Annotated in this window: 55 protein-coding genes and 1 tRNA gene (2 of these 56 only partly in view); 31 read left to right on the forward strand and 25 right to left on the reverse strand. The window is 60.3% G+C overall.

The features are described from left to right. Together glyS and alaS are read left to right on the forward strand one after the other, a co-directional pair. Positions 1-1,987, forward strand: partial view of a glycine--tRNA ligase subunit beta gene (glyS, locus tag PAF20_RS06190; protein WP_271072839.1) — the 3' portion only. 260 nt of this gene lie to the left of the window's left edge; 1,987 of the gene's 2,247 nt are visible here — the last part of the coding sequence; its start codon lies beyond the left edge, outside the window; it ends in the stop codon at positions 1,985-1,987. Between the two features lie 279 nt (positions 1,988-2,266). Further along, a complete protein-coding gene (alaS, locus tag PAF20_RS06195) occupies positions 2,267-4,921 on the forward strand; it encodes an alanine--tRNA ligase (RefSeq protein ID WP_271072840.1) in 2,655 nt (884 codons plus the stop codon). Positions 4,922-5,246: 325 nt separating this feature from the next. On the opposite strand, the gene PAF20_RS06200 is transcribed toward alaS, so the two are convergent. Continuing rightward, complete coding sequence (locus PAF20_RS06200) at positions 5,247-5,465, reverse strand: hypothetical protein (protein ID WP_271072841.1); 219 nt, start codon at positions 5,463-5,465, stop codon at positions 5,247-5,249. A gap of 209 nt (positions 5,466-5,674) precedes the next feature. Here PAF20_RS06200 and PAF20_RS06205 point away from each other — a divergent pair, with 209 nt between their 5' ends. From PAF20_RS06205 to PAF20_RS06220, 4 genes are read left to right on the forward strand one after another with little or no spacing between them, the layout of a single operon-like run. Continuing rightward, positions 5,675-6,967 carry an adenylosuccinate synthase gene (locus tag PAF20_RS06205; RefSeq protein WP_271072842.1) on the forward strand — a complete coding sequence of 431 codons (1,293 nt, stop codon included), beginning with the start codon at positions 5,675-5,677 and terminating at the stop codon, positions 6,965-6,967. A 4-nt stretch (positions 6,968-6,971) separates the two neighbouring features. Then, positions 6,972-7,568, forward strand: coding sequence for an NAD(P)H-dependent oxidoreductase (locus PAF20_RS06210; protein WP_271072843.1), 597 nt, complete (start codon positions 6,972-6,974; stop codon positions 7,566-7,568). Next, positions 7,568-7,783, forward strand: coding sequence for a DUF2842 domain-containing protein (locus PAF20_RS06215; protein ID WP_271072844.1), 216 nt, complete (start codon positions 7,568-7,570; stop codon positions 7,781-7,783). The genes PAF20_RS06210 and PAF20_RS06215 overlap by 1 nt, the downstream gene beginning before the upstream one ends. Continuing rightward, positions 7,780-8,448, forward strand: a complete 669-nt coding sequence (locus PAF20_RS06220) for a thiamine diphosphokinase (protein ID WP_271072845.1) — start codon at positions 7,780-7,782, stop codon at positions 8,446-8,448. The genes PAF20_RS06215 and PAF20_RS06220 overlap by 4 nt, the downstream gene beginning before the upstream one ends. Here the strand turns inward: PAF20_RS06220 and PAF20_RS06225 are convergent. Further along, on the reverse strand, positions 8,426-9,475 hold the full coding sequence (locus tag PAF20_RS06225) for a dipeptidase (protein WP_271073264.1): 1,050 nt from the start codon (positions 9,473-9,475) through the stop codon (positions 8,426-8,428). The two genes, PAF20_RS06220 and PAF20_RS06225, sit on opposite strands and share 23 nt — an antisense overlap. Positions 9,476-9,593: 118 nt before the next feature. Here PAF20_RS06225 and PAF20_RS06230 point away from each other — a divergent pair, with 118 nt between their 5' ends. The 3 genes from PAF20_RS06230 to PAF20_RS06240 all read left to right on the forward strand — a co-directional run bounded on the left by PAF20_RS06230 (position 9,594) and on the right by PAF20_RS06240 (position 11,043). Beyond that, entirely contained in the window at positions 9,594-9,917 is a 324-nt protein-coding gene (locus PAF20_RS06230) for an antibiotic biosynthesis monooxygenase family protein (RefSeq protein WP_271072846.1), read from the forward strand. Between the two features lie 87 nt (positions 9,918-10,004). Then, positions 10,005-10,640, forward strand: a complete 636-nt coding sequence (gene parA / locus PAF20_RS06235) for a ParA family partition ATPase (protein ID WP_271072847.1) — start codon at positions 10,005-10,007, stop codon at positions 10,638-10,640. A 91-nt stretch (positions 10,641-10,731) separates the two neighbouring features. Continuing rightward, positions 10,732-11,043, forward strand: a complete 312-nt coding sequence (locus PAF20_RS06240) for an I78 family peptidase inhibitor (RefSeq protein ID WP_271072848.1) — start codon at positions 10,732-10,734, stop codon at positions 11,041-11,043. 34 nt (positions 11,044-11,077) lie between these two features. Here PAF20_RS06240 and PAF20_RS06245 read toward each other — a convergent pair whose 3' ends face one another. Next, positions 11,078-11,395 (reverse strand): hypothetical protein, encoded by a 318-nt coding sequence (locus tag PAF20_RS06245; RefSeq protein ID WP_271072849.1) that lies wholly within the window; start codon positions 11,393-11,395, stop codon positions 11,078-11,080. A gap of 123 nt (positions 11,396-11,518) precedes the next feature. Between PAF20_RS06245 and PAF20_RS06250 the strand changes: the two genes are divergently transcribed. After that, on the forward strand, positions 11,519-11,782 hold the full coding sequence (locus PAF20_RS06250; protein ID WP_271072850.1) for an I78 family peptidase inhibitor: 264 nt from the start codon (positions 11,519-11,521) through the stop codon (positions 11,780-11,782). Between the two features lie 55 nt (positions 11,783-11,837). On the opposite strand, the gene uvrB is transcribed toward PAF20_RS06250, so the two are convergent. Both uvrB and PAF20_RS06260 read right to left on the reverse strand, forming a co-directional pair. Next, positions 11,838-14,024, reverse strand: a complete 2,187-nt coding sequence (gene uvrB, locus PAF20_RS06255) for an excinuclease ABC subunit UvrB (RefSeq protein WP_271073265.1) — start codon at positions 14,022-14,024, stop codon at positions 11,838-11,840. 71 nt (positions 14,025-14,095) lie between these two features. Continuing rightward, entirely contained in the window at positions 14,096-14,665 is a 570-nt protein-coding gene (locus PAF20_RS06260) for a superoxide dismutase family protein (RefSeq protein WP_271072851.1), read from the reverse strand. A gap of 198 nt (positions 14,666-14,863) precedes the next feature. Here PAF20_RS06260 and PAF20_RS06265 point away from each other — a divergent pair, with 198 nt between their 5' ends. From PAF20_RS06265 to PAF20_RS06280, 4 genes are all read left to right on the forward strand, one after another. Beyond that, positions 14,864-15,175: an ETC complex I subunit gene (locus PAF20_RS06265; protein WP_271072852.1), complete on the forward strand. Its 312-nt coding sequence runs from the start codon at positions 14,864-14,866 to the stop codon at positions 15,173-15,175. After that, the gene (locus PAF20_RS06270) at positions 15,163-15,636 is read left to right on the forward strand and encodes a GNAT family N-acetyltransferase (RefSeq protein WP_271072853.1); all 474 of its coding nucleotides are present in this window, start codon (positions 15,163-15,165) and stop codon (positions 15,634-15,636) included. The genes PAF20_RS06265 and PAF20_RS06270 overlap by 13 nt, the downstream gene beginning before the upstream one ends. 245 nt (positions 15,637-15,881) lie before the next feature. Continuing rightward, a complete protein-coding gene (locus tag PAF20_RS06275) occupies positions 15,882-18,341 on the forward strand; it encodes a Hint domain-containing protein (RefSeq protein ID WP_271072854.1) in 2,460 nt (819 codons plus the stop codon). Positions 18,342-18,429: 88 nt separating this feature from the next. Then, positions 18,430-18,506 (forward strand) — tRNA-Arg (locus PAF20_RS06280). A 53-nt stretch (positions 18,507-18,559) separates the two neighbouring features. Here PAF20_RS06280 and PAF20_RS06285 read toward each other — a convergent pair. From PAF20_RS06285 to PAF20_RS06300, 4 genes are read right to left on the reverse strand one after another with little or no spacing between them, the layout of a single operon-like run. Next, entirely contained in the window at positions 18,560-19,120 is a 561-nt protein-coding gene (locus tag PAF20_RS06285) for a HupE/UreJ family protein (protein WP_271072855.1), read from the reverse strand. Beyond that, a complete protein-coding gene (larC, locus tag PAF20_RS06290) occupies positions 19,117-20,319 on the reverse strand; it encodes a nickel pincer cofactor biosynthesis protein LarC (RefSeq protein WP_271072856.1) in 1,203 nt (400 codons plus the stop codon). Before larC ends, PAF20_RS06285 begins: the two co-directional genes overlap by 4 nt. Next, the gene (locus tag PAF20_RS06295; RefSeq protein WP_271072857.1) at positions 20,309-21,178 is read right to left on the reverse strand and encodes an NAD(P)-dependent oxidoreductase; all 870 of its coding nucleotides are present in this window, start codon (positions 21,176-21,178) and stop codon (positions 20,309-20,311) included. Before PAF20_RS06295 ends, larC begins: the two co-directional genes overlap by 11 nt. After that, positions 21,175-22,614: a lactate racemase domain-containing protein gene (locus tag PAF20_RS06300; RefSeq protein ID WP_271072858.1), complete on the reverse strand. Its 1,440-nt coding sequence runs from the start codon at positions 22,612-22,614 to the stop codon at positions 21,175-21,177. Before PAF20_RS06300 ends, PAF20_RS06295 begins: the two co-directional genes overlap by 4 nt. A gap of 167 nt (positions 22,615-22,781) precedes the next feature. Between PAF20_RS06300 and PAF20_RS06305 the strand changes: the two genes are divergently transcribed. The 7 genes from PAF20_RS06305 (at position 22,782) to PAF20_RS06335 (ending at position 30,238) form a co-directional block, all read left to right on the forward strand. Further along, positions 22,782-23,804, forward strand: coding sequence for a LacI family DNA-binding transcriptional regulator (locus PAF20_RS06305; RefSeq protein ID WP_271072859.1), 1,023 nt, complete (start codon positions 22,782-22,784; stop codon positions 23,802-23,804). A 32-nt stretch (positions 23,805-23,836) separates the two neighbouring features. Beyond that, the gene (locus PAF20_RS06310; RefSeq protein ID WP_271072860.1) at positions 23,837-24,823 is read left to right on the forward strand and encodes a TRAP transporter substrate-binding protein; all 987 of its coding nucleotides are present in this window, start codon (positions 23,837-23,839) and stop codon (positions 24,821-24,823) included. Then, a complete protein-coding gene (locus PAF20_RS06315; protein WP_271072861.1) occupies positions 24,820-25,335 on the forward strand; it encodes a TRAP transporter small permease in 516 nt (171 codons plus the stop codon). Before PAF20_RS06310 ends, PAF20_RS06315 begins: the two co-directional genes overlap by 4 nt. Positions 25,336-25,341: 6 nt before the next feature. Further along, positions 25,342-26,619 (forward strand): TRAP transporter large permease, encoded by a 1,278-nt coding sequence (locus PAF20_RS06320; protein WP_271072862.1) that lies wholly within the window; start codon positions 25,342-25,344, stop codon positions 26,617-26,619. Continuing rightward, the gene (larE, locus tag PAF20_RS06325) at positions 26,619-27,416 is read left to right on the forward strand and encodes an ATP-dependent sacrificial sulfur transferase LarE (protein ID WP_271072863.1); all 798 of its coding nucleotides are present in this window, start codon (positions 26,619-26,621) and stop codon (positions 27,414-27,416) included. Before PAF20_RS06320 ends, larE begins: the two co-directional genes overlap by 1 nt. Before the next feature lie 2 nt (positions 27,417-27,418). Further along, positions 27,419-28,090, forward strand: a complete 672-nt coding sequence (gene larB, locus PAF20_RS06330; protein ID WP_271072864.1) for a nickel pincer cofactor biosynthesis protein LarB — start codon at positions 27,419-27,421, stop codon at positions 28,088-28,090. Positions 28,091-28,222: 132 nt separating this feature from the next. After that, positions 28,223-30,238, forward strand: coding sequence for a DEAD/DEAH box helicase (locus tag PAF20_RS06335; protein ID WP_271072865.1), 2,016 nt, complete (start codon positions 28,223-28,225; stop codon positions 30,236-30,238). A gap of 125 nt (positions 30,239-30,363) precedes the next feature. On the opposite strand, the gene PAF20_RS06340 is transcribed toward PAF20_RS06335, so the two are convergent. Next, the gene (locus PAF20_RS06340) at positions 30,364-32,208 is read right to left on the reverse strand and encodes an OmpA family protein (RefSeq protein WP_271072866.1); all 1,845 of its coding nucleotides are present in this window, start codon (positions 32,206-32,208) and stop codon (positions 30,364-30,366) included. A gap of 303 nt (positions 32,209-32,511) precedes the next feature. Between PAF20_RS06340 and PAF20_RS06345 the strand changes: the two genes are divergently transcribed. Then, entirely contained in the window at positions 32,512-33,294 is a 783-nt protein-coding gene (locus PAF20_RS06345; protein WP_271072867.1) for a nitrilase-related carbon-nitrogen hydrolase, read from the forward strand. 372 nt (positions 33,295-33,666) lie between these two features. Here the strand turns inward: PAF20_RS06345 and PAF20_RS06350 are convergent, their stop codons facing one another. Continuing rightward, the gene (locus PAF20_RS06350; RefSeq protein ID WP_271072868.1) at positions 33,667-34,005 is read right to left on the reverse strand and encodes a tRNA-binding protein; all 339 of its coding nucleotides are present in this window, start codon (positions 34,003-34,005) and stop codon (positions 33,667-33,669) included. Between the two features lie 230 nt (positions 34,006-34,235). Between PAF20_RS06350 and speB the strand changes: the two genes are divergently transcribed. The 5 genes from speB to PAF20_RS06375 are packed head-to-tail and all read left to right on the forward strand — an operon-like array spanning position 34,236 to position 39,026. Continuing rightward, positions 34,236-35,192 (forward strand): agmatinase, encoded by a 957-nt coding sequence (gene speB, locus PAF20_RS06355; protein ID WP_271072869.1) that lies wholly within the window; start codon positions 34,236-34,238, stop codon positions 35,190-35,192. A 28-nt stretch (positions 35,193-35,220) separates the two neighbouring features. Continuing rightward, entirely contained in the window at positions 35,221-36,285 is a 1,065-nt protein-coding gene (locus PAF20_RS06360) for an ABC transporter substrate-binding protein (protein WP_271072870.1), read from the forward strand. Between the two features lie 55 nt (positions 36,286-36,340). Next, positions 36,341-37,378, forward strand: a complete 1,038-nt coding sequence (locus tag PAF20_RS06365; protein WP_271072871.1) for an ABC transporter ATP-binding protein — start codon at positions 36,341-36,343, stop codon at positions 37,376-37,378. After that, entirely contained in the window at positions 37,375-38,229 is an 855-nt protein-coding gene (locus PAF20_RS06370) for an ABC transporter permease (protein ID WP_271072872.1), read from the forward strand. The genes PAF20_RS06365 and PAF20_RS06370 overlap by 4 nt, the downstream gene beginning before the upstream one ends. Beyond that, complete coding sequence (locus PAF20_RS06375) at positions 38,226-39,026, forward strand: ABC transporter permease (protein WP_271072873.1); 801 nt, start codon at positions 38,226-38,228, stop codon at positions 39,024-39,026. The genes PAF20_RS06370 and PAF20_RS06375 overlap by 4 nt, the downstream gene beginning before the upstream one ends. Before the next feature lie 117 nt (positions 39,027-39,143). On the opposite strand, the gene PAF20_RS06380 is transcribed toward PAF20_RS06375, so the two are convergent. Then, on the reverse strand, positions 39,144-39,785 hold the full coding sequence (locus PAF20_RS06380) for a cysteine hydrolase family protein (RefSeq protein ID WP_271072874.1): 642 nt from the start codon (positions 39,783-39,785) through the stop codon (positions 39,144-39,146). Positions 39,786-39,849: 64 nt separating this feature from the next. Next, positions 39,850-40,992 carry an ABC transporter substrate-binding protein gene (locus tag PAF20_RS06385; RefSeq protein WP_271072875.1) on the reverse strand — a complete coding sequence of 381 codons (1,143 nt, stop codon included), beginning with the start codon at positions 40,990-40,992 and terminating at the stop codon, positions 39,850-39,852. A gap of 230 nt (positions 40,993-41,222) precedes the next feature. Between PAF20_RS06385 and PAF20_RS06390 the strand changes: the two genes are divergently transcribed. Both PAF20_RS06390 and PAF20_RS06395 read left to right on the forward strand, forming a co-directional pair. Further along, a complete protein-coding gene (locus PAF20_RS06390) occupies positions 41,223-42,146 on the forward strand; it encodes a MurR/RpiR family transcriptional regulator (protein WP_271072876.1) in 924 nt (307 codons plus the stop codon). Between the two features lie 48 nt (positions 42,147-42,194). Continuing rightward, positions 42,195-43,508: a type I glutamate--ammonia ligase gene (locus PAF20_RS06395; RefSeq protein WP_271072877.1), complete on the forward strand. Its 1,314-nt coding sequence runs from the start codon at positions 42,195-42,197 to the stop codon at positions 43,506-43,508. Here the strand turns inward: PAF20_RS06395 and PAF20_RS06400 are convergent. Genes PAF20_RS06400 through PAF20_RS06420 form a run of 5 tightly spaced genes read right to left on the reverse strand, consistent with a single transcriptional unit; the run spans position 43,505 to position 47,591 of the window. Continuing rightward, complete coding sequence (locus tag PAF20_RS06400; protein ID WP_271072878.1) at positions 43,505-44,140, reverse strand: cysteine hydrolase family protein; 636 nt, start codon at positions 44,138-44,140, stop codon at positions 43,505-43,507. The genes PAF20_RS06395 and PAF20_RS06400 overlap by 4 nt on opposite strands. After that, complete coding sequence (locus PAF20_RS06405; protein ID WP_271072879.1) at positions 44,137-45,186, reverse strand: branched-chain amino acid ABC transporter permease; 1,050 nt, start codon at positions 45,184-45,186, stop codon at positions 44,137-44,139. Before PAF20_RS06405 ends, PAF20_RS06400 begins: the two co-directional genes overlap by 4 nt. Continuing rightward, a complete protein-coding gene (locus tag PAF20_RS06410) occupies positions 45,167-46,057 on the reverse strand; it encodes a branched-chain amino acid ABC transporter permease (RefSeq protein WP_271072880.1) in 891 nt (296 codons plus the stop codon). Before PAF20_RS06410 ends, PAF20_RS06405 begins: the two co-directional genes overlap by 20 nt. Next, positions 46,054-46,788, reverse strand: a complete 735-nt coding sequence (locus tag PAF20_RS06415) for an ABC transporter ATP-binding protein (protein WP_271072881.1) — start codon at positions 46,786-46,788, stop codon at positions 46,054-46,056. Before PAF20_RS06415 ends, PAF20_RS06410 begins: the two co-directional genes overlap by 4 nt. After that, entirely contained in the window at positions 46,785-47,591 is an 807-nt protein-coding gene (locus tag PAF20_RS06420; protein WP_271072882.1) for an ABC transporter ATP-binding protein, read from the reverse strand. Before PAF20_RS06420 ends, PAF20_RS06415 begins: the two co-directional genes overlap by 4 nt. 178 nt (positions 47,592-47,769) lie before the next feature. Between PAF20_RS06420 and PAF20_RS06425 the strand changes: the two genes are divergently transcribed. After that, positions 47,770-48,552, forward strand: a complete 783-nt coding sequence (locus PAF20_RS06425; protein ID WP_271072883.1) for an N-formylglutamate amidohydrolase — start codon at positions 47,770-47,772, stop codon at positions 48,550-48,552. A gap of 47 nt (positions 48,553-48,599) precedes the next feature. On the opposite strand, the gene PAF20_RS06430 is transcribed toward PAF20_RS06425, so the two are convergent. From PAF20_RS06430 to PAF20_RS06460, 7 genes are all read right to left on the reverse strand, one after another. Next, the gene (locus PAF20_RS06430) at positions 48,600-49,889 is read right to left on the reverse strand and encodes an amidase family protein (protein WP_271072884.1); all 1,290 of its coding nucleotides are present in this window, start codon (positions 49,887-49,889) and stop codon (positions 48,600-48,602) included. Then, positions 49,886-50,554, reverse strand: a complete 669-nt coding sequence (locus PAF20_RS06435) for a DUF2848 domain-containing protein (RefSeq protein WP_271072885.1) — start codon at positions 50,552-50,554, stop codon at positions 49,886-49,888. Before PAF20_RS06435 ends, PAF20_RS06430 begins: the two co-directional genes overlap by 4 nt. 15 nt (positions 50,555-50,569) lie before the next feature. Further along, complete coding sequence (locus PAF20_RS06440; RefSeq protein WP_271072886.1) at positions 50,570-51,853, reverse strand: TRAP transporter large permease; 1,284 nt, start codon at positions 51,851-51,853, stop codon at positions 50,570-50,572. Then, positions 51,850-52,395 (reverse strand): TRAP transporter small permease subunit, encoded by a 546-nt coding sequence (locus tag PAF20_RS06445; protein WP_271072887.1) that lies wholly within the window; start codon positions 52,393-52,395, stop codon positions 51,850-51,852. The genes PAF20_RS06440 and PAF20_RS06445 overlap by 4 nt, the downstream gene beginning before the upstream one ends. Positions 52,396-52,424: 29 nt before the next feature. Beyond that, a complete protein-coding gene (locus PAF20_RS06450; RefSeq protein ID WP_271072888.1) occupies positions 52,425-53,459 on the reverse strand; it encodes a TRAP transporter substrate-binding protein in 1,035 nt (344 codons plus the stop codon). Continuing rightward, the gene (locus tag PAF20_RS06455; protein WP_271072889.1) at positions 53,456-54,301 is read right to left on the reverse strand and encodes a putative hydro-lyase; all 846 of its coding nucleotides are present in this window, start codon (positions 54,299-54,301) and stop codon (positions 53,456-53,458) included. Before PAF20_RS06455 ends, PAF20_RS06450 begins: the two co-directional genes overlap by 4 nt. A 92-nt stretch (positions 54,302-54,393) precedes the next feature. Next, a complete protein-coding gene (locus PAF20_RS06460; protein ID WP_271072890.1) occupies positions 54,394-55,290 on the reverse strand; it encodes a LysR family transcriptional regulator in 897 nt (298 codons plus the stop codon). Between the two features lie 93 nt (positions 55,291-55,383). On the opposite strand from PAF20_RS06460, the gene PAF20_RS06465 reads away from it, so the two are divergent. Further along, a protein-coding gene (locus tag PAF20_RS06465) for an SDR family NAD(P)-dependent oxidoreductase (RefSeq protein ID WP_271072891.1) crosses the window boundary here: on the forward strand, positions 55,384-55,515 show its 5' portion. The gene runs 639 nt beyond the window's last position; 132 of the gene's 771 nt are visible here — the first part of the coding sequence; the start codon lies at positions 55,384-55,386; its stop codon lies beyond the right edge, outside the window.

Genomic DNA, 55,515 nt, shown 5'->3' on the forward strand with positions numbered 1-55,515 from the left:
CTCTACCGGGCTTGCGAAGGATCAGCTTGAGGTCCGGGACGAGAAGAAGGGGCAGGTCTACTTCGCCGTCATCGAGCGCCCCGGCCGTCCGGCGGCAGAGATCGTGGCCGAGGTGCTGGAAAAGACCATCCGCAATTTCCCCTGGCCGAAATCCATGCGTTGGGGTTCGGGTTCGCTGCGTTGGGTGCGGCCTTTGCATTCGATCCTGTGCATTCTGTCGGATGAGGCAGGGGCGCAGGTGGTCCCGTTTGATATCGATGGCATCGCCTCTGGCGACAGCACACGCGGGCATCGTTTCATGGCGCCGGATACGTTTTCTGTCGTGAGTTTCGATGATTACGCGGCAAAGCTGCGGCGCGCCAGGGTGATGCTCGACCCGGCCGAGCGAGAGGCCGCGATTGCGCAAGAGGCCGCGAATCTCGCCTTCGCGCGTGGCTGGGACATTGTCGAGGATAAGGGTCTGTTGGCCGAGGTTGCCGGTCTGGTCGAATGGCCAGTGCCGCTGATGGGCGCCATTGAAGAGCGTTTTCTGACCCTGCCGCCCGAGGTTTTGCAGACCTCGATGAAAGAGCATCAGAAGTTCTTTTCCGCCCGCAACCCCAAGACCGGCCGGATCGAGGGCTTCGTGACCGTCGCCAATATCGAGACCCCGGATGACGGCGCGACGATCCTTGCGGGAAACCAGCGGGTGCTGGCCGCGAGGCTGTCGGACGGGCTGTTTTTCTGGGAAAACGACCTGCGTCAGGCGAAGGCAGGTATGGAGGATTGGGCCGAGGGGCTGAAATCCGTGACCTTCCACAACAAGCTGGGATCGCAGGCCGACCGCGTGGCGCGGATTAAGGCGCTTGCTAGTGAAATTGCGCCGCTTGTCGGGGCCGACCCGGATCAGGCGGCGCGGGCGGCGGAGCTGGCCAAGCTGGACCTGCGCAGCGAGATGGTCGGCGAATTCCCCGAATTACAGGGGATCATGGGTCGCTATTACGCGCTTGAGGCGGGTGAGGGTGCCGCCGTGGCCGACGCCGCCCGCGACCATTACTCGCCGCTGGGTCCGTCCGACGATGTGCCAAGCGCGCCGGTGTCGGTCGCCGTTGCTCTGGCTGACAAGATCGACACGCTCACCGGCTTCTGGGCGATTGACGAGAAGCCGACCGGGTCGAAGGACCCCTTTGCGCTGCGGCGGGCGGCGCTTGGGGTTATTCGTATCCTACTAGCAGTTGGTAAAAACGCTGGGCTTCAAGGACCTCTCGTATCAGGTGAACGCAGAGCATTCGCATCGCACTTAAAGTCAAGTGCAATCAGCGACAACAAATACGTGAGAGCCCTTCAATTTTCGCGGGCTGCAGGGATTGTGCCGGATGAAACGACGGAAATAGACGCGGCCGCACTGGAGCAGACACAGCAATTGCTAGAACTGGGGCCGAATAGCGGTATTCCTGTTCAAGGATTGGAACTTGCTTCGTTTGCCGACCTCCTCAACTTCCTCCACGACCGCCTGAAAGTCTATCTCCGCGACCAAGGCATCCGGCATGACATTATTGACGCGGTGCTGGCCCAGCCCGGCAATGACGATCTGGTGCTGGTGGTGAACCGGGCCACGGCGCTCAATGACATGCTGAAGACCGAGGACGGGCAGAACCTGACGCAAGGCCTCAAGCGGGCGTCGAATATTCTGGCGCAGGCCGAGGAAAAGGATGGCGTCGAATACAGCTTCGGGGCCGATCCGAAATTCGCCGAGACGGATGAGGAACGCGCCCTGTTTGCCGCTCTCGACACCGCGGAACCGGCGATCAAGGCTGCCACGGCGAGCGAAGATTTCCCCGCCGCCATGTTCGCCATCGCCGCCCTTCGCGCCCCCATCGACGCGTTTTTCGATGCGGTGCAGGTCAATACCGACAACCAGATCGTCCGGCGGAACCGCCTTAACCTTCTGTCCCGCATCCGCGCGGCAGGACGCGAGATTGCCGATTTCACCCGGATCGAGGGGTAAGCCCCGCGCGGAATCAAGGCCGCAGGCCGCCGCGCGAGCGCCGGGCCGGCCCCACGGTCTGGGGCTTGGTCGATGCAGGCGCGACGCGGCCATGTCGTGCGGGTTGCCGGCATAAACCGCGCCGTGGCGGGGTTGGTGCGCCATCCGCCGGTCCGGCGCTCGCTCGGCTGGATCAGATCTCGCGCAACAGGATGCGGGCCGGCCGGAGAGGATGTGCGCCCGATGTGGACATGCCCCGCGCATGGAATTACATCGGAACGACCAGCCCGAGGGAGCACTATGCCAAGCCTTAACGATATTCGCTCGACCTATCTCGATTTCTTCAAGCGCAACGGTCACGAGGTGGTTGCGTCCTCGCCGCTTGTGCCGCGCAATGACCCGACGCTTATGTTTGCCAATTCCGGTATGGTGCAGTTCAAGAACCTGTTCACCGGCGTTGAAAAGCGCGACTATGTGCGGGCGACATCTTCGCAGAAATGCGTGCGGGCAGGGGGCAAGCATAACGACCTGGACAATGTCGGCTATACCGCGCGGCACCACACCTTCTTTGAAATGCTGGGAAATTTCAGCTTTGGCGATTATTTCAAGTCCGAAGCAATCCCCTTTGCCTGGGAATTGCTGACCAAGGATTTCGGCATCCCGAAGGACAAGCTGCTGGTCACGGTTTACCATACCGATGATGAGGCGGCGGACCTGTGGAAGAAGGTCGCGGGCCTGACCGATGACCGCATTATCCGCATCCCGACCGATGATAACTTCTGGCGCATGGGTCCGACCGGCCCCTGCGGCCCCTGTACCGAGATTTTCTACGATCACGGCGATCACATCTGGGGCGGCCCGCCCGGCTCGGCCGAGGAGGACGGTGATCGCTTTATCGAGATCTGGAACCTCGTCTTCATGCAGTTCGAGCAGTTCGAGGACGGCACGATGCGCGACCTGGAGGCGCAGTCAATCGACACCGGCATGGGGCTGGAACGGGTCGGTGCGCTGCTGCAGGGCAAGCATGACAATTACGACACCGACCTGATGCGCGCGCTGATCGAGGCTTCGGCCCATGCGACGAGTTCCGATCCCGACGGGCCGGGCAAGGTCCATCACCGGGTGATCGCGGATCACCTGCGCTCGACCTCGTTCCTGCTGGCCGATGGGGTGATGCCGTCGAACGAAGGGCGCGGATATGTGCTGCGCCGGATCATGCGCCGGGCAATGCGCCATGTGCATATGCTTGGCGCGCAGGACCCGGTGATGCATAAGCTGGTGCCGGCTTTGGTGCGCCAGATGGGGGCAGCATATCCGGAACTGTCCCGTGCGCAGTCGATGATCGAGGAATCGCTGCTGTCAGAGGAAACCCGCTTCCGCAAGACGCTGGATCGTGGGCTGCGTCTGCTGGATGACGAATTGGCCAAGCTGCCCGACGGCGCTGATCTGCCGGGCGACGCGGCGTTCAAGCTGTACGACACATATGGTTTCCCGCTGGATCTGACACAGGACGCGCTGCGCGAACAGGGGCGCAACGTCGATACGGCGGGTTTCGATTCCGCGATGGCAGAGCAGAAGGCGCAGGCGCGCGCTGCCTGGGCTGGCAGCGGCGAAACCAAGGATGCCGCGATATGGTTCGAACTGGGCGAAAAGCACGGCGCGACGGAGTTCCTGGGCTATGACACCGAAGAGGCGGAAGGCCAGCTGCTCGCACTCGTCTCTGACGGGGCAGAGGTTGAAACGGCGAAGGAAGGCGAGGCGGTGCAGATCGTCGTCAACCAGACGCCGTTCTACGCCGAATCGGGCGGTCAGGTCGGCGATACCGGCACCATTCAGACCGATACCGGCATGGCGCGGATTTCGGACACGAAAAAATCTGGCGGCGTGTTTATCCATATCGGCGAGGTCACGATGGGCCAGATCAGCCGCGGGCAGGCCGCGAAGCTGGAGGTCGCGCATGACCGCCGTGGCATGATCCGCGCCAATCACTCGGCCACGCATCTGTTGCATGAGGCGCTGCGTCGAGCGCTTGGCGATCACGTCGCGCAGCGCGGGTCTTTGAATGCACATGACCGGCTGCGCTTCGATTTCAGCCACAACCATGCTCTCACGCCCGACGAAATCGCGCAGGTCGAGACAGAGGTGAACGAATATATCCGCCAGAACGCGCCGGTCGAAACACGGATCATGACGCCCGACGATGCGCGGGGGATCGGGGCGCAGGCACTGTTCGGTGAAAAGTATGGTGAGGAAGTCCGCGTCGTTTCCATGGGCAAGCTGGCCGATTCCGGAAAGGGCACCGACAAGGAAACCTATTCGCTTGAACTTTGCGGGGGCACCCATGTTGCGCGGACCGGCGATATCGGGATGTTCGCGCTGACGACGGAAACGGCCTCTGCTGCCGGTATCCGTCGGATTGAGGCGTTGACCGGACAGGCGGCAATGGCGGAGCTGCGCCGGGTGGATCGGGAACTGTCAGAGATAGCCGGCATCCTGAAGGCACAGGCAGGGGGGGTCGTCGACAAGGTCAGAGCCCTTTCCGATGAACGAAAGGCGCTTGCCAATGAGGTCGCGCAACTCAAGCGTCAATTGGCGATGGGTGGCGGCGGCGCCTCCGAGGCCAAGGAGGTCGCTGGCGTCAAGTTTATCGGTCGTAAGGTCGAGGGCGTCTCGGGCAAGGAACTTGGTCCCCTTGTCGACGAAATGAAGTCTCAGCTCGGCAGCGGTGCGGTCCTGGTGCTGGCCGAGGCTGACGGCAAGGCGACCGTCGCTGCCGGCGTCACAACTGACCTGACCGACCGCATCAGCGCCGTCGCCCTGGTTCAGGCCGCGACAGCAGCACTTGGCGGAAAGGGCGGCGGTGGGCGTCCGGATCGCGCACAGGGCGGCGCCCCGTCGCTGGCAGAGGCCGATGCCGCGTTCTCTGCCGCAGAAAACGTAATCTCGGGGGTCTGACGCAGGTGGGGGCTCCGCCCCCACGGGCCTTACGGCCCTTCCCCCGAGGTATTTATCCACCAAAGACGAGCACGCGCCCTGCCGGGGAGACAGCCGACAGGGCGCGGCGTCTTCGGTGGCGGTCATCGGCACCTCTGCCTGTACCGCGTAACCACGAATATCGGCTGCGTCTGAATATCGCGTTAATGCGCTTTCTTTGGTGCGGAAATACCTCGGGGGAGCGGCGAAGCCGCGGGGGCAGAGCCCCCACCCGCATTCGCCAAGTAATACACTGACAAAAAAACCCGCCCTGTTCGGACGGGTCGAAGTCAATTGCGATCTTCGCTCAGACCCAGGCTTTGTCGCGGAACACGTAATAGGGGATTTGTTCGCGTGTGATGCCCAGCCTTTCAAGCTCACTGTCCGACTTGCGCTGCAGTTTTTCGATCTGATCAACGCGTGCCTGCAGTTCCATGAAGCGGACAAGCCTTTCTCCGCTGCGGGCGAAGAAGCCACGAATCAGGTCGCGGAGTGAGGGCGCATATTGGGTGTGTTGGATCGACATTGGAAACCTCTTCAGAGTTGCGAATGGTTTCCTCCCATGAGCTGAGGATAGGTCATAAACAACTGCATATCCACAGCGCTATATGCAACCCTGCCTTGCACCGGCCGGGACGCTACGCTCGCCGAAGTCGCTCAAGAAATGCGCTTTCCCCCCGGGTTCGTGGCGACTATACCGGCTCCGGCATTCTTGAGCGTGAAAAGGAAAGCAATATGGCCAATGTCGTGGTTGTCGGTGCCCAATGGGGTGACGAAGGCAAGGGCAAGATCGTTGACTGGCTGTCCGAACGGGCCGAGATCATCGCCAGATTTCAGGGCGGCCATAATGCGGGCCACACGCTTGTCATCGGCAATGAGGTCTACAAGTTGTCGCTTCTGCCGTCAGGTATCGTCCGAACGGGCAAACTGGCGGTCATCGGCAATGGCGTCGTACTGGACCCGTGGTCGCTTTTTGCGGAAATCGACAAACTGGCCGGGCAGGGGGTCGAGATTACGACCGACAACCTGATCATCGCGGAAAACACGCCTCTGATCCTGCCGCTGCATCAGGATCTGGACAAGCTGCGCGAAGAGGCTGCGGGAGCAGCAAAGATTGGGACAACCGGGCGCGGCATTGGTCCTGCCTATGAGGATAAGGTTGGACGCCGGACCATTCGTCTTGCCGATCTGGGCGATGAGGAAACGCTGGATGCGCGGCTCGACCGGCTGCTGACCCATCATGATGCCTTGCGTCAGGGGCTTGGGGCGGAACCGATCGACCGGGCGGAACTGAAGGCCAAGCTGATGGAGATTGCGCCGAAGCTGCTGCCCTATGCCCAGCCGGTGTGGAAGGTGCTGAACGAGGCGCGCAAGGGTGGGAAGCGCATCCTTTTCGAAGGCGCGCAGGGCAGTTTGCTGGATATCGACTTCGGCACATATCCTTACGTGACATCCTCGACGACCATGTCGGGCATGGCTGCCAGCGGCACAGGTCTGGGACCGTCGGCAATTGATTTCGTGCTTGGGATTGTCAAAGCCTATACGACCCGCGTTGGTGAGGGGCCTTTCCCGACCGAGCTGGACGATGCGGACGGTCAGCGTCTTGGCGAACGTGGCCACGAATTCGGCACGGTCACCGGTCGCAAGCGTCGCTGTGGCTGGTTCGATGCGGTTCTGGTGCGCCAGACCTGTGCGATTTCCGGCGTCAATGGCATCGCGCTGACCAAGCTGGACGTTCTGGACGGGTTCGAGACACTGAAAATCTGCGTCGGTTATGAGATCGACGGGCAGACCTATGACTATCTGCCCACGGCTGCGGCGTTGCAGGCGAAGGTGAAACCGATTTATGAGGAAATGCCGGGCTGGTCGGAATCGACCGCCGGCGCGCGAAGCTGGGCCGACCTGCCGGCAGAGGCGATCAAGTACGTCCGCCGTGTCGAAGAACTGATCCAGTGTCCGGTGGCGCTGCTTTCGACCTCACCCGAGCGGGATGACACGATTCTTGTCACGGATCCCTTCGAAGACTGAGTTGATGAGGATTTTACTGATTGATGGACATCCGGATGCCGACCGCCTGTCGGCGCATATGCTGGATGTCTATGAGGAGGGGCTACCCGCCCATATCGAAATCACGCGGCTCTCCATCCGGGATATCGACTTTGACGCAAACCTTTCGCGCGGATACGAAAACCTGCCGGAGCTTGAGCCGGATCTGGCACATGCACTGGACCAGATCGAGGCTTGCGATCATCTGGTTCTGGCTTTCCCGCTTTGGTGGGGTGCGGAGCCGGCGAGGCTTAAAGGCTTCTGGGATCGGATTCTTCTGCCACGCCGTGCCTTTCGCTATCACAAGGACGATCCATTCTGGGATCGTCTTTTGAAGGGGCGATCTGCCGACGTTCTGGTCAGCATGGATACGCCGCCCGCCTATTTGCGGCTGGTCTATTTCGACCCGCTCGGCTGGCGCTACAAGCGTCAGGTGCTGGGTTTCGTCGGCTTCCGGCCAATCCGGATGAGTTACTTCGGTATGGTTCGCCGGGGCGGGGCGGAAAAGAACATCGAAAAATGGCGTAGCCGCATTCGCAAGCTCGCGCAGAAACTGCCGCAACAGCGCAAGGTAAAGAACTGATGGACCTTAAGACCCGTAAACGCCTGTCGCTGCTGATCCTGCTTCTGGGTCTGCCGGGTTATATCGTCGTCGCATGGGTTCTGCTGGCATGGATCGACGATACCTGGGGCCGGCTGCCGATCTGGGGCGAGTTCATTTTGATCGTCGTGCTGGGCATTGTCTGGATATTGCCATTCAAGCGCATCTTTACCGGCATCGGAAAGGGCGACGAGTGAGCGCGGACCTCTTCCACGCAACCGGCGGTGTAACGCTGATCGGTGGTGGTGCGGTGACAGCACAGGACTTGGCACAGTCGCTTGAAATGGCCGCTGCGCTTGTTGCGGCCGATGGCGGCGCAGATGCCGCATTGGCACTTGGTCAATTGCCCGATCTGGCCATTGGTGATTTCGACTCGATCTCAGCCGATGCGCGCATCTCGCTCGGGGCAGAGCGGCTTTTGCACGTTGCCGAGCAGGACAGCACCGATTTCGCCAAAGCGCTCAGCCGGATCAAAGCCGATTTCGTGATCGCAATCGGTTTTGCGGGGCGCAGGCTGGATCATACGCTGGCGGCACTGAATGTCATGACCCGTCACCGCGCACCGCCTTGCGTCATGCTGGCCGCCGAAGACGTGGCCTTTTTGTCGCCGCCGCATCTGTCACTGCCACTGGAGGAGGGAACGCGGGTTTCCTTGTTTCCGATGGGGCAGGCTTCGGGGACAAGCCAAGGGCTGCGTTGGCCGATCAATCATATTGATTTCGCCAGTGACGGCCGCATCGGCACCTCGAATGAGGCGACCGGCGCGGTTCAGTTGCAGATCAAAGGCGATATGCTTGTGATGCTGCCGCGCGATTGCCTGCATCTGGCGATCACGGCAATCACCGCTCCCACGTCCGTCTGAGCAGGCTCATCCAGTTTTTCCACGCGATCTTTTCGATCAGTTCCGCGCCGTATCCATGCTGCGCCAAGGAGTCCAAAAGCCGGGGCAGGGCGGCTGCGTCGGGCAGGTCATGCGGCATCTGTGCGCCATCGAAATCCGATCCGAGGGCAACGCCATCTTCGCCGAGCTTTTCTATCAGATGATCGAGATGGCGAAGATAAGGATCAAAACCGTCGAAAGGCAGGCGACGACCATCCTGACGCGCAAACCCGGCGGCAAAGTTCAAGCCGACAAGCCCGCCGGTCCCGGCGATCACCTCCAGCTGCGCATCCGTGAGGTTGCGCGTTGATGCTGCCATTGCATAGGCACCGGAATGGGTCGAAACCAGCGGCGCATTGCTGATCTTTGCGACATCCTCGACACCCTTGGCGTTAAGATGCGCCAGATCGACAAGAACGCGCAACTCATCACATGTCCGGATAAGCTCTTTGCCCGCATCCGTTAAGCCCGGCCCGCTATCGGGATCAGCGGGAAATGCAAAAGGAACCCCATAGCCATAGGCGTTCTGCCGTGACCAAACAGGCCCGAGAGAGCGCAGACCCATCCGATACCAGACATGCAGCACCTCGGGCGTGATGATCCCTTCTGCCCCTTCCATATGCAGGATGGCGGCGATCTTGCCCGCATCTTTCGCAGCCAATATCTCGTCCACGCTGCGACAGATGGACAGGGTGCCGCTGCGTTCCAGCAGGTCCAGCATCGCGGTCAGTTGCAGCATATGGCCTGTAGCCTTGCCGGTATCAATCAACCCGTCCAGCGGCACCGCGTAGGGCGGGTTTTCCTGTTTCTTTTGCCAATCGATACCGTCCTCCGCCGGTGGGGACGGCGCCCAAAGCGCAAAGAAACCGCCGAACACGCCGCCCTTTTTCAGGCGCGGCAGGTCAATATGGCCGGTGCCATCGCCCTCGCCCCAGATCTTCAGAGGGTCGGCCCCTTCGGCAACAAGCCGCTGCAGAAAATCGTTGTGACCGTCGAAAACGGGAATCATCGGCTGCTCCTTGTTCTGGGTCGCATCCTGCGTCGGTCGCCAACTGCCCGCAACCTGCTTTGCCATCACGCCGTTCCGTGGCAGGCTGCACTCAGCACGACTCGGCAGGGAGGGACAGATGCCCCAGATTAGTCAGGATTTCGAAGGACAGACCGTCATCACAACATTCGAGGTCACGCCGGGCACCGCCCATGACCTGCTGGATGCGCTGACGGATGCCTGGAAAGATGTGATCAGCAAGCAACCCGGTTTTCTGGGCGGCGCGGTTCATCTGAACGACGCCCAGACACGGATCGCGACCTATTCGCAATGGACGGCACGCGGCGATTATCAGGCAATGCTGCGCACACCGGAAATGAGGTCGCGCAACCGCGTCATAAACCAGCTTTGCCGCAGCTTTGAACCCGTTATGTACGAGGTACAAACCGTCTACGAGAAATGATGCAGGTGCAGAAACGCCGTGCATTGCCCGCACAGCGCCGCTAGGATCACGCGAAAGCGATCAATTAACGCGATCTCGGGGGCGGGTATGACAGGACACATCATCACAGTGGCCCAGCAAAAGGGCGGCTCAGGCAAGACAACGCTGGCGGCCAATCTGGCCGTTTCGCTGCGCAACAGGGGGTTGAGCGTTGCGCTGATCGACACCGATCCGCAGGGCAGCCTTGGCCGCTGGTTCATCGAAAGAATGGAACGGCAGGGCGAGGATGAGGAGATGGAATTTTCCACCTCATCCGCGTGGGGGGCGTCCTATGAAAGCGACAAGCTGAAAAAGCGGTTTGACGTCGTGATCATCGACACGCCGCCCAAGATCGACAGCGACCTGCGCCCGGCGCTGCGGGTGGCGGATCTGGTCGTGGTGCCGGTGGCCTCCAGTCAGGTCGACCTTTGGGCGACAGAAGGGGTGCTGGATCTGGCGCGGCGAGAAAAGGCCCCGGTTCTGGTGGTTCTGAACCGTGCCCGACCGAACACGCGGCTGGGGGCTGAAGTGGCGCAGAATGCCGCCGAACTGGGGGCCGAGGTTGCCGATGCGCAGATCGGCAACCGCGTCGCCTATGCCGAAACGCTGGGGCAGGGGCTGTCGGTGTTTGAGCGCAACAATGCCCGGGCGGCGCGCGATGAATTTGGCGGGTTGACAGACGAGGTGCTGCGCAATCTCGGCTAAGCGTTCAGGCGCTGCCGGAACCAAATGCGTGTTCCGAGCTTTCCCTTCCAGTGATTTCATCATGAAATCGTCACAAAAGAGGGGATTTGCCATGAACCTGACCAGAACCTCCGCGCTGAGCGCATCGATCCTTACGGCCCTGACGCTTGCCGCCTGCTCGGTCGAGACAGAAAATGATGTCGTCATTCCAGAAACCGAAGTGCTTGCTTCATCCGACGATCCGTGCGGCGCCGCCGCATATGAACAATATGTCGGTGAAAAATCGCCCGCCATCTCGCTGCCAGCCGGAACGAATTTCCGCCACTATCGCACCGGCGATCCGGTCACGATGGATTTCAGCCCGACGCGGATCAACTTCGAATATGACCGCACCGGCACATTGGTAGAGGTCAGCTGCGGGTAAAGGTTTAACCGGGCGGCCGCTGGGCCGCCCTTTCTCATTGCTCCGCCTGCTCGAAAGGCGCTGTGATCTCGGCGGTCTTCGCCTGTTTGTCATAGATACAGACCATGCGATCGACAGCGCCGTCGTCCAAAGTGACGGAAATCAGTGCAACACCGTATGTTTCCGACCCGAACGGGTTCACTTCGATCTCGGTGCCGGCGCTTTCCGGTGCCTGGACCAGTTCGGCGCATGCAGTCTCTACCGTCGCGCGGAACTCCGCCCAAGCATCTTCTGATGACGAAAAGGCAGGGACAGAGGCACCTGCTCCAAGCATAAGGCCAAGCGCGGCTGTAAGAATATTGAAACGAGTCATATCGCCTCCATTGCTGTTGCGGAGGGAAACGCGCACGAGCCCATCACGGATGCGTCACAACTTTGCCAGCCGGATTGACGATGGGCCCCGGCTCGTGTTCAGCTTGGAAAAAAGGAACTGCCAATGCGCCCCTTCTTGCCCCTCGCTTTGGCCGCAGCAATCACTTCTGCCTGTACGCCGCCCATGCCGGGATCGCAGTTCCCGAACCGTTGCGGCCCTGAATTTAATGTCATGGTCGGCCGCAATATCGGAGAGTTTGAACTGCCACCCGGTCTGCCGCACCGCATTGCCCAACCGGGCGCCGCATTGACAGAAGATTTCAATCCGGCCCGGCTGAATGTCTTTGTCGATGACAAGGGCTGGATCCAGAAGGTCGAGTGCTGGTAGCGTCTTTGGTGCTGAAATACCTCGGGGGTCCGGGGGCAGCGCCCCCGGCTGGCAGTCAGCGCCGCCGTTTCGAGCGTTTGTTGCCACCGCGCTGACCGGCGCGGCCTGCACTGGATCGCCCGGACGCTTTCACAGCATCCTCTGCCGCCTGTTCGACCGCCGATTGACGGGCCAGCGGATCATCTGCCACGGCCAGTTCCACCGCTTCCAGCCGCTTGACCTCATCGCGCAGCCGGGCCGCTTCTTCAAATTCCAGATTTTCGGCGGCCTTGCGCATCTGCGCCCGCAGCGCATCCAGATGGGCGGCCAGATTGGCGCCGACCATCGGTTTGTCGACCTTGGTGGTGATCCGCGACTGATCGGTATCGCCCTGCCAGAGGCCCGCCAGCACGTCCTCGACATTCTTGCGCACGGTCTGCGGCGTGATGCCGTGTTCTTCGTTATAGGCCATCTGCTTGGCGCGGCGGCGGTCGGTTTCGGCAATCGCGCGTTCCATCGAACCGGTCATATGATCGGCATAGAGGATCACCCGGCCATCCGCATTCCGCGCCGCCCGTCCGATGGTCTGGATCAGCGACGTTTCCGAGCGCAGGAAGCCTTCCTTATCGGCATCGAGGATCGCGACCAGTCCGCATTCAGGAATATCAAGGCCTTCGCGCAGCAAGTTAATGCCCACGAGCACATCAAAAGCCCCCAGCCGCAGGTCGCGCAGGATCTCGATCCGTTCGATCGTGTCGATGTCGGAATGCATGTAACGGACCTTGATGCCCTGTTCGTGCAGATATTCGGTCAGATCCTCGGCCATGCGCTTGGTCAGCGTCGTGACCAGCGTGCGATAGCCGTTGGCGGTGACTTTCCGCACCTCATCCAGCAGGTCATCGACCTGCATCTCGACGGGCCGGATCTCGACCTGCGGGTCCAGAAGGCCGGTCGGGCGGATGACCTGTTCGACGAAGACACCGCCGGTCTGGTCCAGCTCCCATTCCTTCGGAGTCGCGGAGACAAAGACGGACTGGGTGCGCATCGCATCCCATTCCTCAAACTTCAGCGGGCGGTTATCCATGCAGGAGGGCAGCCGGAAGCCATGTTCGGCCAGGGTGAATTTCCGGCGATAGTCGCCGCGATACATACCGCCGATTTGCGGGACGCTGACGTGAGATTCATCAGCAAATACAATGGCATTATCCGGTATGAACTCGAAAAGCGTGGGCGGCGGTTCGCCTGGCGCGCGGCCGGTCAGGTACCGGCTGTAATTCTCGATCCCGTTGCAGACGCCGGTTGCCTCCAGCATCTCCAGATCGAAATTGGTGCGCTGCTCCAGCCGCTGTGCCTCCAGCAGCTTGCCTTCGTCGTTCAGCTGCGCCAGCCTGACGCGAAGTTCTTCCTTTATCCCTTTGATTGCCGTCTGCATTGTCGGGCGTGGGGTCACGTAGTGGCTGTTCGCGTAAATGCGGATCTGCTTGAAATCGTCGGTCTTGGCGCCGGTCAGCGGGTCGAATTCGGTGATCTTTTCCAGTTCCGGCCCGAAGAAATCGAAACGCCATGCCCGATCCTCAAGGTGGGCGGGCCAAACCTCGACCACATCGCCGCGCACGCGGAAGCCGCCGCGCTGAAAGGCGGCATCGAGGCGGCGATATTGCTGCGCCACCAGTTGCCCGATGAATTCGCGCTGATCATACATCTGGCCTACGACCATATCCTGCGTCATCGCCGAATAGGTCTCGACAGAGCCGATGCCGTAGATGCAGGATACCGAGGCCACGATGATCACATCGTCCCGTTCCAGCAGCGCACGGGTGGCCGAGTGGCGCATCCTGTCGATGGCCTCGTTGATCTGGGATTCCTTCTCGATATAGGTATCTGAACGCGGGACGTAGGCTTCCGGCTGATAATAATCGTAATAGGATACGAAATATTCGACCGCATTATCGGGGAAGAAGCCCTTGAATTCTCCGTATAATTGCGCGGCGAGGGTCTTGTTGGGGGCAAGGATGATCGCCGGGCGCTGCGTTTCCTCGATCACCTTGGCCATCGTGTAGGTCTTGCCGGTGCCTGTCGCGCCCAGCAGCACCTGATCGCGCTCTCCCTCGCGCACACCTTGTGACAGTTCTGCAATTGCCGTAGGCTGATCGCCCGCCGGGGCGAAGTCTGATCTCATTTCAAACCGACGCCCGCCTTCCAGCTTTGTTCGGGTCACCTCGGGGAAACGGGCGACAGGGGCGTTGGTATTGTTGTGACCCATACGGATACTCGCGGCAAAAGTTCTGCTTGTGTTCACTTAACAGATCGGCTTCTGCCGCGAAAGTTCAACCCCTAAGCAGCGGGCGGGGCAATAACCGCACAGCCGAGGCGACCGCCGGCTTCACCACTGGGCTGCGACATATAATCATCTTCGCCTTCGTGGATGATAAATGCCGTGCCGTCAGTGTCCTGCACCAGCTCTGATGTCAGGTTTGGCACGAAATAGGTCAGGGCCAAAGCGCCGCCCTCCGGGACAGTCACGTTCGGCATGTCGCCCGGATGCGGGCCATTCGGCGAATTCACGCCATGTTCCATGCCGTCGGCAAGATGGCCGCCCGCGCTTTCAAACGGCGCTTCGCACAGGCCTGTTTCGTGAAAGTGAACTGCATGATTTCCCGTGGCAATGCCGGTTAGCGACAGGTTGACTCGTGCCATACCGGATTCCGTAAACGCGACCTCTATCCCGCCGATCTGGTTGCCCTCTGCGTCGGCGATGGTCGCTGATGTGGCGGGCAGGGCGTCGGATTCGGCTGGCGCTGTGTCATCTGCGGCTGGTGTCTCATCGTCCTGAGCATAGGCGATGCCGGCACCAAACAGGGCCGTCGATGTCAGGGCGGCGATAAATTGATTCTGGAAACGCATCGTTGAACCTCTTTTCTATATCAAGAACTTGCGGCGTTAGGGCCGTGTTCGCAGGTTTTCGCACGCTTCAAACCAACGCTGTTCAGATTACGATGTTCCATTAACCTTTGCCGGATTGGCTCTGCGCAGGCCCAAGGGCTTGCGCAACAGACGCGAGTATCGGATAAATGCCTCGCTCAAAGTCACAGGAAGCAAGCCATGCGCGTTCGTATCTATCAGCCAGCCCGCAATGCCATGCAGTCCGGCACTGCGCGGACGCGGCAATGGGTGCTGGAATTTCCTCATTCGGATGGCCGCGAAATTGATCCGCTGATGGGCTGGACCAGCTCGGACGATACGCAGTCGCAGGTGCGCCTGCGCTTCGCGACCCGCGCCGAGGCGGAAAGCTATGCGAAAGAGCATCACCTCGACTATGTGGTGAGCGAACCGAAGAAAAGGGCGCAGAACATCCGCCCCCGCGGTTACGGCGAAAACTTCGCCAATGATCGCATCATGCCGTGGACACACTGACGGTCGCGGCCGAAAGCCCGCTTCATCCCGATCTGGACCTGCTTTTTTCGCGGCATCACACCCATTGCCATATGGATACCCCGCCAGAGTCGATCCACATGATGGATCGCTCGGCCCTGGTTTCGCCCGAAATCGCTTTCCTTGTGTTGCGCCATGGTGATCGTCCGGTCGCGATGGGGGCGCTGAAAGATCTGGGCGGTCGTCGTGCAGAACTTAAATCAATGCATGTGCTGGACGAGATGCGCGGCCTTGGTCTTGCGCGCAGGCTTCTGGACGCGCTGATCGAAGCTGCCCGAGACAGGCAGATGCAAACTGTTTTGCTCGAAACCGGATCGCAGGACAGTTTTGCTGCGGCGAGGGCGCTTTATCTTCGCGCGGGTTTTGAGGTCTGTGAACCGTTCGGGGATTATCATGTCGATGCGAACAGCGTTTATATGAAGAAGCGGCTTTCGGGCGTATAAGTTTTACCTTTCGTTAATTCTCGCGCGATTTATCACAAGCGCAGGAAATGCCTTAAATAGTTACGTTTATAGCCGGCTCCGATTGGTAATCTTAATAATTATTAACATTGAGGATATTTGAGGTCTCATTCATATTCCGGGCTGTGTCCACTAGCGTCAGATAGTGTCATTGAGACGCGGCCTCCTTTTCGTGTGCTCTCTCCTGTCTGTCTTATCGGTGCGGCATTCATAAAAGGAGATTTCAATTGGCTACTATCCCAGGCACAGCCAATAGCGACACGCTACACGGCACCAATGACGATGACCTGATCACCGGCGCAGAGGGCGCGGATCAGCTTTTTGGCGCAAACTCCCAACATTCGAATCAGCCAAATTCCGGCGCGGATACGCTTGATGGCGGCGAAGGCAATGACGCACTTTACGGTCAGGACGGCGATGACAGCCTTGTCGGCGGGCTTGGCAAAGATCAGCTTGATGGTGGCCCCGGCAGTGACTTTCTGGATGGCGGCGAAGGCGATGACTCTTTTCTGATACGCAATACTGACACGGTCGGAACGGATACCATCATCGGCGGCGCGGGAACCGATAGCCTTGTCTTTCTGAATACGACAGCAAGCTACATTGCCCTTGCCGGCGCGGCTGGTACAGGAAGCGCCTCTGTCACCGGCACAGCGGCAACGGCAGATTTCAGTGGGATAGAATATATTTCGACGGCCGATGGCGATGATACAATTGACGCCTCTTCATCGGATGGCGGCATTACCGCGCGGATGTCGGGTGGCGCCGATCGTTTCATCGGCAGCGCGTTTGGCGATTCGGCACATCTCGGCTTGGGTAACGATTATGCGCAGACCGGCGCGGGCAATGACTCGGTCGATGCCGACGCCGGGGACGATACCGTTGATGGTGGCGCAGGCGATGACGTGATCGAACTGAGGGCCGGCAACGATGTCGGTCTCGGCGGGGAGGGCAAGGACCTCCTTTCTGGCTGGCAAGGTGATGATACGCTGGACGGTGGTGCCGGAAACGACCGCCTTTTCGGTGACGCTGCAAGCGGAGAGTCGACGATTGTCGGCAATGACGTCATAGACGGCGGCGATGGTGACGACATCGCCTGGGGCGGCGCAGGCAATGACACCATCCGCGGCGGCTCTGGCAAGGACGTCCTTAATGGTGAATTGGGCGACGACACCATCTATGGCGGTTCGGAAGGCGACACCATTCGCGGTGGCGATGGCAACGACAACATCACCGGCAATACCGGCAGCGACCGTATCGAAGGCGGCAGTGGGGACGACACGCTGGAGGGTGGCTTTTCGTCATCCAGCACCGAGCCGGAGAATGACACGATCATCGGCGGTGAGGGCAACGATTCCATCAACGCCAACGTCGGTGACGATTCCATCACCGGCGATGGCGGGAGGGACTGGATCCAGGCCGGTGAAGGCAATGACACCGCCTATGGCGGCGCGGATAACGACTCGCTCTACGGCAATGGCGGCGATGACGCGCTCTATGGTGCTCAGGGCACTGATACGATCGCTGCTGGCCCGGGAAATGACTATGCTTCGGGCGGCGACGGTGCGGATGTCATCTATGGTGACAACGTTGCCAGTTCATCAGACAGGGTTGGTGATGACACGCTTGATGGTGACGCGGGGGATGACCGTATTTTCGGTGGCTATGGCCAGGACCTCATTGATGGGGGCGAGGGCAGCGACAGTCTGACCGGTGGTGAAGGTTTCGATACGTTCACTGCCGGAAACGGCGATACGATCAGCGATTTCAACACTGCCACCGGTCAGGATTTCGGCGATGAAGACCAGACCAACAACGATTTCGTTGATCTTAGCGAATATTACAACCAGACCAGCCTGGATTATTATAACTTCGTAGCCGCTCAGACGGGCGAGACGACCTATGGCAATCCGCTGCAGTGGATGAAGGCTGATCAGGCGGATGGCGTTCTCGATGATCTCGAGAAGATGGATGCGGATGTTGATGGCGACGGGATCAAGGATCCGTTCACCATGACGATCACCAATCCTGACGGCTCTCCTGCCACGCTGACCTATGACAACACCAATGTCGTCTGCTTCGGCGCCGACGCGCTGATCCTTACTGATGCGGGTGAGGTGGCGGCTGGCGATCTGGCTGTCGGTGATATGGTGGAAACCCGCGATGCCGGGCTGCAGGCGATCCGCTGGATCGGCAAGCGCAGGATGGACGCTGCAATCCTGAACGCCAACCCGAACCTTCGCCCGATCCGTATTCGCGCAGGTGCGCTTGGCGAGGGGCTGCCAGAGGCCGATCTGATCGTCTCGCCCCAGCACCGGATTCTGGTTCGCTCGAAAATCGCGCTGAAAATGTTCGGCGCGATGGAGGTGCTGGTTGCGGCCAAGCAGCTGTGCCAGATCGAAGGGATCGACGTGGCCCATGATCTGACAGAGGTCACATATGTCCACTTCCTGTTCGATGCCCATCAGATCGTGCTGGCCAATGGCGCGGAATCGGAATCGCTGTTCACCGGACGGGAAGCGCTGAAATCAGTCGGCCCAGCCGCCGCGGCAGAGATCTTCGCGATCTTCCCGGAACTGGCATCGGGCGATCACGTGCCCGTGGCGGCGCGTGAGCTGGCATCGGGCCGCATGGGCCGCAAGCTTGCGGTGCGCCATATTCAGAATCGCAAACAGCTTTTGCAGTGAAGCACTGCATTTAATGAGAACAGGCCGGGATAACCCCGGCCTTTTTCGTTGCGCCCCGTTCGGTTTTCGGCCATCAAGACCGGCGCGCGGGCTCGTAGCTCAACTGGATAGAGCAGGGACCTTCTAAGTCCAAGGTTGAGGGTTCAAGTCCTTCCGGGCCCGCCAGAATCCCCACGTCTTGATGTTACGGCAAGTCGGGCCGTCTTGGTTGCCTTCATTCAGCCTGCGAAAGCGACGCCCAGACCCAGCAGCGACAATGCGCCGCCAGCCAATTGAAAGCCCCGGCCGTAAATCAGCTTTGCGAGCACAATACCCGCCAGTATGAGCCCTGCGCTGCCGGTGACAAAGCCGGATGCGAAAAGCGCCATTGATCCGGCAGGGGCCTCTGACCCATGTGCGAAACCATGCGCCGCGCCGAAGATGATCGCCATTGCGCCAAGCAGAATCGCAGAGGGCCGCAATGCAAGCGCCACAGTCACGCCCAGCACGATAACCGACGCGAGGATTACCTGCTCTGTCCCCGGCATCATAGTGCCACCCGCACCCAGCATGGCCCCGCCAAGCATTGCCGCCAGAAAGCAAAGTGGCACCGCCCAGATGGCGCGGCCCCCGATGCTGCCTGCCAGAAGTCCAAGGGCCAGCATCGCGGCCAGATGATCCGCTCCGGTCAGGGGGTGCAGCAGGCCAGACTGAAAGTTACTGCCCGCGCCGAGTCCGTGGGCGCTCGCCAGGCCGGGCATGACTGTGGCGACCGCGATAAAGAACAATTGTCGCTTCATGATTTATTCCCTGAATTTGATTGCTGCGTTTGATCTGCTTCCAGGCTTCGGCGCAGCTTTTGGCGTGCGGCGTGGGTTGATGTTCTGGCAAGATCGTCGCTTTCAATCTTGCTGGTTACTTCACCACCGGAGCGTGTGACGCGCTTGACGTGAAAATCGTGCTCGCCTGTTCGAACAATACCGGCCTCACGCGGCAGCAGACGGCGACGCTCCACAGCGATGCGCAAGCCGATGGTCGTGGTTTCGGCAAAGCATTGATCCGCGACCAGACCGACCGCGTAGGGCTGGCAAAGGACCTCTATTCTGATCGCCATGCGGCCCTTTTTGCCAAAGCACGGAAACTGCAGAACCTCCAAAACTTCGGACCGCGAGCGCAAGTGCTCAAGCCCGACCGCAAGATCCTCCGGCGTCTGATCGTCGACCTGAAAGGTGATGACGCCGATGCTGTCGTAAGCTGCGGTCTCGACAGGTTCGTGCAGAGTGGCACGCAGCATATTCGCGATTTCGGGCATCTGGCGGGTGCCGAAACCATAGCCGATCCCTTGCAGCATCAGCCCATCCGGCAGACGTGGTACCGGCCCCAGATGCGCAAGGATAGCAGCGCCGGTTGGTGTTACGCGCTCTCCTCCGATGCCGTCGTCCATGACGGCGAACCCCTGCAAAAGCTGTGCTGTCGCCGGCGCGGGCACCGGCATGATGCCGTGTTCGGTCTTGATTCGACCCGACCCGATCGGCACAGTGCCGACGCTGGCGCTTGTGATGCGCAGCTGCCCGATCAGCCAGGCGGCAAGCAGAATATCTGCGATGGAATCCCAGTCCGATATCTCGTGGAAATGCACGCGCTCCAGCGTGACGCCGTGCACCTTCGCCTCTGCCTCGCCAAGACGAAGCAGGATGTCGCTAGCACGATCGGCAGTCCCCGGATCGGGGGCGGCCTGGTGCAGAAGCGACAGATAGTCGCCATAATGCCGCGGTCCGCGCTCTGTCCCCGGTAGTGCAAGGCGAAGTTGCCTGCCGCGCAAGCCGTGCGAGCTGTGTTCGGGCACTGTCAGAGAGATGCCGGGGCCGATCTTCGTCGCAAGTGCCGTCGCACCCGGTAGCAATTCCGGTGCGCTGTCCAGCAGGGCGGCCACAAACATGTCGCCTGCGATACCACCGACCGGGTCCAGATGCAGGTGCCGTGCTCCCTCAACGCTCATCAAGCGATTTCCACATCACGGAACTGTCCTGATCGCCATAGCCCTGCGCGATGGCCTGGCGGTTCATGGCGGCGACGGTGTCACCCAAACTCGTCGAAACGCCAGCCGAAGCCGCCATCTCCAGCCCAAGTCGCACATCCTTTTCCAGCAGGTTCAGGCTGAAGGTCGGCTTTTCATAATCGTCCTGCGCAATGCGGCTGCCCAGCTCCTTGAACAGGTTGCTGACCGTGCCTGCCTGACTGGCGGTTATGATCTCATACAGCTTCGCGGGTTCGATCCCCATCCGCGCCGAGGTCGCCATCATCTCTGCCGTCATGGCGTTGATTGCGCCGAACATCATCTGGTTGAGCAGCTTGACCGTGTGACCGCTGCCCGGTGGCCCCATCGGGAATACGGCCCGCGCGTAGGTTTCAAGCACAGGGCGCACCTTTTCCAAAGCGCCTTCACTGGCCCCGCAAGGCAGCGCCCATTTCCCAGCGGCGGACGGCCTGCCCAGAACCGGCGCGTCTACCCAACCGGCCCCGGCCTCGACAGCTTTTGCAGCCATATCCCGCGCGGTGGCGGGATCTGCCGTCGAGTGATCGACGATCACCAGGCCGTTCTGATCGGCTGTCAACAGGCCCTCGGGACCAGAGACAACTGATGCAATCTGCGCCGGCCCCGGCAGAAACAGAAGCACCACATCGGCGCCCGCCGCTGCATCCTTCGGCGTCGGGCAGGGCGCCGCGCCCATCCCGCGGGCCGCATCCATGCTCGCAGGCTGTGGGTCCGATGCCCGCACAATATGCCCGGCCTCCATGATCCGGCTGCCGGCGACACGGCCCATTGTGCCGAAACCAATGATCGCAACGGTGCTCATGCCGGGCGTTCCCCTTTCAGATGCAGATGCGGCGCCGCCCCGCCAGAGAAGCATTCCGGCGTACACAGCACTTTGGGGTTCTTCCCGACGTAACGCTGCGCCTCGCGCATGGCGTCGTCAAAGGTTGGAAGCGGCGTGAAGCCCATCGCCTTGGCGTGCAGGGGTTTTTCGGATCCGACGATAAAGACCCGCTGGCAGCGCTTGTTGGGCACTGCCCCGCCCGACAACATCGACATGGCATGAAACGGATGATACGTGAAGTAATTAGAATAACTATATGTATATTCTGGATTAACGGACATTTTCCGTGCCTCTTCCGAGGCAAGGTAATCTTCCTGACGCGGGTATTTCGTCATCTGCCAAAAGGTCTCCTCGTAAGAGGGGAACCATGACTTATTGAACCACCCATCCAGATTGGCCACGGCTATCAGCACCGGATCGCGGCGCAACGCATTCCAGCAGCGTGACAGCTGCCCGCCAAGCGCAAGGCTCATCAACACCGGGTTGGATCCCATTCCGGGGCCGTAGTGGAAGTTGCGCGGGACGCCGACGACAAGAATATCGGCGCGCTCATTGGTCGGCAGTTCAACATTGGTGCGCTGCTTCGCCAGCGGCCAGCACATCCTTTCGACGTAATCCAACGATCCAGCATGAACACCCAGCACGTCCGCAAATTGACCGATCACAGCATCCACGGCGAAAAACTTCTTGCCGATCCCGTCTTCCATCGCTTTGCCGATAGAGGTGAACTGGTCCCGCATCCGGCCCTTGGGTGATGCGCCCAGCCAGTCGTCTCGATGCATGGTCTTTGGCACATGATGCGACGCAATGGATCGCCAGCCGGTGAAACCCGTGGCGACCATCTTGTGGCCACCGGAATAGCCGCCATAGGGATTGCCCGCACAGTGGCCAATCACGATGGGAATGTCAGCCTCTGCCATCAGGCGGTTGCATTCGACATGATTGCCCATCTCATCCTTACCAAGCTGCAAAAGCCCGGGATCCTCTGCATCGTGATTGACCAGCCGGTCGGGATAGAACTGATCGACGATGTCTGAGCCGAGATATTCGCGCCATTCCTCGACCGTGTTCATCCGGTGCAGGCCCATTGCGCAGATCAGGGTGATGTTTTCCAGCTTGGCACCGCCCTTCAGCAGTTCCTCCACGACCAGCGGGATCGAGACTTTGCGATGTGCCATTGCGTGGGTTCCGCCTTTGACCCGATCAGGGAAGGCGATGGCGATTTTCTTGTCGGGACCAGCCAATTCTGACAGCGGAGGGAGTTCGCCGGGTGAGGCAAGGGCCGCGCGTGTCGCCTCGACAGGGTCGATTTTCGGCGGATCGGTGTAGGTTTTGCCAAAGCGGACAATCGTGGCGCTGTCAGGCAGGGAGACGCTCATCTTGCCATCCCCATAGTCCAGATGAATCTCCTGCATCCGTCCCTCCCATCGGCGCTATACAACTAGTTACATTATAAGTTGCACGGTTCCGGAACTCTGTCCAGTATAATTCCTACTGCCGATTTTCGTCGAGATTAATAATTATCTTGACTCAAGGGTGTCACGACCGCCACCATTAGTGAAACTAGTTACAAGGCGAGGTGATGGACCGAACCCTGAATATGCGTGATGTTGCGCGGCGTGCGAACGTGTCGGTCGCAACGGTGTCGCGCGCGCTGCGCTGTCCTGAGAAGGTCTCTGCAGATACGGCGCAGCGCATACAGGCTGCCGCGGCAGAGCTTGGCTATGTCTATAACGCCAGTGCCAGCGATATTCTGACCGGACGCTCTACGGTGATCGGTTTGCTGGTGCCAACGGCAAGCAATGCGCTGTTCGGCGAAACGCTGCATGGCGTGCAGGACGTAACCGCCGATGCTGGCTATTCTGTGATCCAATGTGCCACGCATTATGAAGCCGCAAAAGAAGCCACGCTGATTGACTCGCTTCTACAGCGTCGCGTTCATGCTATGATCCTGACGGGTGCTACCGACCAACAGATGCCACATGTCGAAAAGCTGGCTGGGGATGGTCGAACGCGCGTCGTCATGGTCTGGGAAAAACCCGCCGACTGTCCGTCGATCAGCTATGTCGGGATCGACAACCGGCAGGCTGCGCGGCGAATGACGGAACATCTGATTGGACTGGGTCATCGCCGGATCGGGCTGATTGTGGGTCCCTATACCCGGATTTCCCGCGCCCGCAGCCGCTTGGAGGGGTATCGCGACGCGCTAGAGGCAGCGGGTATCGGCTTCGACGGCGAGCTGGTGCTTGAACGTCGTCCCGACCTGCTGGAAGGCTATGAGGCGATGGAGCGGTTGATGTCGCGTGACCAGCCTCCGACCGCTGTTTTTGCCGCATCGGATGTGTTTGCCATCGGCGCGCTGAAGGCGGCGAAAGCGATGGGGTATTCCGTGCCACGCGATGTGTCGCTCGCCGGTTTCGACGACATGGACATGGTGGCCTATCAGGACCCGCCGCTAACCACGATCCGTGTCGATGCGTACCGCATCGGCAAGCTGGCCGCGCAGATCGCGCTAGAGCCGATCGGCAGCCCAAGCCGAAACTACTGCCTCGACAGTGACCTGATCGTGCGGGGCAGCACAGGACCCTGCGCAAGACGGGGATAGCTCAACGACTAACATATTCTTGGAGGAGAAGAATGAGTAAAGTCAGCAAGATAACCGCGTTTGCCCTTGGCAGCACATTGCTTCTGGCCGGTGCTGCTCAGGCGCAGACGGTTCTGAAAGCCGGACTTATCGACCCGCCCGGCCATATCGACGTTCAGGCAACCGAACGGATGGCAGAGCGTGTCGCGGAACTGACCAACGGCGAAGTGACAATGGAGGTTTATCCCGCCGCTCAGCTTGGTTTTGCCAATGATATGCTGTCAGGGCTGAAACTCGGCACGCTGGAAATGTTCGTCGGTGGCACGACATGGCTGGGCGCTTTCGATACGGATTTCTGGATTTCTGGGACGCTTTATGTGTTCAACGATCAGGAACAGGCTCGCGCCATGCATGAGGGAGAGATCTTTTCCGGTATGGCCGACCGCCTGGCCGAGGAAGAGGGCATTCGTATCCTGGCGCAGAACTGGGATCGGGGACCCCGCAACTTCATCTCGACCACCCCCGTCCGCACTATCGAGGATCTGGAGGGGCTGAAAATCCGCGTGCCACCGCAGGAAAGCTGGATCGAAAACTTTACCCTTGCCGGGGCCGCCGCCACGCCCATGCCTTTGTCCGAGACATTCACCGGACTTCAGCAGGGCATAGTCGAGGCGACAGAGCAGGCATCGAACTGGCTTTATGCGAACAAGTATCACACCATCGCGCCGAACCTGACCCGCACAAAACACAACTATGAAGAAACCGGCGTGATGATCTCTGAACGGGTTTATCAATCGCTGACGGAAGAGCAGCAGCAGGCTCTGGTGACCGCAGCGCAAGAGGTCGCGGGCTGGCATAATGAACAGGTCGTCGCACAGATTGAGGAAGCGGAGGCCGCGATGGACGGCGAAGGCGTCACCATCGAGGATGTCGATATCGACAACTGGAAAGAGCATTTCCGCGGTGAATTCGACGCGCTCGTGGAAATTGTCGGCTATTCGCCTGAGCTTGTCGAGGCCGTCAAGGCGGCGTGGGAATGAACCCTCTGGCCGCTGTCGCGATGATTATCGCGCGGGTTTCGATCTTTGTGGCGGGGGTCGCGCTTGCCGCGATCCTCGTCCTTGTCGCCGCCCAGATCGGGATGCGGGTGTTTACCGGCAACTCGCTGTCATGGTCGGATGAGCTGGCCCGGATCTGCTTCATCTATCTGGTGTTTATCGGCGCGTCCGAGGCATCGGCGCGGCATATCCAGATTGCCATCAACTTAAAGGATACATTTGGCCTTGCGGGGCGCGTTGACCGTTCGCTTGATCTGATCCGGCTGGTGCTTTGCATTGTCGTTCTGAGCGTCATCGCTTGGGGCGCCTGGCAGATCATTCCCGTCGTCAAGGGGATGCAGCTTCCTGCGACGCGGATTTCGACGGCGTGGATGTATGTTCCGGTGCTGGCAGGCTCTGTCTTGATGATGCTGGCCACAGCACTGAACTTCTTCGCGATCATACTGAACCGGACGCTGTTCAGCGATACAGAGTCCGAAACCGGCCTGGGATAAAATCACATGGCGACGCTTATTCTTGTCGGCGGTCTGCTGACCCTTCTGTTGATCGGGATGCCCGTGGCATTCGCCCTGCTTCTGTCCAGCCTTGCGCTGATTGTCTGGGACGGCAATCTGCCCCTGCTGGTGATCGCGCAGCGGCTTGGCAATGCGCTTGACAGTTTTCCGCTTCTGGCCATTCCTCTGTTCATCCTCGCGGCAGAGATCATGAACCGCTGCGGCGCGACAGAGCGGATATTCCATTTTGCCAATACTATCCTTGGCCGCATCCACGGCGGGCTGGGTCATGTGAATATCGCCGCGTCGATGCTGTTTTCGGGCATGTCGGGATCGGCGGTGGCGGATGCTGCGGGCCTTGGTGCCATCGAGATCCGCGCCATGCGACGGCAGGGCTATGATCCCGGTTTCGCGGCGGCGGTAACGGCGGCATCCTCGACCATCGGGCCGATCATTCCGCCATCCGTGCCAATGGTCATTTTCGGTGTAATTTCAGGTGCCGCAATCGGTGACCTGTTCCTTGCAGGTTTCGTGCCGGGAATGCTGATGGGGCTGGCGATGATGATCTATATCGCGCTGATCGCAAGGCGCCGGAACTTTCCGCGCGATGCCAGATTTGCGGGCTTTCCCGCCATCTTCAGCGCGTTCATCGCCGCCTTTCCGTCACTGCTCTTGCCGGTGATCATTCTGGGCGGCATCTGGGCCGGTATCATGAGCCCGACCGAAGCTGCGGCCGCCGCCGTTCTTTATTCGCTGGTGCTGGGTCTGGTGGTCCACCGTTCCATGAACCTGGGCGATATTGCCGACAGCTTGCGGCTTGGGGCAAGATCGACCGCGACGATCATGCTGATTGTGGCATCGGCGAATATCTATGGTTGGCTGGTCTCGACCCAGCAAATCCCGCAATATGTGCAGGCGGCGATGATGGATGTGACGACCAATCCGACGATCCTTTTGTTCATCATCGCGGGAATCCTGCTGGTGATGGGCATGTTTATGGAGCTTATCGCCATCCTGACCATTGCGGTTCCGGTGTTTTTGCCGCTGGCGCAGGCGGCGGGGATCGATACGATCCATTTCGGCATCGTCGCCGTGGTGACGCTGATGATCGGTCTGCTGACGCCGCCCTTCGGGCTGAACCTGTTCATCGTTCAGCAGGTGTCCGGCGCGCCCTTCAGCATGATCCTGAAAGAGACGTGGCCATTCATCGCCATCCTGATGCTGGTGCTGATCCCGCTGATCATGTTCCCCTCGTTGTCTCTCTTCCTTGTCAGGGCGTTCTGATGGAGGGGGCGGCGCAGCGTCTTGAACGGGTGCTCGATCACCAAGATCATTTGTTCATCGCCGTCAGCGGTGGTGTCGACAGCATGACGCTTGCCCATGCCGCGCAAAGGTGGCGGGCAGGGGGGACGGTCACGATGTGCCACGCTGTTTCCCCCGCAGTTCCCGCTGCTGCCACGGGCTTGGTGCGTCGTCATGCGGAAAAGCATGGCTGGGACCTGCATGTGATTGAGGCGGGCGAGTTCTCTGATCCGGATTACCTGCGCAATCCGGTCAATCGCTGCTATTTCTGCAAGTCCAACCTGTATGACCGTATACGCGGCATATCGTCTGGCGGCATGATCGCCTCTGGCGCAAATCTCGACGATCTCGGCGACTTCCGGCCCGGTCTGCTTGCGGCGAAGGAACGCGATGTGCGCCACCCGCTGATCGAGGCGGAGTGCACCAAAGCCGATATTCGCGCGATCGCCCGTAGTTTCGGGCTGAACGATATCAGCGAATTGCCCGCGCAACCCTGCCTTGCCAGCCGGATCGAGACGGGCATTCCGGTGACCGAAGCCGATGTCAGTTTCATAGAGAGGAGCGAGTCCGCGCTCCGGGCGAGCGCGTCGGAAGGTACATTGCGATGCCGCATCGTCAGCGGCGGTGTCAGGCTTGAACTGGGGCCGGAGAACTGGGCGGATCAGTTGATACGCGACAGGCTCTCCGCGCAGGCGCTGCAACTTTGCCGCGCAGCCGGGAGAATGCTGATTGAGGTCGCGCCCTATCGTCAGGGCTCTGCCTTCTTGCAGGGTGATTGAGCATGGCTGACTATCCCGCATTCCGGTTCGACTGGCAGCGCAAGGTCCGCACCGGCATTCCGGAAACGGTCATGTGCGAAGGCAAGACTGACGACCAGATCGTTGAGATCATCGAGCATGCGCAAGAACGCGGCGCGCGGCTGTTTCTGTCGCGTCTTGATTCTGCGCGGGCAGAGAAGGTCGAAATCAAGGGGCTGGATTATTGCCCCCTGTCCCGAACAGCAATTATGGGCGGGATTGCCGATCTGAGACCCGATGACGCATCGGTGGCACTTGTCTGCGCAGGCACCAGCGACCTTCCCGTCGTCGAAGAAGCACGGCGCACATTCCAGTTTCACGGGTGCGAGGTTCCGGTCTTCGCGGATGTCGGCGTGGCGGGGTTATGGCGCGTCATGTCAGTGGCCGAAGAACTCTCCCGCTACCGCGTCCTGATCGCTGTCGCCGGGATGGAAGGCGCTTTGTTCTCCGTGCTGGCCGGACTGGTGCCTGGCGTGGTTATCGCCGTGCCGTCGCCTGTCGGCTATGGCGTGTCGAAAGATGGCGCGGCTGCGCTGAGCGCGGCGCTGTCATGCTGTGCGCCGGGGGTTGTCACAGTAAATATCGGGAACGGATATGGCGCCGCAGTTGCAGCCATGAAAATGCTGAACTCGGCGTCAGCCGGGCAGGGTGACTGAAATCAGGCTTTGACTCTGCGGGTTTGCAGCGATAGTTCAGCGGATCGGCTGTTCTGGTTGCGCCCGATGCGCGGCGCTTGGAGGCAGGATTGTGCCGTGAACCCGGCCCGCGGGCCAGCCCAGGCAGATTGAATGACCCATGAACAGATCGCCGCGCCTCTGGCCGCGGCATTGGCCGAACGAGGCTATGACAGCTTGACCGCCGTACAACAGGCGGTGCTGAATCACGAAACAACCGGACGAGACCTACTGGTCTCGGCCCAGACCGGATCTGGCAAGACCGTGGCTTTCGGCATCGCCGCCGCGTCAGACCTGTTGCCGGATGACGGCGCCTTTCCGCAAACCGACACGCCGCTGGCACTGGTGATCGCGCCGACCCGTGAACTTGCCTTGCAGGTCGCGACAGAGCTTCGCTGGCTTTATGCCGCGACAGGGGCGCAGATTGCCACCTGTGTCGGCGGCATGGACTATCGCACAGAGCGGCGCGCTCTGGCACGGGGTGCCGGTATCGTCGTCGGAACGCCGGGGCGTCTGCGCGACCATATAGAGCGCGGCGGGCTGGACCTCGCGCAGTTGCGTGTAGCGGTCCTGGACGAGGCGGATGAGATGCTGGACCTCGGTTTCCGCGAGGATCTGGAATTCATCCTGCAATCCGCGCCGGACACGCGCCGCACGCTGATGTTTTCGGCCACCGTTCCGCCCGCGATCGAGCGCCTTGCTCGAGACTTTCAACGCGACGCAATGCGCGTAACCACGAAAGGAGAGGCGCGGCAGCACGGCGATATCACCTATCGCGCGCTGAACGTCGCGGTGCGCGACCGCGAAAACGCCATCCTCAATCTGCTGCGCTATTACGAGGCCCGGACGGCCATCGTCTTTTGCAAGACGCGGGCAGAGGTGAACCATCTGCTTGCCCGCATGGCCAATCGCGGCTTCAAAGTTGTCGCCTTGTCGGGCGAGCTGTCCCAGCAGGAACGGTCCCATGCATTGCAAGCGCTTCGCGACGGACGGGCGCGGGTGTGTATCGCGACCGATGTCGCGGCGCGGGGGATTGATCTGCCGGGTCTCGAGCTGGTGATCCATGCCGATCTGCCGACCAATTCGGAAACGCTGCTGCACCGCTCTGGCCGGACCGGGCGGGCAGGGGCCAAGGGTGTTTCGGCACTCATCGTTCCGCCCTCGGCCCATAAGAAGGCGCAGCGCCTGTTGCAGGGCGCCAAGGTCGTGGCCGAATGGGGCAAGGCGCCTTCGGCAGAAGAGGTCAGTGAGCGTGATGACAAACGGATGCTGGATCATCCTGCCTTGACCGCTGAGTTAGAAGATATGGATATCGCCCGCGAGCTGTTGTCGAAGGTCGGCGCCGAACAGATAGCCGCCGCCTTTGTCCAGCTTTGGCGCGATGGTCGCCCGGCACCTGAGGAACTGACCGACATCCCGCCGCCATCCGCCGCAGCGCCAAGGGCACCGCGCGAATTCGGCGCATCGGTCTGGTTTACCCTGTCGGTCGGTCATACGGGCCGGGCCGAGGCCCGCTGGCTTCTGCCGAAGATCTGCGAGGCGGGCGGTATCACGCGCGACGATATCGGCGCTATCCGCGTGCGCGAAAACGAAACCCATGTGCAGATCGCAACGGGCGCGGCACCGAAATTCGGCGACGAAATCGAGCTTGAGCCGGGGCTGTCCATGCGTCGCCAGAAGGGTGAGCCGATGCTGGGCGCAACGTCTGAGCCAAAGCCCCCGCGCAAGGCCAGTGCGAGGCCAGGGAAGCCGCGCAGCGCTGCGATGCCGCAGAAAGTTGACGCGAAACCCGCGCCTGAGCATGTGGGCGGACCGCAGAAAGCGCCGTCGAAACCCTACCGCAAGAAAGAACCCGCATCCCGCCCCGAAAAGGAACAGGCTGAGAGATGGTCGCCTGCCGATCACGGCCTTGCGCCGGATGACCTCGACACGCCACGCAAGAAACCACGCTGGAAGAAAACGACCGGCGGGGCTGGAAAGAAGCCGCATCGCGGCAAGCCGGGTTTTGACGCGAAGGCGGCCGGTTCCGGGAACCGCGCTGACAAGCGCGCAGCAAAAGGCAAAAAGTCAGGCTTCAAGAAAGGTCAGGGTGGCAATGCCGTGCCGCGGCGCCCGAAGACAAAAGGCTGAGCGGAGAGCAATGACCGTAAGGGGCCAACCGATCCACTGTGCCTGAACGATAAGGGCGGACGGTGAAAACCGCCCGCCCTCTGCTTCCTTGCGGAGGGCGCTTTGTACGCGCCCGCCTGACCCGGTCAGTTGGAAGCCGTTTGCAATAGTTCGGTGATCCGGCGGACGGAGGCGCGGCGGTTTTCACGCACATCCCCTTCCTGATTAACCATCAGGAATTCCTCACCATAGCCCTGAACGACCATGTTTTCCGGCGGCACGTCGAAATATTCGCTCAGCGCCAGGGCGACCGATTCAGCACGGCGGTCTGACAAAGCGAGGTTTGCCGCGTCAGCGCCCACCGTATCGGTGTAACCTTCGATCATGAACATCTCACCGGGGTTGTCGGCAATCGTGTCACGGATGACATTGCCAAGCGCGGAAAGCTGTTCAGCCTGATCCGCCTTGATCGCGGCAGAGCCGGTGTCAAAGGTGATCGAGTCGATATTCACCGGGGCCACGAGCGAGCGGACCTGAGCGATATCGCGGATCTGCGACAGCGTGAACCGACGGTCAGCCGCCGATTGCGACAGAAGCGCCTCACGCAGTGCGGCCTCATCCATCTGGCTGGCAGACGTTGTCGAGGTCGCGGCAGGTGCGGGCAGGGTGGCGACATCCACCGGTTCTGCCGTCGTGTCGTCGATCAACTGACGCTCGGTCCCGTCGGCGCTGACCAATGTGCGGCGCAGGACGCGCAGATTGGCGTCGCGAATCGTGACGACCTGACTGCCATCTTCACGCGTGACGATTGTGCGCGATGAGCCGTCGCTGAAGTTTTCGGTCGTCACGGTCGAGCCGGGCTGACGCAGCAGCGCAACCTCATCCTTGATGACCTGCTGGCTGCCATCCGCACGCGTCACGACAACCCGGTCGGGTGAGCTGAGCGCAACCTGACGGTTATTCGCCAGCATCGCACCGACTGCGATGCCTGCACCGCCCAGAAGCAGCGCCTTCACCAGATCGTTGTCGTCATCATCGTCGTCACTGGATGCTTCCTGCTGCTGCTGAGCATTGTCGGATTCGCCTTCCAACGCATCAGTCAGACGCGTTGCAAAATCCTCGGCAGAAGAACGGCTGTTTTCCTCGGTAACCTCTTCTTCGGTCACTTCGGCCTCGGCAGGATCGGCACTCAGCGCAGCGGCAGCAGCGGGTTCAGATGCCTCAGCAGCCTCTTTGGCAGCCTCGGTTTCCGCTGCATTCTGCTCTGGCGCAGCGTTTTCGGCGGTGTTTTCCGCAGGCTGCGCAGCTTCCGTGGTGCTTTCACCGTCGGTCTCAGTCGCTGCCGGGGCGTCGGGGTTGTTCTCAGCCTCCTCCTCCGCGGCGAGTGCTTCTTCCAGAGATTGTTCCTCGCTGGCAGCTTCCTCGGTCTCGGCGGGTTCTTCGCTGGCCGCAGATTCTTCTGCGTTTTCGGCAGGCGCAGCTTCTTCGGATTCCGCGCCAAGACCCGAATCCTCGGCGGCAGGTTCCTCTTCAGCCGCATTTGCCGGTGCCTCTTCAGCGGGTGCCGGTTCGGACGCGGTTTCTGCTTCTTCGGCGGGCTGTTCAGCCTGCTCTTCCTCGGCCGGGGGTTCTTCCGACGCTTCTTCTTCGGCTACTCCACTCTCAGCCTCAGCCGAGGCTTCAGCTTCTTCGGCTGCCGGCGCGGAAGGTTCCTCTGCGTCAGCGGCGGCCTCTTCCTCAGCTGGTTCCTCGGCAGGCTCTTCTGCCGGTTCCTCTTCCGCCTGCTCGGCAGATGCTGCGTCATCACAGGGCGGGGCAGATCCATCCGCACAGGTTTCCTCTGCCGGCGCGGCCTGCAGGCCTGCCGCTTCACTGGCAGGTTGTTGCGTCGCCTCCGATCCGGGGGCATCTGTCTGGGCCATCGCAAGATGCGGTGCCATCAGCGACAGGCACGCTGCGATCGCTGTTGTGTTGTGAATAATACGGCGCATGTCAGCTCCTCCATATAGCCAGCTTGGCGATGCGTTCGCAGGATGAACCGGCCCGCTGCCTTCGGGTTCCCAAACAACTGCGTGATGTTTCAGCAGCGGCAGTGCCTTCCTCAGGTTGCGCAGATGAACAGTGGAAACATATCTCACTACATATCATGGGCTTGACGTTCGCACTCGGTCACGATCGGTTCGCAAATAATTTATACTGTGCGGTTCACACCAGGCAGATGTCGCGCCAGCCTTGCCCTTCCTGTTGTCTTCAACCTAGGTTCGCGCGGGCGGAAGGCAGCGAAAGGAAAGCAGATGTCGCAGCAGAACGTTGGTCTGTCGCTGGCTGTTTGGCAGGCGGAAAGCGCGCATGGGGATCGTTCGCTGGCATTTCACCAGATCGCCCGCGCGGCGGAAGCGGCGGGCATCGCGGGCGCGTCAGTCATCACCTTTCCCGAGCTTTTCATCAGCGGTTATGACCGGGACGATCTGGGTGAGCTTGCTATGACGCAGCAAGCCATGCTGGCGCAGTTGGCGCCGGTTGCCCAAAAGGCCGGATGCGCGATTTGCACAGGCTATCCTGAACGGCTGGCCAACGGGATCGGCAATTCGGCGATATGTGTCGGTGCCGATGGTTCGCTTCTTGCCAATCATCGTAAGATCCAGCTTTTCGGCGCGGTTGAGGCGGCGCGCTTTGTGCCGGGGGATTGCTATACGACCTTTATCTTAGCGGGAAAAAAAGCCGCTATCCTCATCTGTTATGACGTGGAATTTGCGCCCCATATCGCCGCCTTGCAGGCGCAGGGGGTAGAGGTGATCCTTGTGCCGACCGCGAATATGAAGCCTTTCACCCATGTGGGTCAGCACGTTATTCCCGCGATGGCCGCCAACCACGCGCTGAGCATTGTTTACGCGAATTACTGCGGCTTAGAAGGTGATCTGACCTATTTCGGAGAGTCCCTGATCGCGGGTGCCGATGGGCAGGTTCTTGCGCGTGCGGGCGAGCGACCGGCGATGCTGATGGCGACCCTGCCAGACCAGTTCCATCCGGGGCGGCTGTCGACACAGGCCCGCGATCTTCGCCAGCCATTTCCTTGAACGCCGGTACGCGCAAAGAGAAGCGCCTGACATGACCATTCCTATGCGGCGCTTTGATCGCGGAAATTACCGTTTGGAATATGGTTACGCTTGCCCACCGACACGCTCGCAACAGCCCTTGCCGAACAGGTTCTTGCGCTAAGCGAAGCGGTCATGTTCTCGCTCACGTCATATCGGCCTGCCACATCAAAACAGCATAATCCGGTGTTATCGGTTTTGAAAACCGTCCGGTTTTCTTATTGGGAAGTCTTTAGCTGACTCTCCGCGCAATCGTGAATTATGCATCCGCCCTGTGACTTTCGCTAAAAAGCGACACGACTTAGCGCATGCCAGCGGGGGGCGTGTTCGTCTGAATCAGGTTTTCAGCGGTCGCTAGTAGACTTCGGCACCCAGCACGGCGTCTGCCTCGGGTTGCAGCAGGATGACCTGTCCTTCGGCGTTTGGGACACCCATAATCAAAACTTCGGACTGAAATCCCGCGATGTTGCGCGGGGGCATGTTGACGGTGCAGATGACCGCGCGACCGATCAGATCTTCGATGCTGTAATTGGTGATCTGTGCACTCGACCAACGCGTCCCCAGTTCACCGAAATCCACCTCCACCTTATAGGATGGGTTGCGGGCGCGCGGAAATTCCTGAACATTGATGATCTTGCCCAGACGCATCTCTATCTTGGCGAAATCGTCATAGACGATCTGGTCTTTCTTCATCGCTTGCTCCTGCCGGTGTCGCCAAGCTTGTCTAAGTCGCGGCGCGCTACTCTGCAACAGATGCAAAGGCGAGGTTTGCGCCAGGAGGCGGCAGCGTCGAGGGAGACGACGCTTTTGGAAGTACCATCGCATGATCGTTCAGGGTGATTCTTTGCCGGCCGGGTTTAAAAGTCGCGGATATTGTCAGAAAGTAGCCGAAACCGCCGAACCGCCACGAACAGGACGATCAGATGAGCGAACAACGATTCAACCAACCGCTGGGCGGCAACACGATGCCCCGCACCGGCGGGCCCGCAACGATGATGCGCCTGCCAGCGGCGGAATCGGCGCAGGGGCTGGATGCCTGTTTTATCGGTATCCCGATGGATATCGGGACATCCAACCGCCCCGGCACCCGGCTGGGACCGCGCCAGATACGCGACGAAAGCCGTATGATCCGCCCCTATAACATGGCCACCGGCGCGGCCCCGTTTGAACATCTGCAGGTTGCCGATATCGGTGACGTTCCGATCAACCTGTTCGATCTGAAGAAGACCGTCGATATCATCGCGGCATTCTATCGCGAGGTGCTCTCGCATGACACGATCCCGCTGACGCTCGGCGGCGATCATACGCTGACATGGCCGATCCTGCGGGCGATGGCTGAAAAGCACGGACCAGTTGCGCTTATCCATGTCGATGCCCATTCCGACACCAATGATGAGATGTTCGGCGAAAAGGCCGCGCATGGTTGCCCGTTCCGCCGCGCCTGGGAAGAAGGCTGCCTGCAGAATGACAAGGTTTTCCAGATCGGATTGCGTGGGACGGGTTACAGCAGGGACGATTTCGACTGGGCGCGCGATAAGGGCTGGACCTGCATTCAGGCCGAGGAATGCTGGCACAAATCGCTGAGCCCGCTGATGGCTGACATTCGGCAGAAAATCGGCGATGCTCCGGTATATCTGTCATATGACATCGACAGCCTCGATCCGGCCTTCGCGCCGGGAACAGGAACCGTTGAGGTCGGGGGGCTGACCTCTATGCAGGGGTTGGAAATCATTCGCGGCACGGTGGGGCTGAACATCGTGGGCTGTGATCTGGTAGAGGTATCGCCGCCCTACGATCCGGCGGGGAACACGGCGATGATCGCGGCAAATTTCCTGTACGAGATGCTTTGCGCACTTCCGGGCGTCGCGCAGGACAGATAAACAATCAGGACAATTGGGGAGAAAAAGCATGAAAAGACGTGATCTTCTGAAATCCGGCGCGGCAGGTGCGATGATCCTGTCGGCACCGTCTATTCTGCGTGCGCAGGGTGCTGCGCTGAAAGTCGGCACCTATGGCGGCTATTTTCAGGACAGTTTTGACGAACATATCTATCCTGATTTCACGGCTGCCTCTGGCATTGAAATCGAAAGCATCGGTGAGCCTACGGGTGAGGCATGGCTGGTCCAGCTTCAGCAGGCGGCGCGAGCGCGGCAGGCCCCGGCTGATGTGTCGATGATGGCGCAGGTCGCGCGCATCAAGGGTGAACGATCAGAGCTTTGGGCGAAGCTTGACGAAAGCAAGATGCCCAACGTGGCGAATCTGCCCGATCACTTTGTTCACCGTTATGAGGATGGCAGCCTGAACGGCACCGGCGCGGTCAGCTGGTATATCACGCTTGTGACGAATACCGACGCCTTTGCCGAGGCGCCGACGTCCTGGCAGGCGTTCTGGGATCCGGCAAATGCCGACAAGATCGGGCTGATGTCACTGGCCTCGAACTCTTTCCTGCTGGAAATCACCGCGGCAACGCATTTCGACGGCACCGATATCCTCGACACCGAAGAAGGCGTCTTGCAGGTGATGGAGAAGCTGGCAGAGGTGAAATCGAATGTCCGCCTGTGGTGGCGTGACGAAGGGCAGTTCCAGCAGGCACTGGAAACCGGCGAAATCCCGATGGGGCAGTATTACCACGACGTCACCGGCCTGGCTGCATCGCAGGGTAAACCTGTCCGCTCGACCTTCCCGGATGAAGGGGCGGTTCTGGACAGTGGGTCCTGGGTCGTCTCGAGCGCCTCGCAGATGGTGGATCAAAGTCAGGTTTTCATCGACTATATGGCGCAGCCCGAGATTCAGGCGAAGCTGTCGCGCATGGTCGGCACCGCGCCCACCGTGCCGCGCGACATGACCGATCTGACGGAAGAGGAATTCGCCGCCGTATCCTCGGACAAAGAGCCGATCCTGCCGAAATATGAAATCTACGTAGATCGCGGCGACTGGATCAACCAGCAATGGTCCGAGAATATCACCGGCTGATGCTTTTGCGCTGCGGCAGCCCTGTCGCAGCGCCCCAAAATAAGAAGAGGTCCCGATGACCGAATTGCGGATCGAAGGCGTGTCGAAAAAATTCGGCAGCTTCAAGGCGCTTGACGATGTGACGCTGGAAATTCCCAATGGAAAGTTCGTCTGCCTGCTTGGCCCGTCGGGCTGCGGCAAGACGACACTGCTGCGTCTGATCGCCGGGTTGGAGGCGCCGACCGCTGGCCGGGTCTTTGTCGGTGGCGAGGATCAGACCGATCTGCCCACGCATAAACGTGGCTTGGGCATGGTTTTCCAGTCTCTGGCGCTGTTTCCGCATCTGAATGTGGCCGATAACATCACCTATCCGCTGGCCATCCGGGGCAAGGACAAAGCCAGCCGCAATGCACGGGCCGAAGAATTGCTGGAACTTGTGCAACTGCCCGGCATGGGCCAGCGGCGCATCCACCAGCTTTCCGGCGGTCAGCGTCAGCGCGTTGCCATTGCCCGTGGCCTTGCCATCAATCCGCAGGTCTTTTTGCTGGATGAACCGCTTTCTGCCCTTGATGCCTCGCTGCGCGAGCATATGCAGATAGAGCTGCGTCAGATACAGCAACGTCTTGGTGTGACGACCATTGTCGTGACCCATGACCAGAAAGAGGCGCTGACGATGGCAGACATCGTGATGGTCATGAAGGACGGCGTGATTCAGCAGGCCGGCGCCCCGATGGAGGTCTATCAAAACCCGGCCAATGCTTTTGTCGCGGGCTTCATCGGCACGACCAACCTTTTGCCGTGCGAGGTTGGCAATGGCGCGATCTCTGTTCTGGGGCATCGTATCCCGAAGGCCGAAGGCGACCGCATTGCCGTCGACAATGGCAAGGCGCAGCTTTCTGTCCGGCCCGATCATGTCATCATTACCGAACCCGATCAGGGCATTCCGGCAGAGGTCACCTTCCTGCGCGATCTGGGCGAAAGCCGTCAGGTCATGCTGACAGCGGCAGGGCAAGAGATCACCGCGAACCTTCCGGGCAATGCGGATCTGCAACTGTCACCCGGCGACCGCGTCGGCATTCTTTTCCGCCCCGGTCAAAGGGTGGTCGTGCAATGACAGCCATCGTCCAGCAGACATCCACCCCTCGCTGGCTCGGTCTTTGGCCCGCCGTGATCCTGGTCCTGTTTTTCCTGGTGCCCTTCGGGATCATGCTGGGGGTCTCGGTCGCCCATCGCGACCCAAGCGGCTTCTACGAATGGGGTTTCGAATTAGACAGCTATGCCCGCTTCATGTCGGCCTTCTTTGCCAAGGTCATGGCCGTGTCGCTGGGCGTATCGCTGACCGCCGCCGCGATCTGCGTCGCCATCGCCTTTCCCTTCACGGTTTTCCTTGGTCAGATGAGCAACCGCACGCAGACATGGGTGCTGGTTGTGCTGCTGTCGGTCCTTGCGCTGTCAGAGGTGATCATCGGTTTCGCCCTCTCAACGCTGCTGTCGCAAACGGCAGGCGTCGGCAACCTGTTCCAATGGCTGGGCCTGATCGACGAACCCCAAGCCTATACGCCTTCACTCTTCGCGTTGATTACGGGGCTTTGCTATATCGGCTTTCCCTTCGCGGTGCTGGTGCTTTACCCGCCGGTCTCTCGTCTCGACCCAGAGATCGTCGAGGCGGCGCGTGTTATGGGCGCCTCAGGTCCCCGCGCCTTCTTTGGCGTCATTCTGCCCAATCTGCGCGGCGCCATCACCGGCGCGTTCATTCTGGTCTTTGTCTTTACGCTCGGCTCTTATCTGCTGCCGCAGCTTCTTGGCCGGTCAGAGCACTGGACGCTGTCGGTCCATATTACGGATCAGGCGATCTATCAGTCCAACCTGCCATTCGCGGCAGCCATGTCAATCTTCCTGATGCTGGTCGCATTGGCGCTTGTCGGGCTGGCCTCGCTGGCGGGCAGGGACAGGGGGGCCGCATGAGCCGCGCACTGAAAATGACCTATATCTTTGTGGTGCTGGCGCTGCTGGTTTTGCCGCTGATCGTGGTTGCGGCGGTCTCGCTGAACGGGCCGCAGACGCTGCGTTTTCCGCCGGTCGAGCCTTCCTTGCACTGGTATGCGCGACTGTTCATGGATACCGAGTGGCTGGTGCCGCTGCGCCATTCGGTGACCATTGCGCTTTGCGCGGCGGGATTGGCGGTGGCCATCGCGCTGCCACTCGCCCTGTTTGTGTGGGAGCGTCGGGGGATTGCGGTTCAGGCCCTGACCGGCATGGGCCTTGCACCTTTTGCCCTGCCGCCAGTTATATCGGCACTTGGCTTCATGATCTTCTGGATGACCGTTGGCGGCTACGGGCAGATCTGGGCCACAATCATTTCGCACGGCATCTTTCTTGTGACTCTGCCGCTGGTGACGATCTCTCTGGGGCTACGCGGCATCGACCGATCGCTGATCGAATCCGCCCGTGTGATGGGTGCAAACCGATGGACGGTCATGCGCACGGTGATCCTGCCGTTGCTGCTTCCCTATGTCATTTCAGGCTATGCCTTCGCCTTCGTGCTGAGCCTCAATGAATATATCATCGCCTATATGGTCGCGGGCTTCACGGTGGAAACGTTGCCCGTGAAGATCTTCAACGCCCTGCGCTATGGCTATACGCCGATCCTTGCCGTGGTCTCCGTGCTGTTCGTCGCCATGTCAGCGCTGATCTTCGGGCTGATCGGCAGCTTCGGCAACCTGCCGCGCCTGATGGGGGCAGAGCGCAGCCATCAGGATTAAGGGCCGTGAAATGACCGGCGTTGCACTGTCTTGCCATTAGGCAGATGCAGTTCGGGGCCGATCTGTCATGCCTGCGTGGCGGGCAGGGGGGACCGGATCAGAATGTTGATTTTCACCTCAATCACTATCCTTATTGAGATTCGCCAGAATCTCATCCACGGTCTGCAATCGGCAATAACCCCCGAATGCCCGCAGCGCCGTTTCGTGTCGCTCGGCTGAATAGCTGGCGCAGGCATCCGTGGCGCAGATCATGTAATAGCCCCTGTCCGCGCCGTCGCGCACGGCCATGTCGACGCATTGATCTGTCAGGAAACCGGCGACGATGACGTTCTCGGCCCCGAGATTGCGCAGCAGATAGTCCATATTGGTAGAGTTGAAAACGCCGGAAGACGTCTTAGGCACGACGATCTCATCGCCCACAGGTGCAACCTCGTCTATGACATGTGCCAGCGGCGAGCCCTTCGGGATGTGCATGTTGGACAGTTTGTGATCAAGCGACCGGTCGCGGCCGTCCAGCGTCAGGGATTCGATGACCGTATAGACGACCTCCACCCCAGCCCGGCGCGCGCCGTCCAGCAGGCGGCGCATTGCGGGCAACGCCTTTTCCTGAACTGTCTGGTAAAAATAGGGATGAGCCTGCTGCACCTCGGGCGAAATCTCCGCGTTCTGCGCGTCAACAACAAGGACAGCGGTGCGGGCCGGATCAAGTTTCTTGTCGCGGCCCGTATAGCTGGCAAGCGTCGTTCCTGCGGTGGTCATGATGTCTCCATCCCAAAGCCATGGCCCGCCTCGACCGGCGGGCCAATCTTGTCCTGAACCTGACTTAGCCTTCTTCGGGCCGCCAGATCGATTCCACGGTAAACTCCCCACCATCGACCGAAATGATAGAGATCGGCTTCGGCGGTACCATCGTCTCGCGCGTATAGCTTATTGTGCCGGTCACCGCCTGAAAGTCGCGGGTTTCGGCGAGTGCATCGCGGATTGCCGCAGGCTCAGCCGAATCTGCGCGGGTGATGGCATCGGCCAGCAACTTGACCGCATCATAGCCCAGTGCCGCAAAGCTGTTTTCAGGGGCGTGGCCATATTCGGCGGTATAATCGTCGATGAACTGGGCGACTTCGGGCCGGTCATCGGCCAGATAGGTATGGGTCGAGAACCATACGTCATTTGCCAGATCCGGCCCCGGCATAGTCGAAACAAGCTGCGTGTCGAAGCCATCGCCGGACACGATCGGCATTTCGATCCCGGCCTCTCGTATCTGTTTGACGCTCAGCCCGGCTTCGGCCGGAATGGCAGAGATAAAGACCGCGTCCGGGGCCGGATCAAGCGCGCTCAACCGTGCGATCTGGGCCGAGAAATCGGTATCGCCAATCATGAAGCTGTCTTCGGCGGCGATGGTGCCGCCCTTTTCCTCCACCCGCTGTTTGAAGAAGGTGGACAGCGCCTTGGTGAAATCCATCGACTGGTCGGTCCAGACGGCGAAGTTCTTGTAGCCCAGCTCGTCCATCGCGTAATCGGCAATGGCGAAGGACTGATCGTCATCGCCGAATGCGGTCATGAACATATGATCGCCGACCCATGCCGGCAGTTCAGGATGCGTTGCGCCAGAGGTCAGGAACGGAATGCCTGCTTCCTGAAACAGCGGCGCACCGGCCATCACGAAAGTCGTATCCGATTGTCCGAACCCGGCAACGATGCCCTCTGACAGAACCCGTTGGGCGTTGATCGCGGTTTCCTGCTGGTCGGTTTTGCCGTCCGGCGCGATAATTTCGATCTGCTGGCCCAGCAGCCCGCCATCTTCATTGATCTGCTTGGCGGCAAGCTGTGCGCCAGCCAGCGAAGGTCCATCCAGCGAGGACATACCCCCGGTCAGATTGTACAGCGCCCCAAGCTTTATCGTTTCCTGAGCCAGAGCCCCTGAAGCAAGGGTCATTCCGATTGCAGTCGCAGCAAATAGTCTTGTCATCGTTTTTCCCTGTTGCCGGCTGCTGGTTCCGTGCGGATGCGTCGATCAGGACAGCGCCCCTGGCCGAGACAGTGTCGCAGGCAGCCTTACCACGACCCCGAGTGAATACTGGCAGGACGGACGGGCACATGTCAAACAGAACATACATTTTGCTGGATATCATATCGTTTGTTTGATTTGATACAGATATGGTCCGGGTGAAAACACCGCCCGCAAAAAGGGAGACCTGCATGAAAGACGCGCTGAAGCACGCGGTTGATCCAGACGCCGTCCCCGGACCTGCCGCCGGAGAGGATATGCTGGCCAGTCTTCAGCAGATGCTGCCCGCGCTCAGCACACGAGAGGCGCGTGCGGCGCGGCATCTGATCGCGAACTTCCCGATCAGCGGCCTTGGCACCGTTGCAGAGGTCGCTGAAACCAGCGGCGTCAGCACAGCCACTGTTCTTCGGCTGGTCAAGCGCCTTGGCTATGCCGGCTATGCCCAGTTTCAGGCAGAACTGAAATCACAACTGGAAATGCGGCTGCAATCGCCGCTGATCCGGTTGGATGCGCATGCGAGCGAAGATGACGATTTCCTGTCGGGCTATTTCGGACAGCTTGCCGAAGCCATGTCTCAGATGCAGTCGGGGATGGACCGCCAGACCTTTGATGCCATCGTCGAGCTGCTGGCCGATCCCAAGCGCGACATTCACGTCATCGGCGGAAGATGTTCGGGGCATGTGGCAAGGTATTTCGTCGATCTGCTGATCTCCTTGCGTCAGAGGGTTCATGCGATCGACGCTGACGCGAACAGGCATCCGCTCCAGCTTCTCGACATCGGTCGCAATTCGGTCGTCGTGGTGATGGATGTGCGACGCTATCAGGACGAGGTCATAGAGTTTGCCCAGATGGCGGCAGAGCGTCGTGCCAGGATCATCCTGCTGACCGATCCGTGGTTGTCGCCCGTCGCGCGCGTCGCCTCGCATGTGCTCACTTTTCCCGTCACCTCTCCCTCGATCTTCGATGTCATGACAGGCGGTATGGCCGTGGCCGATGCATTGCTGGGTGCGGTTGCGCGGGTGACCGGGGCAGGGGGGCGCGACCGCATGGGACGACTGGAAGAACTGCGGGATCAACAGCAACGCCTGAGCCGGGGCAATGACGAAACGAGCTAGCCGAGCCGTCATCGCAGGCGGCGGAAATATTGACACTCAGGAGGCCCGATGAAACCGCAGGAGATCACGACAATCTGCACAAGCGACCTTGGCGGTCAGACACGCGGCAAAGGCTATCCTGCGCGCGACCGTGCCAGCAGGCTGGAAAAAGGCATCGGCTGGACGCCGACCAATTCGATGATCTCGCCGCTCGGTCCAATCGCGCCATCACCTTGGGGGCCATGCGGTGACCTGCTGCTGCGCCCGGACCCGGATACGGAAACCCGCATCGATTTCGGTGATGGCAGCGCGATTGAGAGCTTTGTGATCGGGGATATTGTCGAACTTGACGGCACGCCCTGGGATGTCTGCCCGCGCGGTTTTCTGAAGCGAGTCCTTGCCGCGTTGGAGGAACGACACGGCCTGTCGGTGCGTGCAGCCTTTGAACATGAGTTTGCCTATTTCGGTGTCGAGCCGCGCGACAATTCCCCCTATGCACTGGATTCCGTCAGGCGTCAGGGTCGTTTTGCCGAGACATATCTGGCAGCACTGGACAAGGCGGGGATCACGCTGGATACCTTCATGGCCGAATATGGCCCGCAGCAATACGAAGTCACGGTGGGCCCCGCCATTGGCGTCACCGCAGCCGATCAGGCGCTGATTGTCCGCGAACTGGCGCGTGCGGCGGCGTGGCGTCAGGACCAGCAGCGGGTCAGTTTCACGCCGCTTCTGCATCCTGATGCAGTCGGCAATGGCGTGCATGTGCATTTTTCATTGTTCAAATCCGCAGACGGTGCGCCCGTCAACCACGATCCTGAACATGAACATGGCCTGTCCGAAACGGGCGGCGCGTTCCTGTCCGGCATTCTGGCAAAGATGCCCGCACTTCTGGCTATGACTGCGCCATCCCCGGTCAGCTATTACCGCCTGAAACCCAACCGGTGGAGCGCGGCTTACAACAATCTCGGTTATCGCGACCGAGAGGCCGGGCTTCGTATCTGTCCTGTCTTTGACGAGGCAAAGATTGCCTCTCAGTATCACTTCGAATATCGGGCCGCCGATGCGACGGCCAGCCCCTATCTTCTGCTGGGCGCGATCTTGGCGGCAGGCTTATGGGGGCTGGATCGGGGGCTTGAGCGCGCAAAGGTCTATGAAGGTCTGCCGCAGGATTTTGACGATACGCATAATCACGCCCTCGGTGTTCGGCGATTGCCGACCTCTCTGGAAGAGGCGCTTGATCTGTTAGAGGCTGACACGGATCTGGACGACTTCATCACCGCCGACCTGAAATCCGCAATCCTGACCGGCAAGCGTTTCGAACTGTCGCAGGTGACGGATCTGACCCCGGAACAGCGCTGCGAGCGCTATGCCCGGATCTACTAGCTGCGGCGCTTCATCTGTGTGATCAGCTCATCCGTCGTTCTGGTCACGCAATAGCCGCCGAATGCCTGCAGCGCGTTACGGTGCCGTTCCCGTGTGTCTGTCGCGCAGCCATCGGAGACACAGACCATATGAAAGCCGCGATCCGCGCCGTCGCGTATCGTGTGATCGCAGCATTGATCTGTCAGGAAGCCGGTAACGATGATCGTATCGAGCCCGATATTGCGGATCAGATATTCGAAATTCGTCGAATTGAACAGGGATGAGGACGTCTTCGGAATAACCATCTCATCCGCACCGGGCGCGAGCGCTGCAATAACCTTTGCATCCTGCGATCCCTTCGCGATGAAGAAATTCGAAAGTTTGTAGTCAAGCGAACGGTCACGGCCATCCAGGGTCGCATTTTCCATGACTGTGTAAATGACCTCTGCCCCAGTGGCGCGCGCCGCGCCGATCAAACGGGCGATATTCGGGATAACGAAGGCATGAGCGTCCTCGTAAAATTCCGGGCGGGGCTGGCGATTTTTCTGGTCCATCACCCAGTTCTGCGCGTCGATCACAAGAAGCACGGTTGTTTGCGGATCGAACGGCCGGACACGGCTTTCGAAGATGTCCTGCTTGCGAGGCTCCGTCATCCGTTGGTCCTTCCTCTGATCAGCCGCAGCAGCCATGCGGGTTCGCCAGAGCCGAAAAGCCCCGCAGGCCGGAAGCGCAGGACGAGGACCAGCACAAGTGCGACGATCATCTGCGACAGACCATACAGGCCCATGCTTTCCTCCACGGGTTTCAGCGCCTCGCCCAGAAGCGTGATCCCAAGTGCCGCTACAATCGCGCCGGTGATCGAGCCGGTTCCGCCCAGCACCACCATCGCAACCAGATTAAAGGCCAGCACTATGCCATAGCTGCGTGGCGTCACCACGGTGATCAGATGCGCCATGAATGCGCCGACAATGCCCGCGATCACCGCGCCCAAAACAAAGGCGATCAGTTTGATCCGTGCAGTTTTGACACCGATCGATTCCGCCGCCAGCTGATTTTCCCGCGTCGCCATCATGGCCCGGCCGATCGAGGAAAACTTGATCCGCCAGACCATCAGCACGACCAGCAGCATCAGCCCGGCGCACCACCAGATATTTGTCAGTCGCGGTATGCCCGACAGGCCAGAGCCGCCGCGCGTCAACCCCTGCCAGTTGATCGCCAATCCCTGCACGATCACGATCAGCCCCAGCGTCGCAACGGCCAGATAATGCCCCTTCAGGCGCAGCACCACCAGTCCGATCAGCAGGGCGATCAGCCCGACGATCACAGCCGCACAGATCAGCGTCAGGCCAAAGGGCATTTGCCATGACACGAACGGCTCCGGCAGGCCGAACAACATTGTCGATTTCCGCGCCACCGGATAGCCGAGCACGGCGGCGATATATGCGCCGACCATCATGAAGGCCGGATGCCCAAGCGAAAACAGCCCGGTCAGCCCGTTGGTCAGTTGCATCGACACCGCCAGTGTGATGTTCAGGCAGGCAAGTGATGCCAGTGTCAGGCCATATGCGCTCGACCAGCCGGTAAACAGCCACAGCGCGGCCAGCAGCGCCGCTGTGGCAATGGCAAGTCTCAGGCCCGCGGCGGCGGGACGCAAATCGCTCAGGACGGGGGCGGACGGTTCAGGCGCGTTCTTCGACATGGCGCACAAACAGCCCCGAAGGCTTGATAAGAAGGATCACAATCAGCAGCAGAAACACGAAGCTGTCCCGGTAAGAGGCATATTCAGGCGGCAGCAATCCGACAAACAGCACCTCTGCCATGCCCAGCAGATAGCCGCCCAGCAAAGCCCCACTGATCGAGCCAACACCGCCGATCACACAGGCGATGAAGGCTTTCAGCCCCGGTGCCAGCCCCATAAGGGGATGTATCTGCCCGAACTTTCCGCCCCACATCAGCCCGGCGATGGCAGCCAGACCAGACCCGATGGCGAAAGCCGCAAGGATCGTGCGATTGACCGGCACACCCATCAGTTGCGCAGCCAGCAGGTTTTCAGACGTCGCACGCATCGCGGTTCCAAGTCGCGTCCGGTATACGATAAACAGAAGCGCTGCGATCAGCAGAACGGCCATGACGATGATTGTCACGTCGGTCATGGATGCGCTGACACCGCCGATTTCGACTCGCTGCCGCATGACAGCCGGAAACTGAAAGCTGCGTTGCTGCCCCGACAAAAGCAGCAGCGCGCCGTTCTGGATCAGTACGGACACAGCCAGCGTCGCTATGAACCCCGTCACCTGCGTTGCTGACCGCATGGGCCGGAAGATCATCGTTTCAATCGTCATGCCCGCGCATGCCCCCACCAGCAGGACAAGTGCCGCAACAAGCGGCCACGGCAATCCCGTCTGCACCATGGCCAGCGAGGCGAAGGCGCCGATCATCACCAGATCACCGTGAGCAAAGTTTATCAGCCGCACGATGCCGTAGATCATCGAAAAGCCTATGGCGATCAGCGCATACAGGCTGCCAAGCGACAGCCCGTTGACGATCTGCTGGAACAGATATTGGCTCATTCCATCTCCCCCAGATAGGCATGGCGAACCTGCTGATTACTGGCCAGCTCTGCGCCCGTTCCGGTCAGCGTGATGCGCCCGTCCTCAAGAACATATCCGCGGTCAGCGGATTCCAACGCCATTGCGGCGTTCTGTTCGATCAGCAGGATGGTCGTGCCATCATTGCGCAATGTCTCGATCACGTCAAAGATCCGCTCGATATATTGCGGGGCGAGGCCCAGCGAGGGCTCATCCAGCATCAACAGAACGGGGTCCGCAAGAAGGGCGCGTCCGATGGCAAGCATCATCTGTTCCCCACCCGAAAGCGACCCGGCCGTCAGATCGGCGCGCTCTGCCAGAATGGGAAACAGATCATGGATATGCGCGATCTCGGATTTCAGCGTCGCGCGATCGTTCCGCGCATATGCCCCCATCAGCAGGTTTTCCCTGACGCTCAGCGATTGGAAAATCTGCCGCCCCTCGGGGCAGTGAACCAATCCGGCCCGCACGATCCGGTCAGACGAGGCCGCTGTCAGATCAGTGCCCCCCTCGCGCCCGGTGAAACGCATTGTGCCAGAGAAAGGCCGCAGCAATCCCGACAATGTATGCAGGGTAGAGCTTTTCCCCGCGCCATTCGCCCCGATCAGCGCAACGATCTCTCCTTTCTTCACCTCAAGCGACAGGTCATGCAGCACATGCGTGGCACCACGCCGCAGGTTCAGGTCACGGACTCGCAAGATTGGCTCAGTCATGTCGACACCGGTTGCTTGTCGGGCTTGCGATTGCGGCGGGTGCCCAGATAAGCCTCGATTACGGCGGGGTCATTCTGCACCTCTCTCGCGCTGCCTGCGGCGACGAATTTGCCCCGATTGATCACCTGAATCCGGTCGCAGAGCGACATCACAAGCCGCATATCATGTTCGACCAGCAATACCCCAATTCCACGTTCATGGGCGAGAGTTCTGATCAGTGTGGTCAGCATCGACGTTTCAGACGTGTTCAGCCCCGCTGCGGGTTCGTCCAGCAACAAGACCTTCGGTCCCACCGCCAACGCCCTCGCAATCTCGACACGCCGTTGATCGCCATAGGACAGATCGCCCGCACGACGGTGTGCATGTGCGGATAATCCGACAAGGTCGATGACATTGATCGACTGATCGCGAATTTCGGCCTCGGATCGCCAGAAGGCAGGCCGCTGCATCAGCGTGCTCAGCAACCCGGCGCCGTGACGCATGTGCCCCCCGCTCATGACATTGTCGAGAACGCTCAGATCGTTGAACAGGCGTATGTTCTGAAATGTCCGGGCAAGCCCAGCCTCGGCGAAACGATGGGGCGGCTGACCGGTCATATCCTGACCGCCGATCCGCACCTGCCCAGAACTCGGGGCGAGCACGCCGCTGAGGAGGTTGAACGCCGTAGTCTTTCCCGCACCATTCGGCCCGATCAAACCGACGAGATCACCCTGAGACAAATTCAGGCTGTAATCTTCGACGGCGGTGATCCCGCCGAAATGGCGGGTCAGTTTATCTGCCGACAGCAAGGTTTCGGTATTCACCGCGAATGACCGCCCGGTTTGTTTCTTCGGATTATTGGTCAGGCTAAACAAACTCGGCCCATGCGGTCAATCAGAACATACATCTTGTGCAGATTTAAGTAAAATGTATGAATTTATTCATGAAGGAATCGTCTGAAAAGCTGGCGCGCGCCTTGCGGTCTGATACCGTATTGCCGACATGGGGGACATTCGCATGAGTGTCCTGATTGCGCCGCATGAGCCACCGCCGGTTGAGGTTCACAACCCGGATGGACAGTCAGATTTTGTCGTTATCTGCGAACATGCCGGACGGCGGATACCAGAGGCGCTTGGCAATCTTGGGCTGAAAGAATCCGATCTGACGCGTCATATCGCCTGGGATATAGGTGCGCGCGACGTTGCGATGACCCTTGCTGACGGACTGGATGCGCCGCTTTTCATGCAGCGTTACTCTCGACTGGTTTGCGACTGCAACCGGCAGCCCGACGTCGAAAGCTTTATTCCTGCCATCAGCGAGGCGACCCTGATTCCCGGAAACAGCGGGATTTCGGAAAGTGATCGCGATGCCCGGATCTCAGCTATATTCCGGCCCTTCCATGACAGGGTGTCCACGGCTCTGGATCGGCGATCTGCTGACGGCAAGGCAACCTTTCTTGTGACAATTCACAGCTTCACGCCGGTATTCAATGGCGTCAGCAGACCTTGGGAAATCGGCGTTCTCTATAATCGTGACAAGACGCTGTCGCCTGCAATGCTAGAGATATTGCGAGAGGATACCGCGCATTGCGTGGGCGACAACCAGCCTTATTCGGTCGGCGACGACACTGATTACACCATTCCGGTCTTTGGAGAGGCGCGCGGCATTCCCTGCGTCGAGATCGAAATCCGCAATGACCTGACCGAGGGAGCCTGGCAGGTGGGTTATTGGGCTGATCTGCTGGCCGCATCACTGCGCAAGGCGCAGGCGAAGTTGCCACGGTGATGAGCTGACACCGGACATCGCCGCCTTTCTCTTGCTCGGGCGTAGGGTCAGGCCAGGCTCTCGACGGGGGCGACACTCTGATCAATCCGCGCGGCTGCAGCTAGCATCCCGGCGTCCTGCCACTTACGCCCCACCAGCATCGTCATGGACCAGGCGGGTGACAGGCCCGGCGTGGGCATTGCAATCGCGCAGCCGTCAATCAGGTTGACCAGCGAGGTGTTTCGCAGCATCGCAGCATTTAGCCTGTCGAAATCGTCCTCAACCTCGCTGATACGCGGCGGCAACATCATCAGTGTCGGTGTGACGGCAGCATCGAAGTCTGCGATAGCCTTGTCGAATTTTCCGATGAGTTCGGCACGCGCGGCATAAGCATCCTCTATCTGGGCGGGCGAGAGCGTTTCGGCAAAACGGATACGCGCGAGAACCCGTGGATCGCCGAGCTTTTCCAGTTTCGTCAGGTCCTGGCCATAAATACGATGTGCCTCGACCGAGACGATGATGCGGTTCAGGCCGATGCCCTCGCCGATCTCTGCCATATCCACCGCTTCGACTTGATGGCCTGCCCTGCGCAGGCGGGCAAGCTCGGCGTCAAACAGTGTCGAAACCGCATCTGACAGATCGTTTGTAAAGGCACCCTGCGGGACAGCCAACCGCAGCCGTTCCGGTGACGTGGCCGACAGCGGTGCGGCGGCCATGACCTCTAGCAGCCGCTTCAGAAGCGGCAGATCACGGGCCATGGGTCCGGGGGTGTCATAGCTGGGCGCAAGGGAATGAATTCCGCTGTCATCCACCAGACCCTGACTTGGCTTTATCCCCCAGATACCATTCGCAGCGGGCGGAATACGCAAAGACCCGCCTGTATCCGTGCCGATTGCCGCGTCGGTCAGGCCCAACGCCACGCCCACCGCGCCACCGGAGCTTGACCCGCCCGGAATGAAGCCTTCGGCAATTGCGCTTGAAGGCGTGCCGTGATGCGGGTTCAGCCCCACACCCGAATAGGCGAATTCCGACATCGAGGTGCGTCCGAACATCAGCGCACCCGCGCGACGCAACCTTGTAACGGCAGTGGAATCCGCAGTTGCAGGGGCACGCTCAGCCAGCAACCGGGAACCGGCAGAGGTCACCGAACCTGCTTCATCATACAAATCCTTCACCGAGATAAGGGTGCCGAAAAGTGGCATATCCTCGCCCGATCTCTGCCGATCCGTCAGGGCATCCGCTTCTGCGCGAATGCGATCAGGATTGAACTCGGTGAAAATCGCCCTGCGCATGGCCTCGGGCAGGGCAGCGACGCGGGCAATCGCTGCTTCAGCCTTGTTCTGCAAAGACTGCGTCATGCGACCTCTGCCAACTGTTGGGCGACGTATTCATGGCTGATCTGCCTGCCCGACGCCGGATCGGTCATGGTCATACGAAAGCCTGCTGCGGCCCTGACACCGCCTTTGGCGCCAAAGGTTCCGCACATCATGGCCGCCGCCCCATCTTTCGACAGGTCATTGAGTGCAGAGCCGTCCAGCAAATCGGCCAGCGGGCGGATCGAAGCGATCGTTCCCTGCTGATACAGCACCCATTCGCCATTCTCGTGGATATGGCTTTCCAGCTGGATATCCTCCAGCCGGTCGGCGACCTCGTCCCACGGCCAGAGTTCTTCCGCGCAGGGTTTGGTGCAGACCTGTTTTGACATTGCCACCGACTGTGCTTCCAGTGCGCGGTCAGTGTGATCTGAACCGAGGCCGAGCCAGCGTTTACCCTGTGCCTGAACGATCATCGGTTCGACCTCTCCAGAAGATGAGTCGCCGACCACCTGAACCTCAGTCGCAGTCGTCAGCAGTGACGCGGCGACACGGTAGAACAGTGGAGTGGTGGAAGGAGGCGCGACGCCAAGGGCGGCGAGTTCCTCGATATGGTGCTGAATCGCCGCGGGATCCCGGCCCGTCCAACCGGCGATGACCAGATGGGCCATGTCCAGATCCAATGGCGTGCCATTCACGTTGAAACGCATGTCAGTCTGTCCTTCCTAGAGTATCGAGGGCAGCCAGAGCGCAAGCCCCGGCATCGCGATCAGCGCAAAAATCATCAGGATCATCATCAGCACATAGGGTATTGCACCCACGATGACCTGATTGATGCTGCCCGATTTCCGCGCCCCCTGAACAACGAAGAGGTTCAGACCCACGGGCGGCGTGATCAACGCCATTTCGATCAGCACGATCAGCAGCACGCCGAACCAGACCTTGTCGTAGCCAAGGCCCGCCATGATCGGCACCACGATCGGGATGGTCGCGACCATCAGCGACAATGTCTCGATGAAAAAGCCAAGCACCAGATAAAGCGCGATGATAAGCAGCAGCGTCCCGAAGGGAGACAGGCCAGAGCCTTCGATCATTGCGGTCAGCTGACGCCCCAAACCGGCGGATGTCATGGCGAAGTTCAGGAAAGATGCGCCCGCGACCACAAGCAATATCATCGCGGAGATGCGGATTGTCCCGTGGAGCGCATCCGACATCGACTGCCCGCCCAGACCATCACCAAGGAATATGGCAATGAGCATTGCCATGACCACGCCAATCGCCGCCGACTCTGTCGGGGTGGCCCATCCCGCATAGATCGAGCCGATCACGACTGCGAACAGAATAAAGATAGGCACCAGCTGGATCAGGCTGCGCAAGCGTTCGGACCATGCAAAGCTGCGCGACGGGCCGCCAAGCGCGGGTTTGATCGAACAGATCAGTACGGTGATCGCGATGAACGACAGCGCCATCAACATGCCGGGTACCAATCCGGCCGAAAACAGCTGCGGAATAGAGGTTTCGGTCAGGAAGCCATAGACGATCAGGTTGATCGAAGGCGGGATCAATATTCCCAGCGTGCCACCGGCTGCGATGGAACCGGCAAACAGGCGCGGATCATATTTCAGGCGCTCGGCCTGGGGCATGGCGACGGTAGCCACCGTTGCCGCAGTCGCGACCGATGAACCGGAGGTGGCAGAGAACATCGTAGCCGTGGCGATATTTGCGTGAACCAGACCGCCCGGCAGCCATGACAGCCATTTGTCCAACGCGGCATAGGTCCGCTCGGCCACGCCGCCTTTCACCAGAATTTCACCCAGCAGAACAAACAGCGGGATGGCGATGAGGGTCGAGGAATTGGACGATGACCAGACAACCTGTCCAAGGCCGCGCAAAAGCGGGAAGGCGGAATAGAACTCTCCGACACCGATGCCCAGAAGGAAGAGCACGATGCCGACGGGGATGGACAGGGCCATGAGACCCAGCAGGGATATGGCGACGGTCCAGATCATTCCTCGACCTCCGATCCGATACCGATGGCGCCTTCCAGAGCATCGCGGCGGTGCGCTGCCAGATATGCAATTGCAATCAGACTCAGCACCGTGGCCGTCAGCGCGAACCACAGCCAGCCCGCGAACCAGATTCCCTGCGGAATCCACAGCGGCGTTTCAAGCGACGTATTTGCGCGCGATCCGCGTTCCAGCGTTTTTTCCAGCACCGGCCAGCAATGATAGGCGATCAACAACACCGTGCCGGTGGTCACAATCATCGCAAATATATCCATCGCCGCCCGTCCCGTGTCAGCCAGCCTGTGGCGGATGATGTCGATGCGGACATGGGCGCGCTGAATAAGCGCGCAGCCCAGCCCCCAGCTTGCCACCGCTGCCATGACATAGCCCGAAATCTCATCCGAACCCCCAAGCGAGCCCAGACTGAAGCCGCGCATGACCACATCGGTCAGGATGAACGCCACGGTCAGCAGAAGCACCACCCCAAGGATGAGGGCGACGATCTGATTGGCGCGCCGCAGCGCGCCATAGGTTTGATCAATCATGGCAGGGTTTCCCATGCTTTAGCCAAGCATCACTGCTCGATGGAGACGCCGACGGATTGGCCGACGCTTTCGTTCCAGCGGGTGATCCATTCGGCACCGGCGCGGCTTGCCCAATCAGGCAGCACTTCAGCGGTCAGGATTTCACGGGCCGTGGCTACATCCTCCTCGGACGGCTCAACCAGCATCATCGAGGCTGCTTCACCTGATGCGCACTCGCCCTCTCCGGTCAGGCAGGCGATGTCATTGGCCAACCCGCCTTCGGCCGCGTCCCATGCCGGGCCTTCCAGACCTTCTGCGACCGCGTTGCTCAGCATTTCCTGCTGCTCTGCGCTCAGCCCGTCGAAGCGATCACCGTTCATGGCGATCACGACCGAATCCCAACCGCCAAGCGGCAAGGTCATCAGCGTGTCCGACACTTCCCACCAACCCGCCGAATAGCCTGAGCCGGCGCCGGTCACCGCGCAATCAATGACTGCGCGTTCCAGGGCGCCGGGAACCTCTGAGAAGGCGACATTGATGCCCTCGGCACCAAGCGCTTCCAGAAACTTCGTCGTCATCCGGCCAGAACCGCGCACCTTTTTGCCTTCCAGATCGGCGATAGAGGCGACCTCTCCTTTGCAGAAAACCACCTGCGGCGGGTAGGGGGCGATGCCCAGCACCTGCGCGCCAAAACGCTCGCGCATGATGTCATCGACCATCGGACGGGCGGCTTCGACCATCGCGCGGGCCTCCGCCGGGGTGTTGGCCAGCAGGGGAACATCAAGCCCTTCCAGTTCCGGCGCATCGCCGACCGTATAATCGGCCACCGTTGAGCCTACATCGAAAACGCCGTCGCCCAACATCCGATAGACGTCAGCGCCCGCGATGCCCATCTGGTCGAAGCTGGTCAGTTGCGCGGTGAATTCTCCGCCGGTCAATTCGGATAGCTGCTCGGTCCAGAATGGGGTTTCGAAATCCTGATAAAGCGGCAGGTTGCTCCAGCTGCCGACGACTGCGAGCTCTTCGGCAAGGGCAGGCGTCGCCAGTATCGTGGCCGAGGCGAGTATTGCGAGTGTGTTTTTCATTTTATCTCTCCTGTTGATGTTTTTGGGTTGGTTTGGACGCCGGTCAGCCTCGCTTCTGCGCGGCCGGCAGGAATGTCGGTCACGAGCATATGCCCCGGCGCATGGGTGATCGCCAAAGCCGGGCGTGCCGCCATGATCGCGGCCTGGGGCGTGACACCGCAGGCCCAGAAAACCGGAATGTCGCCGTCGCGAATGTCAGGCGCATCGCCGAAGTCCGGGGCCATGATATCTGCGACACCAATCTGTGCCGGATCCCCCAGATGCACAGGCGCACCGTGGGCGAGAGGGAAGCGGTCACAGATCTTTATTGCCTCGATCGCGTCTGCGGCAGGCATCGCACGCATACTGACGACCAGGGGCCCGGAGAAACGACCTGCAGTTCGGGTCGCAAGGTTGGTGCGATACATCGGCACATTGCGCCCGCTTTGCTGATGGCGAACCGGAATGCCCGCCCGCGACAACGCATCTTCGAAGCTGAACGAGCACCCGATCGCGAAGGAAACCATATCATCGGTCCACAGATCGGCGATATCGGCAGGCTCTGCCGCAAGCTCACCGCTCCGCCACACCCGATAGCGCGGCAGATCATGGCGCAGGTCGATCCCGTGGCCAAGGGTGGGCAGCGAAGGATCGCCCGGCTCTCCCACCGCGAGAAGCGGGCAGGGCCGCGGATTGGCCTGACAATAGCGCAGGAAATCCGCCGCGTCGCTGCTGCCGAGAATAACTAGATTAGCCTGCAACGCATCACCGCCAACCCCCGCAGTCGGTCCGTCGAACTGGCCGTTGCGGATCCGCTCACGCAGGGCACGGGGATTTGACAGATCCGGCGCATCTTGGGTCATCGGACGAAACTCCTCTATCATTGCAAGGATTCCGCAGGTTGACCGATTGAATCAATAGTTCAATTTTAGCCAATACTGATCTAATTAAGCTATCATTTATGGGCCGCGTTAACAGCGGCTGCTGCCACTTCGCGACCGATTTTTTCATTGCGCTCAGCGATGTAGCAAATGGCGAAATCCAGATCGGGCAGGCGGGCCTCGGGCCGGACCTCTATTTGCTCGATCCCTTCGTGGGGCCATGCCGCCACGATATCATGGGGAATCGTTCCAACACCGAAGCCTTGCCCGACGAGGTGTAAGACTGTCGCCAAAGATGCCGAACCATGCACGGTGGCGGCCTGTTTACGTCCGGGCGACAGAAGCTCCACCACCTGTCTGTGGGGCAGCGAGGCCTTCGGAAAGGACACGATGGGCAGCGCAGCCAGATCGTCGACACCGGCAGGGCGCGGCAGGTTGAAATGCTTTGGGGCCGCGTACCACCCCAACCCGACAGAGGGCAGGGGCGTCATGCTGGCACCCCTTGGCGCCAGATCGCGCATCAGGATGACAATATCCAATGCGTCGTCAACAAGCAGCTGGCTCATCCGTTCCGAGGTATCGACCGAAATCTCGAAACGCAGCAAGGGGTGGTCATTGCGCAGGTTGGTCAGCATCCGGGGCAGCACCGTATGCGTAACGGTTTCAGCGACCCCAAGCCGCACGACACCGGCCATGACCCCTTGCGTCAGTTCGTCAAGGATACGGTCCCTTTGGGCAACCAGAACCTCTGTCTCTTCGACCAGCCTTCGCCCGGCGGCCGTCAGCCTGACCCCCCTGCCATCACGTTCAAACAGGGTGATACCCATTCGATCTTCCAGATGACGCACGCGCCGTGAAATCGCGGATTGCGCAATGCCGGTGGCCTCTGAAGCGGCGCGAAAGCCGCCATGAAGCAGAATGGCACGAATGACCTCTATATCGCGAAAGCCGAACACGCTGAAAATTTCCACCCAAGGGCGGGCGCAGTCAAGCACTGGCTGTCACAGCAGCGATCATCACACCGTGCGCTTGACGCCACATGCAGCAGGTGACAGGCAAGGCGCATGATGGTGAAAAACAAGATCGCAATCGTGACGGGCGGCCTGTCGGGGATGGGTCGGGCTGTCGCGCAGCGCCTCGCTGCCGAAGGCGCCGTGGTTTTTGTCGGTGCGCGGCGCGCGGGCGACGATGCGCAG

The organism is Paracoccus albus, from assembly GCF_027913035.1.
GTDB lineage: Bacteria > Pseudomonadota > Alphaproteobacteria > Rhodobacterales > Rhodobacteraceae > Paracoccus > Paracoccus albus.

Excerpts from the sequence above, each read along its gene's own strand:
- PAF20_RS06345 (WP_271072867.1), top strand. The coding sequence starts at position 32,512 with ATGTCGCAGCAGAACGTTGGTCTGTCGCTGGCTGTTTGGCAGGCGGAA.
- PAF20_RS06300 (WP_271072858.1), bottom strand. The coding sequence starts at position 22,614 with ATGCAGGAGATTCATCTGGACTATGGGGATGGCAAGATGAGCGTCTCC.
- PAF20_RS06430 (WP_271072884.1), bottom strand. The coding sequence starts at position 49,889 with ATGACGCAGTCTTTGCAGAACAAGGCTGAAGCAGCGATTGCCCGCGTC.
- PAF20_RS06450 (WP_271072888.1), bottom strand. The coding sequence starts at position 53,459 with ATGAAAAACACACTCGCAATACTCGCCTCGGCCACGATACTGGCGACG.
- PAF20_RS06415 (WP_271072881.1), bottom strand. The coding sequence starts at position 46,788 with ATGACTGAGCCAATCTTGCGAGTCCGTGACCTGAACCTGCGGCGTGGT.
- PAF20_RS06335 (WP_271072865.1), top strand. The coding sequence starts at position 28,223 with ATGACCCATGAACAGATCGCCGCGCCTCTGGCCGCGGCATTGGCCGAA.
- PAF20_RS06425 (WP_271072883.1), top strand. The coding sequence starts at position 47,770 with ATGGGGGACATTCGCATGAGTGTCCTGATTGCGCCGCATGAGCCACCG.
- PAF20_RS06250 (WP_271072850.1), top strand. The coding sequence starts at position 11,519 with ATGCGCCCCTTCTTGCCCCTCGCTTTGGCCGCAGCAATCACTTCTGCC.
- PAF20_RS06405 (WP_271072879.1), bottom strand. The coding sequence starts at position 45,186 with ATGTCGAAGAACGCGCCTGAACCGTCCGCCCCCGTCCTGAGCGATTTG.
- parA (WP_271072847.1), top strand. The coding sequence starts at position 10,005 with ATGACAGGACACATCATCACAGTGGCCCAGCAAAAGGGCGGCTCAGGC.
- PAF20_RS06370 (WP_271072872.1), top strand. The coding sequence starts at position 37,375 with ATGACAGCCATCGTCCAGCAGACATCCACCCCTCGCTGGCTCGGTCTT.
- PAF20_RS06310 (WP_271072860.1), top strand. The coding sequence starts at position 23,837 with ATGAGTAAAGTCAGCAAGATAACCGCGTTTGCCCTTGGCAGCACATTG.
- PAF20_RS06350 (WP_271072868.1), bottom strand. The coding sequence starts at position 34,005 with ATGAAGAAAGACCAGATCGTCTATGACGATTTCGCCAAGATAGAGATG.
- PAF20_RS06265 (WP_271072852.1), top strand. The coding sequence starts at position 14,864 with ATGCGCGTTCGTATCTATCAGCCAGCCCGCAATGCCATGCAGTCCGGC.
- PAF20_RS06435 (WP_271072885.1), bottom strand. The coding sequence starts at position 50,554 with ATGCGTTTCAACGTGAATGGCACGCCATTGGATCTGGACATGGCCCAT.
- larE (WP_271072863.1), top strand. The coding sequence starts at position 26,619 with ATGGAGGGGGCGGCGCAGCGTCTTGAACGGGTGCTCGATCACCAAGAT.
- PAF20_RS06390 (WP_271072876.1), top strand. The coding sequence starts at position 41,223 with ATGAAAGACGCGCTGAAGCACGCGGTTGATCCAGACGCCGTCCCCGGA.
- PAF20_RS06285 (WP_271072855.1), bottom strand. The coding sequence starts at position 19,120 with ATGAAGCGACAATTGTTCTTTATCGCGGTCGCCACAGTCATGCCCGGC.
- PAF20_RS06440 (WP_271072886.1), bottom strand. The coding sequence starts at position 51,853 with ATGATCTGGACCGTCGCCATATCCCTGCTGGGTCTCATGGCCCTGTCC.
- PAF20_RS06315 (WP_271072861.1), top strand. The coding sequence starts at position 24,820 with ATGAACCCTCTGGCCGCTGTCGCGATGATTATCGCGCGGGTTTCGATC.
- larB (WP_271072864.1), top strand. The coding sequence starts at position 27,419 with ATGGCTGACTATCCCGCATTCCGGTTCGACTGGCAGCGCAAGGTCCGC.
- PAF20_RS06260 (WP_271072851.1), bottom strand. The coding sequence starts at position 14,665 with ATGCGTTTCCAGAATCAATTTATCGCCGCCCTGACATCGACGGCCCTG.
- PAF20_RS06245 (WP_271072849.1), bottom strand. The coding sequence starts at position 11,395 with ATGACTCGTTTCAATATTCTTACAGCCGCGCTTGGCCTTATGCTTGGA.
- PAF20_RS06360 (WP_271072870.1), top strand. The coding sequence starts at position 35,221 with ATGAAAAGACGTGATCTTCTGAAATCCGGCGCGGCAGGTGCGATGATC.
- PAF20_RS06240 (WP_271072848.1), top strand. The coding sequence starts at position 10,732 with ATGAACCTGACCAGAACCTCCGCGCTGAGCGCATCGATCCTTACGGCC.
- PAF20_RS06225 (WP_271073264.1), bottom strand. The coding sequence starts at position 9,475 with ATGATTCCCGTTTTCGACGGTCACAACGATTTTCTGCAGCGGCTTGTT.
- speB (WP_271072869.1), top strand. The coding sequence starts at position 34,236 with ATGAGCGAACAACGATTCAACCAACCGCTGGGCGGCAACACGATGCCC.
- PAF20_RS06380 (WP_271072874.1), bottom strand. The coding sequence starts at position 39,785 with ATGACCACCGCAGGAACGACGCTTGCCAGCTATACGGGCCGCGACAAG.
- PAF20_RS06230 (WP_271072846.1), top strand. The coding sequence starts at position 9,594 with ATGCCCCAGATTAGTCAGGATTTCGAAGGACAGACCGTCATCACAACA.
- PAF20_RS06365 (WP_271072871.1), top strand. The coding sequence starts at position 36,341 with ATGACCGAATTGCGGATCGAAGGCGTGTCGAAAAAATTCGGCAGCTTC.
- PAF20_RS06200 (WP_271072841.1), bottom strand. The coding sequence starts at position 5,465 with ATGTCGATCCAACACACCCAATATGCGCCCTCACTCCGCGACCTGATT.
- PAF20_RS06445 (WP_271072887.1), bottom strand. The coding sequence starts at position 52,395 with ATGATTGATCAAACCTATGGCGCGCTGCGGCGCGCCAATCAGATCGTC.
- PAF20_RS06210 (WP_271072843.1), top strand. The coding sequence starts at position 6,972 with ATGAGGATTTTACTGATTGATGGACATCCGGATGCCGACCGCCTGTCG.
- PAF20_RS06295 (WP_271072857.1), bottom strand. The coding sequence starts at position 21,178 with ATGAGCACCGTTGCGATCATTGGTTTCGGCACAATGGGCCGTGTCGCC.
- PAF20_RS06320 (WP_271072862.1), top strand. The coding sequence starts at position 25,342 with ATGGCGACGCTTATTCTTGTCGGCGGTCTGCTGACCCTTCTGTTGATC.
- PAF20_RS06215 (WP_271072844.1), top strand. The coding sequence starts at position 7,568 with ATGGACCTTAAGACCCGTAAACGCCTGTCGCTGCTGATCCTGCTTCTG.
- PAF20_RS06385 (WP_271072875.1), bottom strand. The coding sequence starts at position 40,992 with ATGACAAGACTATTTGCTGCGACTGCAATCGGAATGACCCTTGCTTCA.
- uvrB (WP_271073265.1), bottom strand. The coding sequence starts at position 14,024 with ATGGGTCACAACAATACCAACGCCCCTGTCGCCCGTTTCCCCGAGGTG.
- PAF20_RS06410 (WP_271072880.1), bottom strand. The coding sequence starts at position 46,057 with ATGAGCCAATATCTGTTCCAGCAGATCGTCAACGGGCTGTCGCTTGGC.
- PAF20_RS06400 (WP_271072878.1), bottom strand. The coding sequence starts at position 44,140 with ATGACGGAGCCTCGCAAGCAGGACATCTTCGAAAGCCGTGTCCGGCCG.
- alaS (WP_271072840.1), top strand. The coding sequence starts at position 2,267 with ATGCCAAGCCTTAACGATATTCGCTCGACCTATCTCGATTTCTTCAAG.
- PAF20_RS06205 (WP_271072842.1), top strand. The coding sequence starts at position 5,675 with ATGGCCAATGTCGTGGTTGTCGGTGCCCAATGGGGTGACGAAGGCAAG.
- PAF20_RS06375 (WP_271072873.1), top strand. The coding sequence starts at position 38,226 with ATGAGCCGCGCACTGAAAATGACCTATATCTTTGTGGTGCTGGCGCTG.
- larC (WP_271072856.1), bottom strand. The coding sequence starts at position 20,319 with ATGAGCGTTGAGGGAGCACGGCACCTGCATCTGGACCCGGTCGGTGGT.
- PAF20_RS06395 (WP_271072877.1), top strand. The coding sequence starts at position 42,195 with ATGAAACCGCAGGAGATCACGACAATCTGCACAAGCGACCTTGGCGGT.
- PAF20_RS06455 (WP_271072889.1), bottom strand. The coding sequence starts at position 54,301 with ATGACCCAAGATGCGCCGGATCTGTCAAATCCCCGTGCCCTGCGTGAG.
- PAF20_RS06340 (WP_271072866.1), bottom strand. The coding sequence starts at position 32,208 with ATGCGCCGTATTATTCACAACACAACAGCGATCGCAGCGTGCCTGTCG.
- PAF20_RS06305 (WP_271072859.1), top strand. The coding sequence starts at position 22,782 with ATGGACCGAACCCTGAATATGCGTGATGTTGCGCGGCGTGCGAACGTG.